Here is a 56,665-nt window from a genome sequence, read left to right as displayed (position 1 = left end):
CCTGGCAGCCCCTGGCGCCCGGCGCCTCCGTGGACCTCTCCTTCAACTACTACCTGCCGGTGTCCACGCCGTGGAACTGGACGGTGAACATCAGCGGCACGACGTACGCCCTCGCCGGTGACCTGGCGCGCGGCACCACGCTCGTCGAGCCGGGCGGCGGCACGGGGCCGACCGACCCGCCGGACCCGACCGACCCGCCGGTACCGGGCAAGTGCACCGCCCCCGCGTGGAGCGCGACCTCCGAGTACGGCAGCGGCACGACCGTGGCCCACAAGTCGCACACCTGGAAGGCCAAGTGGTGGACGAAGGGCGAGGAGCCCGGGGCGGGCGGCACGTGGGGCGTCTGGCAGGATCTCGGCGCCTGCTGAGCGTCACGAGTGCTCACGCCCGCGGGATTTGGCACCCTGGGGGCGTGAGCACCGCAACGGCACTGGCCGAGGAGTTCGAGTCCCACCGCCCCCGGCTGTTCGGCCTGGCCTACCGGATACTCGGCTCCGCGCAGGAGGCGGAGGACGCCGTGCAGGACGCCTACCTGCGCTGGAACGGCTCGCGGCGCGAGGACATCGCGCAGCCGGCCGCCTGGCTGGCCAAGACCGTCACCAACCTCTGCCTGACCAGGCTGACCTCCGCCCGCGCCCGCCGCGAGCAGTACGTGGGGACCTGGCTGCCGGAACCGGTGATCACCTCGGGCGGAACCCTCGGGCCGCTGGAGTCGGCGGAGCAGCGGGACGCGGTGTCGATGGCGCTGCTCGTCCTCCTGGAGCGGCTCACGCCCAAGGAGCGCGCGGTGTACGTGCTGCGTGAGGCGTTCGCGTACAGCCACCGGGAGATCGCGCAGGTCCTGGACGCGAGCGAGGCCAACTGCCGTCAGCTGTACCGCAGGGCGGCGGGGGCGGTCGCCGGGGCGCGGTCCCGCTTCGAGCCGGGGCACGAGCTGCGGCGGACGTTCGTCGAGGCGTTCATCGCGGCGGCCCGTGAAGGGGACGTCGCCGGTCTGGAACGGATACTGGCCAAGGACGTGACCTGGTGGGGCGACGGCGGCGGCAAGGCGGCCGCGGCCCGCACGCCGATCCTCGGGCGCGACAACGTCCTGCGGTTCCTGCTCGGCGTCGTGGACCGGCTCGGGGCCGCGTCCGACATCTCGTACGCGGAGATCAACGGTGCGCCCGCGCTGGTCATGCGGGCCGAGGGGTACATTACGGCCGTCACCGCGTTCGAAGGCGGCAACGATACGGTCACCGGCGTGCGTTCGGTGGTCAATCCGGACAAGCTGACGTTCGTAGAGCGACAGTTGGCCGCTGCGTAGTCCCCCCCACGTCTGCGGCGCCCGCACCGCGAAGGAGCCTTTCGATGAGCACGATCCTGGTGACCGGCGGCACCGGCACCCTCGGCCGCCTCGTGACCGAGCGGCTGCGGAAGGACGGACACGAGGTGCGGGTGCTCAGCCGCCGCACGCGGCCGTACGCCGTGGACCTGCGCGACGGCACGGGTCTTGACGCGGCCGTGGCGGGCGTCGACGTCATCGTGCACTGCGCGACCACGCCGCGCGGCGGCGACGAGCGGGCCGCCCGGAATCTGATCGCGGCGGCGCGGAAGGCCGGCGTGCCGCACCTGGTCTACATCTCGATCGTCGGCATCGACCGGGTGCCGCTCGGCTACTACCGGTCGAAGCTCGCCGTGGAGCGGCTGATCGAGGAGTCCGGGCTCGGCTGGACCGTGCTGCGCACGACACAGTTCCACGATCTGATCCTGCGGATCATGGAGGCCTCGGCGAAGCTGCCCGTCATGCTGCTGCCCGCGGACGTCAGTGACCAGCCGATCGAGGTCGCCGAAGTGGCGGCCCGGCTCGCCGAGTTGGCGGCGGCGCCGCCCGCGGGGCGGGTCGAGGACATGGGAGGCCCCGAGGTCCGCACCTTCCCCGACCTGGCCCGCGCCTATCTGCGGGCGAGCGGCAAGCGGCGCCGGCTGCTGCCGGTGCGGCTCGCGGGGGCGACGTACCGGGCGGCGCGGGCGGGCGGCCATCTGGCTCCTGAACAGGCCGTGGGCAGGGGCACGTTCGAGGAGTACCTGGCGGTGCGGTCGGGCGCTCGGCGCTAGGCAGGCGGCGGGCCGCCCCGCCGGGGCACGACACCGGCTCTCAGCGCCCCGGGCGCGCTCCGAAGAGGTCGTCCTGGGCCGCGTCCCGCGCGGCGAGCAGCGCGCCCCGCAGTACCGCGGCGCCGCCGAGCGTGCTCGCGCGGACCTCGGTGCGCAGCGGCGACATGGCGGTGACGCGGTCCGTGACGCGGGTGGCGAGCGCGGTGCCGCCCGCGCGGCCGACCTCACCGCCCAGGACGACGCAGCCGGGGTCGAGGATCGAGGCCACCGCGGCCGCGCCGACGGCGATCCGGTCGGCGACGGCGTCCAGGAAGGCACTCGCGTCGTTCTCCACCGCGTGCCGCAGCATGTCGGCCGCGGACTCGCCCGGCTCCACGAGGCCGTGTGCCGCGCCGAGTTCGCGGAGCGCGGCGGCGCAGGCCAGCGAATGGAAGCCGCCCTCGCAGCCGGTGGCGGACGGCAGTGAGCTCGTGCCGGGCACCGGCAGGAATCCGATCTCGCCCGCGCCCCCGGAGGAGCCCCGGCGCAGCACGCCGTCCAGGACGACGGCGGCGCCGACACCGTCGCCGAGCCAGAGCAGCACGAAGGTGTCCCGGTCGTGCGCGGCGCCGTCGCGCCGTTCCGCACGGGCCGCGAGGTTGGTCTCGTTCTCCACGAGGACGCGGGCGCCGAGCCGCTCCTTGAGCGCCCCGGCGAGGCGGCGGTGCCAGGCGGGCAGGGAGGACGTGTCGTGCAGGTCGCCGGTGGCGGGGTCGATGAGGCCGGGGGCGCCGATGCCGACGGTGTGCAGCCGCTCGACACCGCCGTCGCGGGCCACCCGTCCGACGAGGGCGACGGCGCGCTCGACGGCGGGCCCGGTGCCGGTGTCGCCGCCGATGGGCGCGGAGGCCTCGGCGAGCACCGCGCCGAGCAGATCGGTCACGACGACGGAGACGCTCTCGGTGCGCACGTCGAGCGCGGCGAGGTGGGCGCGGTCGGCGACTATGCCGTAGAGCCGGGCGTTCGGGCCGCGCCGCCTGGCACCCGCCTCCCCCACCACCGTGATGAATCCCGAGCCCTGCAGCCGCTCGACGAGGTCGGCCACCGAGGGCCGCGACAGGCCGGTGAGCTGCTTCAACTGGTTGGCGGTCAGGGGCCCCTCGCTCTGCAGGAGGCCGAGCGCCAGCCGGTCGTTGATGGCCCGGGCGGTGCTCGGTGAGGCGGGCGAGACAGACATGGCCGGATCCTCCCACAGAAACGTTCTATTTATCAGGCAGGGTTCCTGATAGTTTACGTCGCCGTATCGGGACAGCACTCGGGAGGGGCGGAGCACGATGAGTGAAGTGGTCTACGACAAGCACCGGTTGAGGCAGGCGCGGATCGCCGTGGCCGCCGTCTTCTGCGTGCACGGCGCGGTCACCGGCTCCTTCGCGACGCGGGTGCCCTGGATCCAGGAGCACGCCTCGGTCAGCGCGGGCATGCTCGGGCTCGCCCTCGCCTTCCCGGCGATCGGCGCCTCCCTCGCGATGCCCCTCGCGAGCCGGATCGGCCACCGCTTCGGCGCCCGCACGGCGCTGCGCGGGCTCCTCGCGCTGTGGACGACGGCCCTGATCCTGCCCTCGCTCGCGCCCAATCTGCTCACGCTCTGCCTGGCCCTGTTCGTGTACGGCGCGACCTCGGGCATGTCGGACGTGACGATGAACGCGATCGGCGTCGAGACCGAGACGCTGATGCGGAAGTCGATCATGTCGGGGCTGCACGGCATGTGGAGCGTGGGCGCCCTGATCGGCTCCGCGGCCGGCACCGTCGCCGCGCACCTGGGTTCGGACGCCCGACTGCACCACGCGCTCGCCGCCCTGGCCCTCACCGCGATCGGCCTCGTCGCCTGCCGGCGCGTCCTCGACCTGCAGGCGGAGCCCGAGACGGAGGCACCGCCGCGGTTCTCGCTGCCGCCCAAGTCGGCGCTGCTCATCGGGGCCGTCGGCTTCTGCGCGGTCTTCGCCGAGGGCGCGAGCCTGGACTGGTCGGCGGTCTACCTGCGGGACGTCCTGGACACCTCGGCCGGTGTCGCCGCCGCGTCCACCACCGGCTTCACGCTCACCATGGCCGTCGCCCGGCTGGCGGGCGACGCGGTCGTGAACCGGTTCGGCGCGGTGCGTACGGTACGGGCGGGCGGGGTGCTCGCGGTGCTCGGCGGGCTCCTCGTGGTCCTCGCGACGCACCCGGTCATGGCGATGGGCGGCTTCGCGCTCCTCGGGCTCGGCATCGCGGTCGTGGTGCCCCTGGCCTTCGCCGCGGCCGGGCGCAGCGGCCCCAACCCGAGCCAGGCCATCGCGGGCGTCGCCACCATCACGTACACCTCCGGCCTGATCGCGCCGTCGGCGATCGGCACGCTGGCGGACGCGACGAGCCTGGTCACCTCCTTCGGCCTGGTGACGCTGCTCGCCTGCGGCCTCACGGCCTTCGCGGGCGTCCTGCGCACGGACGGCCGCAAGGCGGCGCAGGCCACTCCCGCGGACGCGGCGGCGCCAGGCCCGCGGACCTGACGGCGCGGGTGCGGGGGCGGCCGCCCCCGCACCGGAACGAAGCAGCGCTGATGTCGCATTAACATGGCGTCGATCATTTCGGGCCACCTCACGGCCCGGCTCGGCGCACAGGAAGCGACACTCACCATGGATCTCGGCGTGCGCTGGAAACTGCACGGCGACGGCCGCAACCCCGCCCCGGGTGCCGTCGTCCGGCCCGATGAGCGCCTCTCGTGGCCACGGACCTTCGGGCTCGGCGCACAGCACGTGGTGGCGATGTTCGGGGCGTCCTTCGTGGCCCCCGTCCTCATGGGTCTGGATCCGAATCTGGCCATCATGATGTCGGGCGTCGCGACCGTCATCTTCCTGCTCGCCACGCGCGGCCGGGTGCCCAGCTACCTGGGCTGCTCGCTCTCCTTCGTGGGCGTCGCGGCCGTCATCCGCGCGCAGGGCGGCTCCAGCGCCACGGTGACCGGCGCGGTCCTCGTGGTCGGTGCCGCGCTGTTCCTGGTGGGTCTCGCGGTGCGGAAGTTCGGGGCGCGGATCATCCACGCCGCGATGCCGCCGATCGTGACCGGCGCGGTGGTCATGCTGATCGGGTTCAATCTGGCGCCGGTCACCGCGTCGACGTACTGGCCGCAGGACCAGTGGACGGCCCTGCTCGTCATGCTGTTCACCGGTCTGGCCGTGGTCTGTCTGCGCGGCTTCTTCTCGCGCATCGCGATCTTCCTCGGGCTGATCTTCGGCTACGGCATCTCCTGGGTCTTCGACGAGGTCTTCGGCACGATCCACTCGGCGGACGGCTCCGGCAAGGTCGTCGACCACCTGCGCCTCGACCTGTCGGCCGTCGGCAAGGCCGACTGGATCGGGCTGCCCTCCTTCCACGCGCCGAGCTTCGAGTGGTCGGCGATCCTCGTGGCGCTGCCCGTCGTGATCGCGCTCATCGCGGAGAACGCGGGCCACGTGAAGGCCGTGGGCGAGATGACCGGGGACGATCTGGATGACCAGCTCGGCACCGCGATCTCCGCGGACGGCGCGGCCTCGATGCTCTCCACGGCGGTCGGCGGCCCGCCCAACACGACGTACTCCGAGAACATCGGCGTGATGGCGGCGACCCGCGTCTACTCCACGGCCGCCTACTGGGCGGCGGCGTGCTTCGCCCTGCTCTTCGGCCTCTGCCCCAAGTTCGGTGCCGTCGTCGCCGCGATCCCGGGCGGCGTGCTCGGCGGCATCACCGTCATCCTGTACGGCATGATCGGCCTGCTCGGCGCCCAGATCTGGATCAACGCCGAGGTGGACCTGCGCAACCCGCTGAACCTCGTACCGGCCGCGGCGGGCATCATCATCGGCGTCGGCGGCGTCTCGCTGAAGTTCACCGACAACTTCCAGCTGAACGGCATCGCGCTCGGCACGATCGTCGTCATCACCGGCTACCACGTGCTGCGCGCCTTCGCCCCGGCCCACCTCAAGTCCCAGGAACCCCTGCTCGACGCGGGCACCTCGACGTACGACGAGGAGAGCGGGCCGAACCCCAAGGCCTGATGAGGGCGCGCGCCCACCGCTACGGCCGGGAGCCGCCCGGCTCCCCCGGCAGTCGCACGGCCAGGGTCACCCTGCTCCCGCCGGGCCCTGCGGAGACGGTGAGCTCGTCGATGAGCAGCCCGGCGAGCCACAGCCCGCGCCCGCCCGGCCGGCCGTCGGTCACGGGCGGGCCCGCAGGGATGTCCTCGGCGCTGAAGCCGGGGCCTTCGTCGTGGATGTGACAGGCCAGCTGCCCTTCGGCGCGCTGGAGGACCAGCGTGCCGCCACCGCCCGCGTGCTCGACCGCGTTCACCGCGACGGCGTCCAGGGCGGTGATGAAGTCGCCGCGGCGCGGCTCGGGCAGCCCGTGGTGGTCGGCGTGCCGCTCGACGAGCATCCGCAGGCGGGGCAGGTCCTCGCGGCGAAAGGGGATGGCCAGCAATGTAACGGGCCGGGCGTCGCGCGGCTCCTGGGGCTCCGGTGCCGTCGTCATCAGCGGTCCACCTCACTGATCACCAGGTTGGGTACCTGATCGGCGCCCGCCCGGCACAGCAAGCGGGCCGCGGCCGGCGGACAGTGGATGTGGACCGGACCGCGCGCGTGTGCTCCCACCAGGCGCAGCAGGTCCACCGCGCTGGCCGCGCCAAGGAAGACGAGCCCGGTCAGATCCACGGTCAGGGACGGTGCCGCCTCGCTTCGTCTGAGCCCGTCCCGCACGGCGCCGACGAACTGTTCCCTGGTGGCCAGGTCCGCCTCACCGACCAGCCGCACCACCCCGGCGGCGTGTTCGACATGCAGGGCTCCCAGCCGTGGAAGCAGCCGGCAGGGGTGTGCCTCGTGCATGGCCGTCAGCACGCCGGAGTCGAACCACCGGCTGTCGTAGGCGCAGATCTCGGTGTACGGGCGGCCGGTGAACAGATGGTCGGCGTGGGACTCCCGGTGCATCATGACCTCGACGTCGGCGTCGAGGTCCCCCACCCAGTGCATGTCGATGTACGTGCGCAGCCCGCTGTACCCCTCGGCCACGGCGCGGTCGGTCTCCTCCGTGATGCGCTGCCATTGCCGCTCCGGGGTGAACCCCGCCTGGGGATGGATGAGGGCCCGCATGCTGCCGAGCACCAACTGCCCCTGTTCGCGGGCCGTCCGCAGCAGCGCGCCCGGCCCGTCGAGGCTGCTCCACACCTGCTCCTCCGCCTGGTGCGGAGCGGCGAAGACCATCACCTTCTCTTTCCTCACCAGGCCCGCCCACGCGAAGGCGGACACCACGTCCCGGCCCGCATCGTCATCGGCGTAGCTCACGAATGCGTGATCGCCCGCCCTGAGGTGCTGGACCGGAATCGTGCCGACCGACGCCGAGCCGGCAGCCGCCATCTCTCACCTCCAGGGCCGAGGGGCCCGACGGGAACTACCGACGAAGAAGGACATCGGGAGGAACATCGGGAGCAAGTGTGCGGGCCAGATTAGCGGCCCTCGTCGCAGGGGACGACGACTGCGCACAATGCGGTGGCACATGGTCACAACAGTCTCCGACGACGACCGATCCTGCGGGAACATGCCCTGTTCGCAGTCGTTTTTGACGCATGGCCCGTCGGCCGCGTCACGGGAGCCACGTAAACCGCTGGACGGAATGATCGACGGCTCTTTAGGCTGCGCACCATGTCCAGCCCCGAGGCCTCAAGACGTCGGCCACCGGTCGTCCGGTGGCTTCCCGTGCTGTCGCGCTGACCCTCGGCGCTGCGTTCCCGCAGCCGTCCGCGCCCCCCGCACCGGCCTCCGCCGGACCACCGCACCGCGTCCCGATCCCCTGATCCACGCTGTGGTTGCGGAGTCTTGCTGTGCCCTTTTCCCTCTACCTGCTCGGCCTCGCCGTCTTCGCGCAAGGAACCTCCGAGTTCATGCTGTCCGGCCTGATCCCGGACATCGCGCGTGACCTGGCCGTACCCATCCCCGCCGCGGGCCATCTGACGTCGGCGTTCGCCCTCGGCATGGTCGTCGGCGCGCCGCTGATGGCCGCCCTGAGCCGGCGCTTCGCCCGCCGGAGCGCCCTCCTGGTCTTCTTGACCGCCTTCCTGCTCGTGCACGTCGTCGGCGCGCTCACCACGAGCTTCGCCGTGCTGCTCGCGACCCGCGTCATCGGCGCCCTCGCCAACGCCGGGTTCCTCGCCGTCGCCCTCGTCACCGCCACGAGCATGGTCGGGCCCGACGCCAAGGGGCGCGCCACGTCGGCGCTGCTCGGCGGTGTCACCGTCGCCTGCGTCGCGGGCGTGCCCGCGGGCGCGCTGCTCGGCGAAGTGTGGGGCTGGCGCTCCGCGTTCTGGGCCGTGGCCCTGCTCTCCCTGCCCGCCGTCCTCGCCATCACCCTGGCGGTGCCCGCGGGGAAACCGGCCGCCGACGGACCCGGCGTGCTCGGTGAGCTGCGGGCGCTGCGCGCTCCGCGGCTCCAAGTGACGCTGCTGCTCGGCGCGCTGGTCAACGGCGCGACGTTCTGCACGTTCACCTATCTCGCGCCGCTGGTCACCCACGTCACGGGCCTCGGCCCGTCCTGGGTGCCTGTCGTGCTCGCGCTGTTCGGGATCGGCTCCTTCGCCGGGGTCGCGGCCGGCGGTCGCGTCGCCGACGTACGGCCCGTGCCGCTCCTGGTGGCCGGCTCGCTCGCGCTGCTCGCCGGCTGGGTCCTGTTCGCGGTGACCGCCGCCGCTCCGGTGGCAGCGGTCGCGCTGGTCCCGGTCCAGGGGGCGCTGTCGTTCGCGGTCGGCTCGACGCTCATCTCGCAGGCGCTGTACGCGGCGTCCGACGCGCCCCAGCTCGCGGGCGGGTTCGCCACGGCCGCCTTCAACGTGGGCGGCGCGGCGGGACCGTGGCTCGGCGGCCTGGCGATCTCCGCGGGGCTCGGCTACCGCTCCCCGCTCTGGCTCAGCGCTCTCCTGGTGACGGCGGCCCTGGTCACCGGCGCGGTCGCGCTCGGCCTGCGCCGCGCGGCTCCCGCCCCGGACCGGTCGCCCGCCGGTTCATAGGCGGTACCGGCGGCTTCGGCGCCCCGCTCGGCCGGGCGTTCCCTCGTTTCGGGGAAGCGCCCGGTGCGCTGACGCCCGGGCCGGGCCGCGGCTGGGACCCTGCCCCCATGGCGCAGTCGGAACGAATCGCAGAGTTCAGGGCCTCGTCGTACGGGGTCGACGGCGTGGCGGCGCGGATGCGGGCGCTCGGTGACGACTGGCCGCCGCGCGACGGAGTGGCCGTCTTCAACCGCGTCTATCTGTCGGTGACCGAGGAGGTCGCCCGCCACCTCGGCCACGGCGTCTTCCCCGACGCCCGCTCCGCGGTCACCCTGAACGTCTGTTTCGCCGAGCGCTACTTCGCGGCCGTCGAGGCGGCGGCAGACGGGCGCCGACCGCCCGCCTGCTGGCGCCCGCTGTTCCAGTACCGCCGCCATCCGGGCGTACTGCCCCTGCAGTTCGCCCTCGCGGGCATCAACGCTCACATCGGCCACGACCTGGCGTTCGCCCTCGTGGACGCCTGCCACCTGCTCGGCTGCGAACCGGCCGATCTGGAGGACGAGTTCGACCGCGTGGGAGATGTACTCGTCGCCCTGGAGGAGCACATCCGCGAAGAGCTGATGCCGGGCCCCGATCTGCTCCAGGTCGGCGACCCGCTGACGCATCTGGCCGGTTCATGGAGCCTGGAGCGCGCCAGGGACGGCGCGTGGGCGTCGGGGCGGGCCCTGTGGGCGCTGCGCGAGCTGCCCGGCGTCGCCGAGGAGTTCGGGGAGCGGCTCGACGGGGCGGTTGGTCTGGTGGGGCGGATCCTGCTGACACCGCTGCCGGACTGAGCCTGCGCCGCCCGCCACCGGCCGCCGGACCCACCGGCCCGTTCCAGCCATGTCCGACGCCGCTCCCCGGCAGTCCCCGGGCAACTCCCGCACGATCGTTGTACGTTGAAATGACCGACCCCGACGCGAAGGAGCAAGCGCCATGGCGACCCGACTCGGACTGAGTCTTCCGCAGGGCAGGCAGTACGCCATCGGCCGGGACGTCCCCACGGTGGCCCGGGCCGCCGAGGACATCGGTTACGAGAGCCTGTGGGTCTTCGAGCGCATCCTCCGCCCCGACCCGCCCACCCAGGGCCTCTACGGGATCCCGGGCCTGGCCTGGCCGGACTCGTACCGCTCGGTCGCCGACCCCCTCGTCACCCTGACGCTCGCCGCCGCGGCCACCGAACGCGCCCGCGTCGGCACCAGCGTGCTGGTCGCCCCGCTGCACGTGCCGTTCCAACTCGCCCGCTCGCTGGCATCGTTGGACGCGGCGAGCGGCGGCCGCGTCGTCGCGGGGCTCGGCACGGGCTGGTCCCACGACGAGTACGCGGCCGCCTCGGTCGCCCCCTTCGAGCGGCGCGGCAAGGTCCTGGACGAGCTGATCGACGTCTGCCACGCGGTGTGGGGCCCGGACCCGGTGGCGTACGAGGGTGAGCTGACGACCATCGTGCCCTCCGCGGTGGGCCCGAAGCCGGTCCGCCCGATCCCGATCCTGCTGCCCGCGGGCAGCCCGCGCGCCCTGCGCAGGCTCGTGGACCGTGCCGACGGCTGGATGCCGGTGGGCACGGGCGCGGAGAAGCTCGCCGAGCAGGCGCAGGCACTGAAGGAACTGGCCGCCGAGCGAGGCCGCACCGCGCCGCTCCACAACGTCATGCGGGCCAACACGCGGTACACGAAGAAGCCGTACGAGGGCGAGCGCCGCGCCCCCTTCCAGGGCAGCGTGGCCCAGATCGTCGAGGACCTGGAGGCCCACGTCTCGACGGGCGCCGTGGAGGAGGTCCTGATCGAACTCCAGAGCAGCACGAGGGACGCGGAGGAGCTGAAGGACCTGGCGGCGGAGGTGTACGAGGCGGCGAGGGCGGCGGGGCTGTAAGACAGCCGCCCCGAAGGGGCGCGGCCATAGGGGCGCGGGGAATTGCGCGACCAGCCACAACCGGCCGACAAATTCCCCGCACCCCAGGTGGAACGGCGCTGTCAGTCCTCGGGCAACTCGACGGGAGCAATCTCGTCGTACACGTCCCCGGGCCCGGGGTTGGTCGCATCAGTGGCCCCACCGAAGTGGTGCATGACACCCCACACCGCGTTCAGCGCGGTCTGCACCGCACCCTCGGCCCACCCCGCCGTCCAGGAGATGTCGTCCCCGGCGAGGAAGATCCCCCGCTTGTCCTCGGGCAGCGACTCCTGCATGAAGTGCGTGAACAGCCGCCGCTGGTAGCGGTAGTGCCCCGGCAGGTTCGCCTTGAACGCGCCCATGAAGTAGGGCTCGTTCTCCCACGACACGGTCACCGGGTTGCCGATGATGTGCTTGCGGATGTCGACCTTGGGATAGATCTCGCCGAGCGACTTGAGCATGACCTCCATGCGCTCGTTCGCCGACAGCGGCAGCCACTTCAGGCTGTCGTCGCACCAGGTGTAGGAGAGGCAGATGACGGCGGGCTTGTCCGGTCCGTCGTCGAGCAGGTAGGTGCCGCGCGTCATGCGGTCGGTGAGCGTCATCGACATGACGTCACGGCCGGTCTCCTCGTCCTTGTCCAGCCAGAAGGGCCGGTCCACCGGTACGAAGAGCTTCGAGGACTCCATGTAGTGGGTCCGCTCCATCGCCGTCCAGTGGTCGATGGGGAAGAGCGTGTCGTCGCACGCGATCTTGGAGAGCAGCAGCCAGGACTGGGCGGTGAAGATCGCCGCCTGGTAGGTACGGATGTCGCCCGAGGCGTCGGTGACGGTGACGCGGTTGCCCGCGGTGCGGTCGAGCCGGGTCACGGCGGGCTTCGGCAGACCGCCCTCGTGCAGCGAGCTCAGCGAGGTGCCGGGCTCCCAGTGCACGATCTTCTGCGGCTCACGGTCCCACAGGCGCAGCGGCAGCTGCTGGCTGCCGCCGACGATGCCGCGGTGGTGGTCGTCGGCCTCGGTGTAGACGACGCGCAGGATCTCCAGGATGGAGTTCGGGAAGTCGGTGTCCCAGCCGCCGGTGCCGAAGCCGACCTGGCCGAAGATCTCGCGGTGCCGGAAGGACTTGAAGGCCTCGGACTCGCAGAGGAAGCCGTAGAAGGTCTGGTTGTCGAGCTTCTCGACGAGCCTGGACCAGATCTCGCGGATCTTCGGCACGTCGCGCTCGCGCAGGGCGCGGTTCATGTCGGAGAAGTCGGCGCCCTCCTCCAGGCAGTCGTTCCACGCCTTCGCCACGTCGCGGTAGACCTGCGGCAGGTCGGCGACGGTCTCGGCGTAGTGCGACTCGCCCTTGAGGTCGACGACCGTGGAGGGCGTCGACTCGGCGAGCGGGTTGGGGAACGGCTGGGTCTTGAGGCCCACCAGGTCGATGTAGTGCTGCAGCGCCGTCGAGGACGGCGGGAAGCGCATGGCGCCCATCTCGGCGGTGAGGTCGCCGTCACAGCCCTCGAAGCCGACCGTCCGCAGCCGGCCGCCGATCTGGTCGGCCTCGTAGACGACGGGCTTCAGGCCCATCTTCATCAGCTCGTACGCGGCGATGATGCCGGACAGACCGCCGCCGATGACGGCGACCTCGGTGCCGTGCTCGGTCGCGGGTATCTGGCCGAGGCCCGCCGGGTGGGCGAGGAAATCGTCGTACGCGTACGGGAAGTCCGGACCGAACATGGTGATCGGCGGCTGGGCGTCGGTGTGCTGGATGGCTGTGGGCACCGTGGACGTCATGGGGTACGGACTCCTTGCGGGGAACTGAGGCAGAAAGCTGGGGGCGGCCTGGGGGAAGGCTTCAGACGAGGGACGCGTACAGGCCGGGGCGGCGGTCGCGCAGGTACGGGTTGGTCGCGCGGGAGGAGCGCAGGAACTCGGGGTCGACGTCGCCGAGGACGAGCTCCTCGCCGCGGCCCGCGCGGGCCCGGGTCACGCCGTCGGGCCCGGCCAGCGTGGAGAGCCCGACGAACTCGAACTCTCCCTCGGGGCCGACCCGGTTCACGTACGCGACGTACATCTGGTTCTCGAAGGCGCGCACCGGCACGACGGACTCGGCGACGAACTGGAAGGGGTGCATCTGCGCCGTGGGAACCACGAGCAGGTCGGTGCCCGCGAGGGCGTGGGCACGGACGTTCTCCGGGAACTCCACGTCGTAGCAGATCATGAGACCCACCCGGACGCCGTCCAGCTCGGCCTGCACGACGGCCTGTTCACCCGGGGTGAAGGAGTCGCGCTCGAAGCCGCCGAAGAGGTGGGTCTTGCGGTAGTTCGCGAGGCGGGCCCCGTCCGGGCCGATCAGCTGGACGGAGTTGAAGACGAGGTCGCCCTCGCGCTCCGGGTAGCCGTAGGCGATGGCGGTGCCGTGCCGGGCCGCGATCTCGGCGAGGGCCTTCGCGGAGTCCCCGTCGGCGGGCTCGGCGAGCCGGGCGATGCCGTCGCCGATCGCGTACCCGGTGAGGAACAGCTCGGGCGCCACGAGCAGCCTGGCGCCCGCGGCGGCGGCACGCTCGGCGGCCCGGTCCAGCGCCGTGAGGTTCTCGGCGACGGATCCGAGCCGCCCCGAACTCTGGAGCAGGGCGGTGCGCAGCGCAGGCATGGCGGAACCTCAATGCGTACGGAGGGGAAGGCGGGGTCGATATGACGGTACGGTCGGCCCCCATACCCGGACAAGGCGCGACCGTTGCGGGCTACTGCGCGATCCGTTGCGCGTGAGGACCGTGTGACGACGATTCATTGCGCAACGACTTGAACCCCAGCACCGGGAACCGGCGCGCCCCCCCGGGCACGGGGAGTGCCGCAGCTCAGGGGCGCGGGGAACGGCGCACTTCAGGGGCGCGGGGAACGGCGCAGCTCAGGCCCGCAGGACACAGCGCAGCGAAGAGCCGCGAGGCACGGCGCAGCTCAGGGGCGCGAGGAACTGCGCGAGCAACCACACGAAACCCGCACCCAAAAGACGACCCCACCCGCCCCACCCCGAAGGGCTACGCAGGCGACCCGGAAGAAAACCTACGCATCAACGGCGAAAGCACCAGAACGGACTTCGTCCGCTCCACGAACGGCTCCCCCGCAATCCGCTCGAGCACCCGCTCAAAATGCCGCATGTCCGCGGCAAAGACCTGGACGATCGCATCCGCGTCCCCCGTCACCGTGGACGCGGACGCGATCTCCGGATACCGCTCGAGGCCCCGCTGAATCGCCTCGGGCGACGTGTTCCGGCGACAGTAGATCTCGATGAACCCCTCGGTCTCCCAGCCCAGCGCCGCCGGATCCACCCGCACGGTGAATCCGGTGATGGCACCCGTGGCCCGCAGCCGGTCCACGCGCCGCTTCACGGCGGGCGCGGAGAGTCCGACCAGCTGGCCGATGTCGGCGTAGGAACGGCGGGCGTCCTCGGCGAGGGCGTGCACGATGCGTTCGTCGAGATCGTTCAGTCGCACGGGGGGTGGATCACTTTTCTGCTGTGGCCAATCGGGAGCGGCTCATGCCGTACAGGAAGTAGAACACGAGGCCGACGGCCATCCAGACACCGAACACGACCCACGTGACGGAGTCGAGACTGAACATGTTGTACGCGCAGAAGCCGAAGCCGAGCACCGGGAAGAGCCAGCCGAGCGGCACCCGGAACGTGCGCGGCATGTCGGGGCGGGTGCGGCGCAGCACGATGACGGCGATGTTGACCAGGCCGAAGGCGAAGAGCGTGCCGATGCTGGTGGCGTCGACGAGCTTGCCGAGCGGGATGACGGAGGCGAGCGCGCCGCAGAACAGCGACACGATGACCGTGTTGACCCGCGGCGTGCCGGTCTTCTTGCTGACCCGGCCGAAGACCTGGGGGACGAGGCCGTCGCGGGACATGGCGAACAGGACACGGGTCTGGCCGTAGAGAACGGTCAGGACGACCGACGCGATGGAGATGACCGCGCCGGCGGCGAGGATCGTGCCCCACATGCTTTGACCCGTGACGTCGTTCATGATCGCGGCGAGCGTGGCCTCGGAGCCCTCGAAGTCCTTCCAGTTCCAGGCGCCGACGGCGACCGCGGCGACCAGCACGTAGAGGGCCGTGACGATGACCAGCGAGAGCATGATCGCGCGGGGCAGGTCGCGCTGCGGGTTCTTCGCCTCCTCACCGGCGGTGGAGGCGGCGTCGAAGCCGATGTAGGAGAAGAACAGACTCGCGGCGGCGGCGCTGACGCCCGCCGTGCCGAGCGGCATGAAGTCGGAGTAGTTGCCGGACTTGAAGCCCATGAAGCCGATGGCGCAGAAGAGCGCGAGCGCGACGATCTTCACGATGACCATGATCGTGTTGGCCGTCGCCGACTCCTTGGCGCCGCCGAGCAGGAACACCATGGCGAGCAGCACGACGACGAGGCCGGGCAGGTTGATGATCGCGCCGTCGACCTCGCCGGGCGCCGCGGAGAGCGCGTCGGGGATCGTGACGCCGATGGTCCCGTCGAGCAGCTCGTTGAGGTACTCGCCCCAGCCCACCGCGACCGCGGCGACCGAGACCCCGTACTCCAGGACCAGGCACCAGCCGCACACCCAGGCGATGAGTTCGCCCATCGTTGCGTACGCGTACGAATAGGAGGAGCCGGCGACCGGGATGGAGCCGGCCAGTTCGGCGTACGAGAGCGCCGAGAACAGGGCGGTGAGTCCGGCGATGACGAAGGAGATCGTCACGGCGGGACCGGCCTTGGGGACGCTCTCGCCGAGGACGACGAAGATGCCGGTGCCGAGCGTGGCACCGATGCTGATCATGGTCAGCTGCCACATGCCGAGGGAGCGCCGCAGCGAGCCACCCTCACCCTGGCCACCCTCCGCGACCAGGCTTTCGACCGGCTTGCGCCGCATCAGGCGGCTGCCGAGGCCAGGGTTGCCCGGGGGGCGTGGGCGGTTCTGCGGGGGTGCGCCTTGGTCGAGCACGCGCTGGCTCCTTCATCGCTGCCGGTCAGGGCGGCGAGGACTCATGGCACCCGCGCTAGGAGACGGGAACCACCGAGCAGGCAGTCCCCGCCACACCACGTACGACGCCTGACTCTAGAGTCCACGCCTTCCCAACCGTAATGCAGCAACCTTGCGTACCGGCGAATGATCATTGCGCACTTCCGTCATATACGTGTCTTCGTTGCGCCGTCCGTTTCGTCCGTTGCGTTCCGAGGGTCCGTGAGGGTGGTTGACACTTCGTCAGATCTCCCTCATCGTGCTCCCCGGTCGAGAGGGAGGCACAGGCCATGGACCTCGATGTGCTGTACGAGATCGACGTTCCGAAGCCCTGGGACGGACCCCATCCGCACGGCCAGCGCGCCGCCGAGCAGCGCGCCTACCGCGAGGCCGTGGAGCAGATCAGGCTCGCGGACCGGGTCGGCTTCCGCACCGTCTGGGCCGTCGAGCACCACTTCCGCGAGGGCCGCTCGCACTGCCCGGCCCCCGAGGTCCTGCTCGGCCACCTCGCCGCCCTGACCGAGCGGATCCGCCTCGGCTTCGGCGTCACCCTCACCCCGTTCGGCTTCACTCCCCCACAGCGGATCGCCGAGAAGGTGGCGGTCGTGGACGTGCTCTCGGACGGCAGGGTGGAGTGGGGCACGGGCCGCTCGACCCCCATGGAGCAGACGGCCTTCGGCGTCGACCGCGAGCAGTCGCGGGCGGACTGGCGCGAGGCCATCTCGATCGTGACGGGCATGTGGCGCGAGGAGTACTTCGCCTACGCGTCCGAGCGGTTCACCTTCCCCCGGCGGATGGTCACCCCCAAGCCCGTCCAGGACCCGCATCCCCCCTGCTGGATGGCCGCCACGTCGCCGGGCTCGGCGGAGGTGGCGGGCGCGGCGGGCCTCGGCCTGCTCTCCTTCTCGATCATGCAGCCCCTGGAGGCGATGGCCCGGCAGGTCGCCGCCTACCGCGCCGCCGCCCGCACCCCCACCCCGCACACGGACGTCACCACGGACCGCGTCAGCGCGTACACGCTGGTACACGTGGCGGACCGCCCCTCCCGCCGGGTCTGGGACTCGGTCGCCTGGTGGTACCGGAACCTCGCCCAGTTCACGCTCGACTGGGAACTGCCGCACCTGACCCCCGAGGAGCGCGAGCGGACCTTCCCCCTGCTCACCCCGATCATCGAGGGCAACGCCCCCGTCGAGGAGTTCAACGACGGCGACATGATCCTCATCGGCGACGCGGAGACCGTCGTGCGCAAGGCCAAGCGCTACGCCGACCTCGGCGTGGACCAGCTCATCTGTTACGTCCAGTGGGGCTACCTGGAGCACCGGGAGATCCTGCGCACGATCGAGATCCTCGGCAAGGAAGTCATCCCGGAACTGGCGGCGTACCGGCCCCGGCGGACGGCGCCGTGAGCGAGCCCCTGGCCCACCGAAGCCCCCTCGACACCTCCCCCGTCCCCGACTACGCGGCCCTGCACCGCCTGGACGGCCGCACCTTCGTCCTGCTCGGCGCGGGCAACGGCATCGGCCGCCAGACGGCACACGCCCTCACGGCTGCGGGCGCGCGGGTCCTGTGCGTGGACCTCGACGAGGACCGCGCCGAGGCGGTCGCGGCGGAGACGGGCGGCGTCGCGTACGGGGCCGACGTGACGCGGCGCGACGACGTGCGGGAGCTGTTCGCCGTCGCGCGCCGGGAGCCGGGCGGGATCGGCGGCGTCGTCGACATCGTGGGCATGGCCCGCTACGCACCGCTGGACGAGCTGGACGACGCGTCCTGGGACTGGCACTTCTCCCTGGTCCTGCGGCACGCCTGGTTCGCGGTCCAGTACGGCGGCGAGGCGCTCGCGGCGGCCGGTGGCGGCCCCCTGGTCTTCGTCGCGTCGGTCTCCGGCCTGACGGCGGCCCCTCGGCACGCGGCGTACGGCGCGGCCAAGGCGGGCCTGATCTCGCTGGTCCGCTCGGCGGCGGTGGAGTACGGCCCGCGGGGCGTCCGCGTGAACGCGGTGGCGCCGGGCGTGGTGTGGACCCCGCGCGTCGCGGGTCTGCTCGGCGAGGAGGGCCGCGGGCGCAACGCCCGCAACGCGCCCCTCGGCCGGGTCGCGGAGACCTCGGACATCGCCTCCGCCCTGCTCTTCTTCGCCTCGCCGCTCTCCTCGTACGTCACCGGGCAGACGCTCGTCGTGGACGGCGGGGTCGGCGTGAAGTTCCCGTACCCCACGCTCGGCGAGGCGCGGTGAGGGAGTTCGTGCGGGGTGCGCCCTGGTGGACCGAGGACGGCCAGGTGGTGCGCGCCGACCCCGTCGACCGCGCACGCCTCCCCGGGGACACGTGGGACCGGGCGGGCCTGCCCGCGGGCGTACGCCTTGAGTTCACGGCACGCGGGGTGAGCGCGGTGGAGGTCGCGTACACCGCGTCGCCTCCCGCCGAGGCGGACGCGTACCGCGGCGCGCCCCCGGTGTTCACCCTGCTCGCGGGCGAGGACGCGTCCGACACACCCGCGTCCCCCGGCGAACACCGGGCACGCGTCCATCTCCCGCTCCCCGACGGGGACTTCACCCTGCACCTGCCCGAGACACTGCGGCCCGCCCTGCACGACGTGCGTCCGGTGAGCGGCACCCTGAGCCCAGCCGCTCCCCGGCCGCGCTGGCTCGTCTACGGCGACTCGATCACGGAGGGCTGGTCGGCCTCGCGGCCCCATCTGGCCTGGCCCTCGTCGGCGGGACGCGCCCTCGGGGTGGAGACGGTCAACCTCGGCTACGCGGGCGCGGCGCGCGGGGAGGCGGCATCGGCCCAGCAACTCGCCTCACTGGACGCCGACTTGATCACCCTGGCCTTCGGCACGAACTGCTGGTCGCGTACGCCGCATTCGGCGCGGCTGCTGTACGAGACGACGCGGGCGTTCCTCGACCTGGTGCGGCTGGGTCACCCGGGCACACCGCTCCTGATCGTCTCCCCCGTGGTCCGCCCGGACGCCGAGGCGGTGCCGAACCCGCTCGGCGCCACACTGCGGGACCTGCGGACCGCCGTGGAACGGGCGGCCCTGGACGCAGGGGCGGATCTGCTGCCGGGCGGCGGCCTGCTGGACGCGAGGCATCTGGTGGACGGGGTGCATCCGGGCGACGCGGGCCACGCGGTCCTCGCGGCGGCAGTGGCGTCAGCGCTGCGGAAGGTACTCCCCCGGCGTCACGCCTGAGCCGCTTCGTCATAGGCCTCGCGGGCGGCCGCGATGGCCGGGCGGTGGTCGATGGACCAGTCGGCGAGGGCTTTGACGAGGTGGGTGAGGCTGTGGCCCAGCTCGGTCAGCTCGTACTCGACCTGCGGCGGAATCGTCGGGTACACCGTGCGCCTGACCAGGCCGTCGCGCTCCAGGCGCCGCACGGTGAGGGTGAGCATGCGCTGCGAGATGCCGCCGTGGATCCGGCGCTGCAGCTCCTTGAAGCGCAGGACGCCCGAGGCGAGTTCGACCACGACGTACACGGACCACTTGTCGCCGAGCCGGTCGAGGACGTCCCGCACACCGCACTCGTCCTGCGGGGTCTCGCAACTGATCACCGGTCCGGGAGCGGCCGGGGTGGTTACCGCGGTGTGCCCTACTGACATCAGAGTGCCTCCTTATGCGCACGCGTCGCGCCGATCACCATGGTCACAGGCCCGGTCACCCGGCCCCGCCCGGACGGCGGGCACGACCACTCACCACGGGGGAACTTTCCCATGCTCATGATCACCGGCGCCACGGGCGCCCTCGGCACGCTCGTCGCCGCCCGCCTCGCGGACCGCGACGACGTCGTCCTCGGCACCCGCGCCCCCGCCCCCGGGGGCAGGCGCATCGACTTCGACGACCCGGACTCCCTGGACTTCACCGGCGTGGACACGCTCCTGGTCATCTCCGCGGGGGCGGCCGAGGACGACGTGGTCATCGCCCGCCACGACGCCGTGATCTCCGCGGCGGAGAAGGCGGGCGTCGGCCACCTCGTCTACACCAGCCTGAGCGGCGACGGCGACCATCTGACGTACGCGCTGGCCCACCGCTGGACCGAACGCAGGCTGCACGGCTCCTCGCTGAACTGGACGGTCCTGCGCAACGGCCTGTACGCGGAGTTCCTCGCGGCGATCGCCGCGCCCGGACCCGACGGGACCATCGCGGCGCCCCTGGGCGCGGGCCGCCTCGCCGCCGTGGCACGCGAAGACCTGGCCGAGGTCGCGGTGCGGGTGGCGACGGACCCGGCCCCCCACGCGGGCCGCACCTACGAACTGGTCGGCGAACACGCCCTGGGCGGCGCCGACCTGGCCGCCGCCACCGGCGGCACGTACGAACCCGCCACCCTCACCGCCACCCGCAAGACCCTCACCGAAGCCGGCGAGGCCCTGCCCTTCCAGGTCCCGATGCTCATGAGCACGTACGCGGCGATAGCGGGCGGCTTCCTGGACGGCACGACACTCACCAAGCAGGGATCACTCCGAGCCCTACTGAACAGAGCCCCCCACTCACCCATCAACGCATACAAAACAGCACTGCAAACCACCTAGGGGCGCGGGGAACTGCGCAATCTTTCGGGGCGCGGGGAACTGCGCAGGTCTTTCAGGGGCGCGGGGAACTGCGCAGTCTTTAAGGGGCGCGGGGAACTGCGCGACAAGCCACAACCGCCCCGCAGCCGAACAAGCAACCCAAGCCCCGCCCCGCCCCGCCCCCCAAGAGAACCCGCTAGCTCCAGCTGGCGTGAAGCGGCTTGCCCTCCGCATAGCCCGCCGCACTCTGCACCCCCACAGTCGCCCGCTCCGCGAACTCCGCGAGCGACCCCGCACCCGCGTACGTGCAGGAGGACCGGACACCCGCGATGATCGAGTCGATCAGGTCCTCGACGCCCGGACGGGCCGGGTCGAGGAACATGCGCGAGGTGGAGATGCCCTCCTCGAAGAGCGCCTTGCGGGCCCGGTCGTACGCCGACTCCTCGCTCGTGCGGTTGCGCACCGCGCGGGCGGAGGCCATGCCGAACGACTCCTTGTAGAGGCGGCCGTTGGCGTCCTGCTGGAGGTCGCCGGGGGACTCGTAGGTCCCGGCGAACCACGAACCGACCATGACGTTCGAGGCGCCGGCGGCCAGCGCCATGGCGACGTCGCGCGGGTGACGGACACCGCCGTCGGCCCACACGTGCTTGCCGAACTTCTTGGCCTCCTCGGCGCATTCGAGCACCGCGGAGAACTGCGGCCGGCCGACGCCGGTCATCATGCGCGTGGTGCACATGGCGCCGGGGCCCACGCCGACCTTGATGATGTCCGCGCCGGCCTCGATCAGGTCGCGCACGCCCTCGGCGGCGACGATGTTGCCCGCGACGATCGGGACCTGCGGGTCGAGTCCGCGCACGGCCTTGACCGCGGCGATCATCGACTCCTGGTGGCCGTGCGCGGTGTCGACGACGAGCGTGTCGACGCCCGCGTCGAGGAGCTGCTTGGCCTTGCCCGCCACGTCGCCGTTGATGCCGACGGCGGCGGCGATGCGCAGCCCGCCGTTGGCGTCGACGGCGGGGGTGTAGAGCGTCGCGCGCAGGGCGCCCGTGCGGGTCAGGATGCCGGCGAGGCGGCCGTCCTTGTCCACGGCCGGGGCGTACCTGCGGTTGGCGCCGTCCAGCTTGTTGAAGGCGTCGCGCGGGTCGATGTCGGCGTCCAGGAGCAGCAGGTCCTTGGACATGACCTCGGAGAGCTGCGTGAAGCGGTCGACGCCGCTGAGGTCGGTGTCCGTGACGACGCCGACGGGCTTCTGGTCGGCGTCGACGACGACACCGGCGTTGTGCGCGCGCTTGGGCAGCAGCGCGAGAGCGTCCGCGACGGTCTGCGAGGGGGCCAGGACGATCGGGGTGTCCAGGACGTGGTGGCGCGTCTTGACCCAGGAGACGACGTCGGTGACGACCTCGATCGGGATGTCCTGGGGGATGACGACGATGCCTCCCCGGCGGGCGACGGTCTCGGCCATGCGGCGGCCGGCGATCGCGGTCATGTTGGCGACGACCAGCGGGATCGTGGTGCCGGTGCCGTCGGGCGAGGACAGGTCGACGCCCTGGCGCGAGCCGACGGCGGAGCGCCTCGGGACCATGAAGACGTCGTCGTACGTCAGGTCGTACGCAGGCTGGATGTCATTGAGGAAGCGCACGTGCTGCTCATCCCAGTCGATCAGAGGTGGCCCCCGGACAGTTAGGCCAGGGGGAAAGCACGTACTTCATTGTCCCATGCCACCGGGGTTGTGCAGCCTGGGACGATCACCCAGGCGGGCGACGGGGACACTGGTCGGATCGTCCAAGCGGGCCGACGGAGCGGAACGCTCGGTTCAGTGATCGCGACGCTCCGTGGCCGCGGGTCCGGGCACGGTACCGGGACCGAGCGCGAGGACGATCTCCAGGCCGGTCTCCGCGCCCCGCCAGTGCTCCACCGCCGCCGCGAACACCTCCTGCACGATCTCCCACTCCCCCGGCGCCGCCCGCGCGTACTCCTGCCACCCGGAGACGACGAGCAGCCGCCCGCTCGCGCGGGGCGCCCACGACAGGTCGGTGAGGCAGTCGGCGAGGGCGTCCCAGTTCCGCCCGAACCAGTCAGGCAGACCGAGGCCCCGGGCGCACCGCTCCATGAAGGCGGTCTTGTCCACCACGCCGGACAGGGAGAGCGTCGCGGTGGTCCAGCCGGCGCCGCGTGCGGCGTCGAGCACGGGCGCGAGCGGGTCGGGTGCGCTGTCAGTACCGCCGGGCATTACCTGAGCACCGCCTTGAAGGACGCGTAGTGGTCATCGGTGTAGTAGATCTCGTCGCCGCCGCCGGTGACGATCCGCCGGGCGCCGCGGTCGCGCTCGCCCGGCGTGCGGACGGTGTACTCGTGGTAGTAGCCGCGTTCGCGCCGCGGCAGTTCCCGCTCGAAGTTGCCGAAGACGGTGCCGTCCTTCGCGTACGGGAAGGGGCCCCCGTCATCGATGCGCTCCAGCGTGCGCCGTGCCTCGGCGGGCAGGCGGTCGGCCCGGACGGTGGCCATGCCGTGCGCCCAGCCGGGGGCGTCCCCCGCGGTGTCGCCCGAGGAGCACCCGGCCACCAGGACGCCGAGACAGAGCAGCAGCACCCACACGACGCGGGGAACACACCGGTTCAACATGTCTCAGACCCTGCCATGGCGCCCCTTCAGGGGCGCGGGGAACCGCGCGATCGGCCCCCACGACCCGCGCGCGCTCAGCTGCCGTCCGGGTCCGCCCGGTTCAGCGCGGGCCGAGGTGCGGAACCGGCGACGAGCAGCTGGTCAGCAGCCGCCGTATCCGTCACGAGGCTGGTGACGAGCCCCGACCGGAGCACCGCGTCGATGGCCGCGGCCTTGCGCTGCCCGCCCGCGATGGCGACGACTTCCGGGATACGCCGAAGCCGGTCCGCTTCGACGGTGATGCACCGCTCCCCGAGGTCCCGCCCGACCCGACGCCCCTCGGCATCGAACAAATGGGCGGACATCTCCGCGGCGACTCCCAGCGAAGCGTAGTGCGCCCGCTCCTCGTCGCTGAGCATGTCGTGGACGGTGGAGATGCCCGGCTCCCAGGAGCCGATGGAGACGCAGGCGACCGTGACCTTGTCGAAGTACTCGAACGCGCGGGCGATGCCGGTCTGGTTGCGCAGCGCCGCCGCGGTGGCGGGGTCGGGCAGCAGCATCGGCGCGTAGATCGGGTGGGCCTCGCCGCCGGACACCTGGGCGGCGCGGCGGACGGCCTCGACCGAGCCGCGCTCGGCGGTCCCGGCGTCGTACACACCCGTCAGCTGCACGACGGTGCACGGCGGCAGCTGGTCGAGCGCGGCCGCCATGTGGATCGTGGAGCGGCCCCAGGCGAGGCCGAGCACATCGCCCTCGTTGACCAGCTCGCCGAGCAGGTCCGCCGCCACCTCGCCGAGGTTCTCGGGGTCGGGGGACTCGTCGATCTCGTCGGCGGGCGCCGGCGACTCCACGACGACGGCGTGCCGCAGGCCGTAGCGGGCGCGCAGCGCGTCCGAGCGCTCCGCGTCCAGCTCTGCGGGCACCCTGATCTCGATGCGCACGAGATCCCGCTCCAGAGCGGTCTCCAGGACCCGGGCCACCTTGAAGCGGCTGACGCCGAACTCCTCGGCGATCTGGATCTTGGACTTGCCCTCGAGGTAGAAGCGGCGGGCCATGGCCGCCGCCTGCACCAGCTCCGCGGGTCCCATCCGCATGGCTGACCGACCCGCCGACATGGCCGACACGACGCTCTCCTCACTGCTGTTCACAAACTGGGTTCGCCGTTCATCCTTGCAGATCCGGCCTAGTTGATCAGCCCTGAGGGACTGCGTTCACGTTCTGGTGGCTCAGTGGTCGCACGCCCAGGCACTTGACGCTGTCTTTGCCTCGGCTTGGGTGCGCAATGAACGTACCGCGTCTGCCGGATCCTTGGCGCCGTAGACGGCGGACCCGGCGACGAACACGTCGGCGCCCGCCTCGGCGCAGCGCTCGATGGTCTCGGCCGAGACACCGCCGTCGACCTGCAGCCACATCTCCAGACCGTGCTTGCCGATCAGGTCACGGGTGCGGCGGATCTTGGGCAGCATGATGTCCAGGAAGGACTGGCCGCCGAAGCCGGGCTCGACCGTCATGATCAGCAGCATGTCGAGCTCGGGCAGCAGGTCCTCGTACGGCTCGATGGGCGTCGCGGGCTTCAGCGCCATGGAGGCGCGGGCGCCCTTGGCGCGGATCTCGCGCGCGAGGCGGACCGGGGCGGCGGCGGCCTCCGCGTGGAAGGTGACGGAACCGGCGCCCGCCTCGATGTACTGCGGGGCCCAGCGATCGGGGTCCTCGATCATCAGGTGACAGTCCAGCGGCGTGTCCGTCGCACGGGCCAGGGACTCTACGACCGGCACCCCCAGGGTGAGGTTCGGGACGAAGTGGTTGTCCATCACGTCGACGTGGAGCCAGTCGGCGCCTTCGACGGCCTTTGCCTCCTCGGCAAGACGGGCGAAGTCCGCGGACAGGATGCTGGGGTTGATCTGCACGGCCATGCCCCAAGCCTGCCATGCCCGGCGCGCGTAGCTGACCGCAGTCCACCGCCTGGGCGGAGCGGCTCCCGCGGCCGCCCGCCCGGTGTCATGCTGGACGGTCCAGCGGCACCGCGCACGGCGAGCGGGGGGAAGCCATGGCGGACGTAGGACGGCGGGGGCGGCGCGGGGTCGCGTGGCTGGTGTGCGGGCGGCGCGCCAAGTGGCTGGTGGTGCTGTTCTGGCTGATCGTGATCATCGTCGCGGCGCCCCTGGCCCAGAAGCTCACCGACGCCCAGGAGAACGACGCGGAGTCCTGGCTGCCCGGCTCCGCGGAGTCGACCCAAGTCCTCGACGTCTCCGACGGGTTCAGGCCCGAGGCGATCCCCGCCGTCGTCGTGTACGCCCGCGAAGGCGGCCTCACCCCGGCGGACCGCACGCGGATCGCGGCGGACGTGCGCGAGGCCCGGGAGCTGCGCGGCCACGGCGTCCGCGGCGCCGAGACCCGCGGCCCCCTGTACGACCGGAAGGCGGGCGCCGAGGCCGCCCAGGTGGTCGTCCCGATCACCATGGACGCCGAGGGCTGGGAGCGCATCGGGCCCGCCGTCGACTCCATCAGGGAAGGGGTGGGCGACGGCGAGGACGGGCTGTCCGTGCACGTCACCGGGCCGGGCGGCACCGCTGCCGACTCCGCGGAGGCCTTCGAGGGCATCGACTCCACGCTGCTGCTCTCGGCGGCGGGCATCGTCGTCGTGATCCTCTTGCTCACCTACCGCAGCCCCACCCTGCTCCTCGCCCCGCTGATCGCCGTGATCACCGCACTGTTCACCGCCCAGGCCCTCGTCTATCTGCTCGCCGCGCACGCGGACCTCACCGTCAACGGCCAGAGCGCGGGCATCCTGACCGTGCTCGTCTTCGGCGCGGGGACCGATTACGCCCTCCTCCTCGTCGCTCGCTATCGCGAAGAGCTGCGCCGGCACGAGGACCGCCACGAGGCGATGGCCCTGGCCCTGCACCGGGCGGGCCCCGCGGTCCTCGCCTCGGGCGCGACCGTCGTCCTGAGCATGCTGGTGCTGCTGGCCGCCGAGATGAACTCCACGCGCGGCCTCGGCCCGGTCGCAGCGATCGGCGTCGCCGTCGGCCTCCTGGCGATGCTCTCGCTCTTCCCCGCCCTTCTGGTGATCTTCGGCAGGTGGTTCTTCTGGCCGCTGATCCCGCACGCCGGTTCCCCCGAGCCCACCGAGCGCGGCCTGTGGGCCCGCACGGGCCTGCGCATCGCCCGCCGCCCCCGGCTGATCTGGGCCGTCACGGGAGCGGCCCTCGCCCTGCTCTCGCTCGGCCTGCTGCAACTGCGGGCCGAAGGGCTCAGCAACGCCGACGCGTTCACCGACAAGCCGGAGTCGATCACCGGCCAGGAGGTGCTCGCGCGCCACTTCCCCGCGGGTTCGGGCGATCCGCTGGTGATCGTGGCGGAGAAGGCGCGCGGCGACCGGGTGCGCGAGATCGTCGCGGACACCCGGGGCGTGCAGCCAGGCAGCGTCGTCGTACCGCCGGGGACGAAGGCCGAGCACGACGGCCAGGTGCTGTTCGAGGCGACCCCGACGGACCCGTCCGACAGTGCGGCCGCCAAGCGGACCGTGGAGCGCGTGCGCGAGGCCGTCCACGGGGTCCCCGGCGCGGACGCGCGGGTGGGCGGCGGCACGGCCGCCCTGCTCGACATGGACCGCGCCACGGCCCACGACAACAAGCTGGTCATCCCACTGGTCCTCGTCGTGGTCCTGCTGATCCTCGGCGTCCTGCTGCGCGCGGTGGTCGCCCCGCTCCTGTTGATCGCCACGGTCGTCCTGTCCTTCGCTACGGCCCTGGGCCTCAGCGCCCTGGCCTTCCGCCACCTCTTCGACTACGCGGGCGAGCCGACCGACTTCCCGCTCTTCGTCTTCGTGTTCCTGGTGGCGCTCGGCATCGACTACAACATCTTCCTGTCGACCCGCATCCGCGAGGAGGCGGGCCGTCAGGGCACCCGCGCGGGCGTCCTGACGGGTCTTGCCGCGACCGGCGCGGTGATCACCTCGGCGGGCCTGGTCCTCGCGGGCACGTTCGCGGCGCTCGGCACGCTCCCGATGGTGGCGTTCGCCGAGATCGGCTTCGCGGTGGCGCTCGGCGTGCTGCTCGACACGTTCGTCGTACGGTCGGTCCTCGTCACGTCACTGTTCCTGGACGTGGGTCCGAAGGTCTGGTGGCCGCACTCCCTGGCACGCCACCCGGCGGACCGAGCACCCGGCTCCGACACATCCGGCCACCACCCCGACCGTCACGGCTGAAACCGGTCCGGAAAGCGGACGATTCAGGAAACCGGCGACAACGGCGTACGAAGGTCGCCAGGATGGTGGCATGAGCCAGGGGGACGCGAAACCGGTCCGTGCGTGGTCGATGACGGTGCGGGTGCCGGTGGAGCCGGTGGAAGCGGCGATGGAGGCCGACGCGTCCGACGCCGCGTCGCGGACCAGCGCGCTCGGAGTGCGCGGCCCGCTGTTCGGGGTGGCCGCGCAGCGGCGGGAGGACGGCCGGCGGTGGCGGGTGACCGTCGAGGTGACGCACGGCTGTCCGCAACAGGCCCGGGACGACCTCAACTCGCTGCTGTGGTTCCGGGCCAAGGACGACGCACGGGACAGGGCGGAGCGGCGCGCCCTGCTGGCGGCGGTGGCCCGGCTGGAGAGCGAGCGCGTCGACGAACTCACCGTGGCCGGTACCCGCTACCGCGTCGTGCGGGCCGACGAATACGCCGGTCTCGACGTGCACGGCGGCATCGAGCGGCCCCGCCCGACCGACGCACCGCACGGCACCCTCGACTGGGACCGCGGTACGAAGCCTCCGAAGATCGACGAGGGGCTGGTCCTTGACCCGGACGCCCCCGTCACCCCGGCCCAGGCCGCGGAACGGCTGGCGCTGCGCACCCTGGCCTACACCGGCTCCCGGTTCCCCGCCCCCGTACGCGCCGACGCGCACCGCGCGTTGCACACACACCCCGAGGTCCTGCTGCTGCCCGCCACGTTCGCGGTCGTGCAGCGCAGCGACGGCAGCTGGACGCCGGGCAGTGCCCTGCACGCCACCGCGCACGGCGCCCGCAAGACGCTGGACTTCTCCCTGACCTGGTGGGAGCCGCGCAACCGCGGCCTGATCCCCATGGACGCCGGCGTGGCGACCGACGCCCGCACCCTGGCCGCCGAGGGCACCGACCCCGCGGCCGCCGAGCTCGCGCTCTACGCCGAGGCCGCCGACCGGCTGCGCGCCGGACACCTGGACGAGATCGAGGTCCGGGGCACGGTCCACCGGATCGGCCGCATCCGCCGGCTGCTGCGCTGGGGCCCCGACGGACCCGAGGGCCCCCGCCCCTCCGACGTGGACAGCCACGAGCCCGGCCCGATCCACCCCGCCCTCGACGAGGACGGCACCGTCCACTTCGCCGACGAGTGACATCGCGCTCACATCTTCCGGCGCGCTCCTGGACCGGGCCCGGCTCCACCGCCCCGTATCCGAGATCAGTCCCTCGTCCGGGGTACAACAACCACACCGCATTCCCACAGCAGTCACCGCGGCGTACGTTCCCACCATGAGCATCCCCACCGAGCCCATCGGCAGCATCCCCCGACCGTCCGCTCTGCTGGAAGCCCTCACCCAGCACGCCCAAGGACAGCTCTCCGACGCCGACTTGGCGAAATTCCAGGCACAAGCCGCCGCCGACACGCTGGCACGTCTCGAGAGCATCGGCTGCCCCGTCCTCGTCGACGGCGAGCAGTCCAAGCCAAGTTTCGTCACGTACCCGCTCAGCGGCCTGGACACGCTCGCACCCGACGGCGCGGTCATCCCCTTCGCCGACGGGCACACCCGGCAACTGCCCTGCCTGACGGCCGGACCCTTCCGCTACCAGATCCACGCCGACGCCTACCTGCGCGACGCCCAGCGCCACACCGACAAGCCCGTCAAGCAGGCCGTCATCGCCCCGTCCGCCCTCAGCCTGCTCTATCCGTCCGAGCCCATCGCGGGCTACTCGCGCGAAGCGTTCCTGGCCGACCTCGTCAACGAGGCCGAGGCCGACATCCGGGGATGCCTCGACGCGGGCGCCCATGTCGTGCAACTCGACTTCACCGAGGGCCGGTTATCCCTCAAGCTGGACCCCAGCGGCGGCCTCCTGAACGATTTTATCGCCCTCAACAACCAGGTCCTGAACCGCTTCACCGCCGCCGAACGGGCCCGCATCGGCATCCACACCTGCCCCGGCGGAGACCACGACTCCACCCACAGCCTCGACGTCGACTACGCCTCGCTGCTCCCCGACCTCTTCCGGCTCCAGGCCGGCAACTTCTACCTCCAGCTGGCCAGCGAGGCCGACCCCGAGCGCGTCCTCGACGTCGTCGCCGCCCAACTGCGCCCCGACATCCGGGTGTTCATCGGTGTGACCGACCCCATCGATCCCCGCGTCGAGACCCCCGAAGAGGTACGCGACCGCATCCTGCTCGCGGCGCGACACCTTCCGGCCGGACAGCTGGGCACGTGCGACGACTGCGGCTTCTCCCCCTTCGCCGACGACACCTCCACCTCACGCGACATCGCCTTCGCCAAGATCGAGGCCCGGGTCCGCGGCACGGCCCTCGCCGCCCAACAGCTGGGCCTGTAACGAGCACCGGCGGGCCGAAACCGCTCCGCACGCGATTTCGGCCCGCCCCTCAGGCGGTCCGGCGGATCAGCGCCAGATACATCGCGTCCGTCCCGTGCAGATGCGGCCACAGCTGTACGTCGGGGCCCTCGCCCAGCGCCGGGACGTTCTCCAACAGCGGCCGCGCGTCGATGAGTTCGGCTCCGCCGACCTGCTTGAGCACGTCGTCCACGACGGCCCGCGTCTCGGCCGGGTGCGGCGAGCAGGTGGCGTACCCGACGACGCCGCCGACGCGCACGGACTCCAGCGCCGTGCGCAGCAGCCCGCGTTGCAGCGGCGCGAAGCCCTCCAGGTCCTGCGGGCGGCGGCGCCAGCGGGCCTCGGGGCGGCGGCGCAGCGCGCCGAGTCCCGTGCAGGGCACGTCCATCAGGACGCGGTCGAAGGTGCCGGGCCGCCAGGGCGGACGGGTGCCGTCGGCCGCGATGACCTCGTACGGCCCGGGGTTCCCGGCGAGCGCCTGCGCGACGAGACGGGCGCGGTGCGGCTGCTTCTCGGCGGCGAGCAGCGCGGCGCCGCGCCCGGCGGCGAGCCCGGCGAGCATGGCGGCCTTTCCGCCGGGGCCCGCGCAGCCGTCCAGCCACTTCTCGTCGGGGCCCTCGATCGGGGCGTTCGCGAGTGCGAGCGCGACCAGCTGACTGCCCTCGTCCTGCACGCCCGCGCGGCCTTCGCGCACGGCCTCCAGTGAGCCGGGCTCGCCACCCTCGCTGAGCCGCACCGCATACGGCGACCAGCGGCCGGGCAGCGCGGAGTCCTCGCCCACGGAGTCCAGGAGCTCCTCGGCGGTGGCCCTCCCCGGCCGCGCGACCAGCGTCACCTCGGGCCGCTCGTTGTCGGCCTCCAGCAGGTCCTCGATGCCCGCGCGGCCGCCGCCGAGCGCGTCCCACAGCGCCGAGACGACCCAGCGGGGGTGCGAGTGGACGACGGCGAGGTGGTCCTCGGGGTCCTCGTCGTAGGGCGGCGCGACCTTCTCCACCCACCCGTCCAGATCGTCCTGGGAGACCTTGCGCAGTACGGCGTTGACGAACTTGGCCCGCCCGTCGCCGAGCACCACGCGCGCCAGCTCCACGGAGGCGGAGACGGCGGCGTGCGTCGGGATACGGGTGCCGAGCAGCTGGTGCACGCCCATGTTGAGCACGTCGAGGACCGGCGGGTCGACCTCGCGAAGCGGCCGGTCGATGCAGGCCGCGACGATGGCGTCGTACGTGCCCTGACGGCGCAGGGTGCCGTAGACCAGCTCGGTGGCGAGCGCGGCGTCACGCGCGTCGAAGCCCTCCTGCTTCTCCCTGGCCTTGCGCAGCAGCGGCGGCAGGACGAGGTTCGCGTACGCGTCGCGCTCGTCGACGGCCCGCAGCGCCTCGAAGGCGAGGAAGCGGACCGGATCCTTCTGCGGGCGGCGGTAGGGCTTGCCGGACTTCCCGGGCTTGCCGGAGGACTTGCGGGGAGGCCGGTTCGGCTGGTCGTTCAAAGGTGCTCCGCTGCTGAATGGTTCGAATGCTCGTGAGGGACCGCGAGGGCCCCGGGGTGGGCCGCGCCGCACGGCTGAAAAGGGGCGGTCCCGGGACGGAAAGGGCCGCTAGGGCCCTCCGCTCAGCCTACGTCGCCCGCGCCCACCCGCTCGCCGGGGGCGATCCGCACCCCGCGCGCCCAGTCCGCGCCGCGCATCGGCTTCTTGCCCTGCGGCTGGACCCAGAGCAGCTCGACGGCGTGCGATCCGGAACCGACGTACACGTTGTTCTTGGCCGGGGACAGCTCACCGGGCGCGAGGTCGGTGCGGTCCTGGACGAGCGCGGCCTGGATGATCTTCAGGCGCTCGCCGCGGAAGACGGTCCAGGCACCGGGGGCGGGCGTGCAGCCGCGCACCACGCGGTCGACGCGCAGGGCCGGTGCGGCCCAGTCCACCTGGGCGTCCTCGACGGTGATCTTCGGCGCGAGGGTGACGCCGTCGGCCGGCTGCGGCACCGCCTGCAGGCTGCCGTCCTCGATGCCGTCCATCGTCGCGACGAGCAGCCCCGAACCCGCGAACGCGAGCCGCGTGAGCAGGTCACCGCTGGTGTCGGTGGACCGCACGGCCTCCGTCACCGTGCCGTACACCGGCCCGGAGTCCAGCCCCTGCTCGATCAGGAAGGTGGAGGCGCCGGTGATCTCGTCCCCCGCCATCACCGCGTGCTGCACGGGAGCGGCGCCGCGCCAGGCGGGCAGCAGCGAGAAGTGCAGGTTGACCCAGCCGCGGGCCGGGACGTCCAGGGCCACCTTGGGCAGCAGCGCGCCGTAGGCGACGACGGGGCAGCAGTCGGGGCCGATCTCGCGCAGCCGCGCCAGGAAGTCCTCGTCACGCGGCTTCGCGGGCTTGAGCACCTCGATGCCGGCCTCCTCCGCACGCTCCGCGACGGGGCTCGCGACGAGCCTGCGCCCCCGTCCCGCGGGCGCGTCCGGTCGGGTCACGACGGCGGCGACCTCGTGCCGGTCGGAGGCGATCAGGGCGTCGAGGGCGGGAACGGCGACCTCGGGAGTGCCTGCGAAGACCAGCTTCACTGGTGGATACCTCGGATCTCTGGGGTGGGGCGACGGCAGCGCACCAGTCTATGGGCCGCACCGGAGGGCCGCCCTGGACGGGCCTCGCCAGGCCTGCCGTTGACGCCGTCGGGGGCGTACGAATCGCCGCGCGCCCTGTGCATATGCACATACGCCCCTGCACCGTGACCCCACACGAACTAGCGCGTTGGTCAAGAAAGAGTTGACCACAACGGGCCTCTGATGCGGCCCGATCCTTTTCAACGCCGGTTCGAGAGGCTTGTTCATGGCCGACCACGCAACCCACGACGCCCAGGCACGGGCCAGCCTGCACCTCTTGGTGCGGGACATCGAGCGGGTCCGCCGGCAGGTGGACGCGCTGCGTACCCTCACCGCCCAGCTCGGGAACGTCTACCGCCCGCGCCGCTCCAGCCCGTCCGCGGGCTTCGTCGTGTACGGGCGGGCCCCCGCCCCGACCGTACGCCTCGCCCAGGAACTGCGGGACAGCGTCGAGACACTGGTGACCGCGGCGGTGGACTTCGACCGCTCGCTCGGGTTCTCGTGGGACGCGGTGGGCTCGGCCCTCGGCGTCACCAAGCAGGCGGTGCACCGCCGTTACGGCGCGCGACGGGCCACGACGCAGGCAGCGGCCGAGGCGGAGCGCGCCACGGAGGCGCCCGCGCCGACCGTGGCGGCCTCGGCCTCGGCCTCGGCCACCGCCACGGCGACGCGTCCGCTGCCGGTCGGCGTCCCCCTGCCGTCCGTCCCCGCCGCCCGCGCGATGCCGACCCAGCCCACCGCGGGCAGCCCCACCCTCCGCGACGAAGCCAGGCCGAACGCCTTCCCCGGCCCCCGCAACGGCTGACATACCACCTCGACCGCTGCCCCCTCGCTCCTCCGCCAAGGACGAGGGGGCAGCTTTGTGCGGGGGCGACCGCTCTGTGCGGGGGCAGCGGCTTTGTGCGGGACGACCGCTCTGTGCGGAGGCGGCGGCTTTGTGCGGGGGCGGCAGCTTTGTGCGGGGCGACCGCTCTGTGCGGGGCCGCAGCCTTGCGCGGGGACGGCAGCCCTGTGCGGGGACGGCAGCCCTGCGCGGGGACGACAGCTTTGTGCGGGGCGGCACGCGCGCGGAACAGCTCCGTTGCCGGGCGACGTGAACCCCGCCGAAGGCGCCCCCGTGCGTCACCCGATGTCCGGCGGGTCCACCCTGATCCGCACCGCCTCTCCCCCGGCCTCCCTGGCGCCCTTGGCCCCCCTGGCCATCCGCGCGGCCTGCGCCGCCTTCAGTGCGGCCGCGAGCGCGGCGCCGCTCCCCGGGGGGACCCGGATCAGCACCCGCTCCGTCGGCTCCCCCGGCGGCGCACCCCCGCCCCGGCGGGCCGGTGCCTGCCCGGCCTCCCGTACCGGCACGGGCCCCAGCACCACCGCGTCCCGCGGCAGTTCGGCGCCCGCCAGGAACTCCGACAGCGCCTCGGGCGTCCCGGACACCGCCACCATCCGCGAGACCGGAGGAAAGGCCAGCTCGGCCCGGTCCGCGAGCTCCCGCACGGCGTGGCCGACGGGGTCCCACCGCACCAGCGCCTGCACGGGCCGCAGCGTCGGCTCGGCGACGACCACGACCGTGCCGCCCGCGCTCTGCGGACGGACCAGCGACGCCGCCGCGATCCACCGCCGCAGCGCGTCCTCCCCGGCCCGCAGGTCGGGCCGGCCCAGCATGGCCCAGCCGTCGAGCAGCAGGGCGGCCGCGTAACCGCCCTCGGCGACGGGCTCCGCCCCCGGCGTGCTCACCACCAGCGCCGGCCCGCCCGGCACCGTGTCGAGCACCTGCTCGCGCCCCGACGTCCGCACCGGCACCGCGGGAAACGCCCGACCCAGTTCCTCGGCGGTCCGACGGGCCCCCACGACCTGCGCGCGCAGCCGGAACGCGCCGCAGGACTCGCAGTGCCACTGGGCCTCCTCCACCCCGCACCACCCGCATCGCAGGGCGGAACCGCTCTCCTGCGCCTCCAGCGGCCCGGCGCACCGCCGGCACCGCGCGGGCTCGCGGCACCGCTCACAAGCCAGCCGCGGCACATATCCGCGCCGAGGCACCTGCACCAGGACGGGCCCGTGCTTCAGCCCCTCCCGCGCGACCCGCCAGGCCAGCGTCGGCAACCGAGCGGCCCGCGCCGCCTCGTCCCGGGCGAGGTCGCCGTCGCCCACGGTCCGCACCAGCGGCGCGGCCCCCCGCACCTGCTCGCGATCGGCGACGAGCGGCGCGGCCCAGCCGCTCTCGACGAGCTGCGCGGCCTCCACCGTGCAGCTCCAGCTCCCCAGCAGGAACCCGCACTTCTCCCGCGAGGCGCGCAGCTCAAGCACCTCCCGCACATGCGGAAACGGCGCGTGGTCGTCACTGAGATTGGAGTCCCCGTCGTCCCAGACGACGACGAGCCCCAGGTCCCGTACGGGCGCGAACATGGCGGCGCGCGTGCCGACGACGGCCCGCACGGCCCCGCGCCGTACCGAGAGCCACTCCTGATAGCGCCGCTCCTGCCCGGCGTCGGCGGTCAGCAGCGCGTGCCGGCCCGCGCCGAGCAGTTCGGTGAGCGCGGCGTCCACGCGCGCGGCCGGACGCCCGGTCGGTACGACGACGAGCGCGCCGCGCCCCGAGGCGAGCGTGGCCTGGACGGCGCGGGCGATCTCCTCGGCCCACTGCGGCCCCGGCAGCGCGGTCCACACGGCGCGGGGTGCGCCCCCCGAGGCCAGCGCCCCGAGGAACTCGGCCCCGTGTCCGTACCGCCGCCAGCTCCCCGGGTCGGGCGGGGCAGGCGGGGCAGGCGGCTCGGGCGACTCGCGGGCCTCGGCCCGCGCGTGCCGGGGCGGGATCGCCAGCTGCAGCACATCGGCGAGGCTCCCCGCATACCGGTCGGCGACCGCCCGGGCCAGCTCAAGGAGCCCGGCGTCGAGCACGGGCTCCGGCGACACGACCTGGGCCAGGGCCGCCAGAGGACCGCTGTAATCACTCTCGGCGCGCCGCTCGACGATGAACCCGTCGATCAGGCCGCCTCCCTCACGCCGACCCTCCCGCACGTTCCGCGACCCGGCGCCGAACCGCACCCGGACCCGCACCCCGGGCTGGGCCACGGCGTCCAGCTCCTCGGGCACGGCATAGTCGAAGTACCGGTCGAGGTGCAGTACGCCCTTGTCGACGAGCACGCGCGCGACCGGCAACTCCTTGGCCAGCGCGGCCCCCCGCCACGTCCGAGGCTTGGCACGCGGCACCTTGGCGCTGCGCACCGACTCCCGAATGAGCGCAAGCTGCTCCGGCTCCTCGGCCCCCCCGCCGCCCTCGAACCCTTCGTTCTCCCTGCTCACAGCTGCATTCCTACCAGACCGCACCGACAGCGCCCCGAGCGCGCCGAGGCCCGGCACCCCCGCAGGGGTACCGGGCCTCGTCAGAACAACAGGGGGCCGGGACTACAGCCCCACCGCCTCCCGCAGCGCGTCCACGCGGTCCGTGCGCTCCCACGTGAAGTCGGGGAGCGCGCGGCCGAAGTGGCCGTACGCGGCGGTCTGCGAGTAGATCGGGCGCAGCAGGTCCAGGTCGCGGATGATCGCGGCCGGGCGCAGGTCGAAGACCTGGGCGATGGCCGCCTCGATCTTGTCCGTGTCGACCGTGGCCGTACCGAACGTCTCCACGAAGAGACCGACGGGCTCGGCCTTGCCGATGGCGTACGCCACCTGGACCTCGCAGCGGGCCGCCAGGCCCGCGGCGACGACGTTCTTGGCGACCCAGCGCATCGCGTAGGCGGCCGAGCGGTCGACCTTGGAGGGGTCCTTGCCGGAGAAGGCGCCGCCGCCGTGGCGGGCCATGCCGCCGTAGGTGTCGATGATGATCTTGCGGCCGGTCAGGCCGGCGTCGCCCATCGGGCCGCCGATCTCGAAGCGGCCGGTGGGGTTGACCAGCAGGCGGTAGCCCTCGGTCTCCAGCTTGATGCCGTCCTCGAGGAGAGCCTTCAGCTCGGGCTCGACCACGAACTCGCGGATGTCGGGCGCGAGGAGCGAGTCCAGGTCGATGTCGCTCGCGTGCTGCGAGGAGACCACGACCGTGTCGAGGCGGACGGCCTTGTCGCCGTCGTACTCGATGGTGACCTGGGTCTTGCCGTCGGGGCGCAGGTACGGGATGGTCCCGTTCTTGCGGACCTCGGAGAGGCGGCGCGAGAGGCGGTGCGCGAGGTGGATCGGGAGCGGCATGAGCTCCGGGGTCTCGTCGCAGGCGTAGCCGAACATCAGGCCCTGGTCGCCGGCGCCCTGCTTGTCGAGCTCGTCCTCGTCGCCCTCGACACGCTTCTCGTACGCCGTGTCGACGCCCTGCGCGATGTCGGGGGACTGCGAGCCGATGGACACCGAGACGCCACAGGAGGCGCCGTCGAAGCCCTTCTTCGAGGAGTCGTAACCGATCTCGAGGATCTTGTCGCGCACGAGCTGCGCGATCGGCGCGTACGCCTTCGTCGTGACCTCACCGGCCACGTGGACGAGGCCGGTGGTGATCAGCGTCTCCACGGCGACCCGTGAGGTCGGGTCCTCCCGCAGAAGCGCGTCGAGAATGGTGTCGCTGATCTGGTCAGCGATCTTGTCGGGGTGACCCTCGGTCACAGACTCCGAGGTGAAGAGGCGCCGGGACACATCGCTCCCTGTGGTTGCAGCGGCTGCTGTCTGATCATGGGTGGACGGCCGGGGGCTGCGCCCGGCGTCGTCCGAGACCAGTTTATCGGTCACACTCGGCCGCCGGTCCACATGTCTCGCCACTTGGGAGGCCTGTGACCTGCGGCACTGCTGTGCGCGGTACGACGATCCGCCTCCGCCAAAGGTCCTCGTACCCCTTTTTCCCGGGTATGAGGCGCCTGATGGGGCGAAGATGACATTGAGCCCTGCCTGCACAGACCCCGTCAAGAGAAGCACCTGAATGTGGCCAAGTTCCGCCAAGAGGCGAAAGTGAGACACCGGAACGGCTCACGGAAACCGGCGTGAACTCGTTGTCCGGATGGTGAGACGGCGTGGGGGCGTCAGGACAGCCGCTCGGCGACCAGGTCCCAGACCGTGTCGGCGAGGGCCTCCTTGGGTCCGTACGGAACCGGCGTCTCGCTCCCGTCGGCGCCGAGCACCACCGCCTCGTTCTCCTCGGCGCCGAAGGTCTTGCGCTCGCCGACCTCGTTGACGACCAGCAGGTCGCAGCCCTTGCGGGCGAGCTTGGCGCGGCCATTGGCCAGCACGTCGTCCGTCTCCGCGGCGAAACCGACGACCACCTGCCCGGCCCGGGGCCGCTCCCCCGCGATCTCGGCGAGGACGTCGGGATTGCGGACCAGGGCGATCGGCGCCGGGTCCTGCCCGTCCTTCTTCTTGATCTTCCCGGCCGCGTACGTCTCGGGGCGGAAGTCGGCGACGGCGGCCGCCATCACCACGGCGTCGGCGTCGGCCGCGGCCTTCAGGACCGCCTCGCGCAGCTGCACGGCGGTGCCGACCGGTACGACGTCGACGCCCGCGGGGTCCGGCAGCGCCGCGTTGGCCGCGACGAGGGTGACCCGGGCACCGCGCGCCGCGGCGCTGCGGGCGAGCGCGTAGCCCTGCTTGCCCGAGGAGCGGTTGCCCAGGAAACGGACCGGGTCCAGGGGTTCGCGGGTGCCGCCCGCGCTCACGACGACGTGGCGCCCCGCGAGGTCCCGCGCCAGGTCCTTGCGGGCGAGGACACGGCGTACGACCTCGAAGAGTTCGACGGGGTCCGGGAAGCGGCCCTTGCCGGTGTCGACGCCGGTGAGGCGGCCGACGGCGGGCTCGACGACGAGGGCGCCGCGACGGCGCAGGGTGGCGACGTTCTCCTGGGTGGCCGGGTGCTCCCACATCTCCGTGTGCATGGCCGGGGCGAAGACCACCGGACAGCGGGCCGTGAGGAGCGTGTTGGTGAGCAGGTCGTCGGCCAGACCGTGGGCCGCCTTGGCGATCATGTCCGCGGTGGCGGGGGCGACGATCACGAGGTCGGCGTGCTGTCCGATGCGGACGTGCGGCACCTCGTGGACGTCGGACCAGACCTCGGTCGAGACGGGGTGGCCGGAGAGCGCGGACCAGGTGGCGGCGCCGACGAAGTGCAGCGCTGACGCGGTCGGCACGACGCGCACGTCGTGGCCGGACTCGGTCAGCCGCCGCAGCAGCTCGCACGCCTTGTAGGCGGCGATGCCGCCGCTGACCCCAAGGACTACCTTCGGCTTCTCGGCCACTGCCTCTGTCTCCCCGCACTCGGATCCGCACTCGGATGCGTACTGCTCCATGACACACCACAGGCCCGGCAGCCGTGCTGCCGGGCCTGTGCTGAACGTACGAACCGCTTACTGAGCCGGGCCCTCGATGGCCTCGGAGGTCAGCAGGCCGGCGTTGATCTCGCGGAGCGCGATCGAGAGCGGCTTCTCGTGGACGTGGGTGTCCACCAGGGGGCCGACGTACTCCAGGAGGCCCTCACCGAGCTGCGAGTAGTACGCGTTGATCTGGCGCGCGCGCTTGGCGGCGTAGATCACGAGGCTGTACTTCGAGTCGGTGGCTTCGAGCAGCTCATCAATCGGCGGGTTGATGATGCCCTCGGGCGCGGTGATGGAAGAGGACACTCTTCGCCTTCCGATGGGTCAAGTGATGTCGAGACCGGAGTCAGGACACGGGTGTGGAGCTAAAGAACTTTCATCAAGGCTAGCAGCTCACGCGCCACGTCCTCGACGGAGGTGTTGACCAGGGTGGTGTCGAACTCGGCCTCGGCGGCCAGCTCCACCTTGGCGGCGGCGAGCCTGCGCTCGACCACGTCGGGCGCCTCGGTCCCCCGGCCGGTGAGCCGGCGGACCAGCTCGTCCCAGCTCGGCGGGGCGAGGAAGACCAGCTGCGCCTCGGGCATCGACTCGCGCACCAGGCGCGCGCCCTGCAGGTCGATCTCCAGGAGGACGGGTTCGCCCGCCTCCAGGCGGTCGAGCACGGCGCGACGCGGGGTGCCGTAGCGGTTGCCCGCGAACTCGGCCCACTCCAGAAGCTCGCCGTTGGCGATGAGCTTGTCCATTTCGTCGTCGGAGACGAAGAAATACTGGACACCGTGCTTCTCACCGGGCCGCGGCTTGCGGGTGGTGGCGGAGACCGAGAGCCAGACCTCGGGGTGTTCCTTGCGCATATGAGCGACGACCGTGCTCTTGCCGACCCCGGAGGGGCCGGAGAGCACGGTCAGCCGCGGACGTACGTCCGGGGGTACGGGGGACGTCCCCCGGGGTGTTGCAGCCATGCAGCGATTATCCAGGTTCTCAGGAGTGCCTGAGAACATCAGCCGGCGGCACCGCCACCGAACTCTCGCTCGAGCGACGCGATCTGGTTGGAGCCGAGACCGCGCACACGGCGGCTCTCGGAGATGCCAAGACGCTCCATGATCTGCTTGGCGCGGACTTTGCCCACGCCAGGCAGAGACTCCAGGAGGGCGGAGACCTTCATCTTGCCGATGACATCGTTCTCCTGACCCTGCTTGATGACCTCGTGAAGCGAGGCGCCGGAGTGCTTGAGTCGATTCTTGACCTCGGCCCGCTCCCGGCGAGCCGCGGCGGCCTTTTCGAGCGCGGCTGCGCGCTGTTCAGGGGTAAGGGGCGGAAGAGCCACGCCTACGTCACCTCGGATGTCGAACTGTCGGATACGGACCGGTGCGGGACCTCATCGCCCCACACCAGGTGAGCAACGTGCAACGCGCTTGCCCGTTCGCTCTCGTCGGAGACTAGCGGGCATGGCCGCCGGAGTCAGCGAGAACAGACGAAAAGTCCTGGTCAGCCTCTGTCGAGCCGTACATATCGGGCATTTCGCCCCGGATTTGGCTCGGCAATTCGTCAACGGGCCGTCAGCGGAGGGCGCGCGGCGGGTCCGTCGCCCCGCTCAGACCGCTTCGACCGCCGCCCTGATCTCGTCCGCGAAGCGCGCCGCGGCGTCGCGCAGACCCGTGACGTCGGGGCCGTGACGGAGCACACCGCGGCTGACGCTCGGGACGACGTTGCGCACGACCGGGCCGAAGACGCCGGGCAGATCCGCGGGCGTCGCGCCCTGCGCCCCGATGCCCGGAGCGAGCAGCGGGCCGTTGATCGCGAGGTCGTACGACGACAGGTCGCCGAGCGTCGCGCCCACGACCGCTCCGAAGGACCCCAGCGGCCGCTGGGCGGCGTTCTCCGCGGCGAGGTGCCCGAGGACCGTGGCCGCGACCGTACGGCCGTCCTCGCGCACCGCGTGCTGCACCTCGGCGCCCTCGGGGTTGGAGGTGAGGGCGAGCACGAAGAGCCCGGCGCCGTTCTCGCGCGCGAGCTCGACGGCGGGCTCCAGGGAGCCGTACCCGAGGTAGGGCGAGACGGTGAGCGCGTCGCTGAACAGCGGCGAGTCCTTGTGCAGGAAGGTCTCGGCGTAGGCGGCCATGGTGGAGCCGATGTCGCCGCGCTTGGCGTCCATGACGACCAGGGCGCCGGCCGCGCGCAGCTCCTCGACGGCCTTCTCCAGGACGGCGATGCCGCGCGAGCCGAAGCGTTCGAAGAAGGCGCTCTGCGGCTTGAAGACGGCGACGGTCGCGGCCAGCGCCTCCACGACGGTCCGCGTGAACCGCTCCAGGCCCGCGACGTCGTCGTTCAGGCCCCACGCGGAGAGCAGCGAGGCGTGCGGGTCGATGCCGACGCAGAGCGGGCCGCGCTCGTCCATGGCGTGGCGCAGGCGCGTGCCGAAGGGGTCCAGGGGGCTCATGCTGCTCACTTGGCGTTCCTCACGTCAGCGCCGACGGCGTCGGCGAGAGTGGCGTACGGGCTCGTCCGAAGGCGCGCGGCGAGGCCCTTGTGGATCGTGCGGCCCCAGAAGGGCCCTTCGTAGATGAACGCGCTGTAGCCCTGGATCAGGGTGGCGCCCGCGAGGATGCGCTGCCAGGCGTCCTCGGCGTTCTCGATGCCGCCGACGCCCACGAGGGTGATCCGGTCGCCCACGCGCGCGTAGAGGCGCCTCAGGACCTCCAGGGAGCGCTCCTTGAGCGGCGCCCCGGACAGCCCGCCGGTCTCGCCGTGGAGAGCGGGTTCGGACGTCAGACCGAGGCCCTCGCGCGCGATGGTGGTGTTGGTGGCGATGATGCCGTCCAGGCCGAGCTCGACGGCGAGGTCGGCGACCGCGTCCACGTCCTCGTCGGCCAGGTCCGGCGCGATCTTGACGAGCAGCGGGACCCGGCGGCCCTCGACGCTGCGGTCGGCGGCCTCGCGCACGGCGGTCAGGAGGGGCCGCAGGGACTCGGTGGCCTGGAGGTTGCGCAGGCCCGGGGTGTTCGGCGACGAGACGTTGACCACGAGGTAGTCGGCGTGCCGGGCGAGCCGCTCGGTCGACTTCACGTAGTCGGCGGCGGCCTCGTCCTCGGGGACGACCTTGGTCTTGCCGATGTTCACGCCCACGACGGTCCGGAAGACGGGCGTGCGCGCCGCCAGGCGCTCCGCCACGGCCGCCGAGCCTTCGTTGTTGAAGCCCATGCGGTTGATCAGCGCGCGGTCCTGGACGAGGCGGAAGAGCCGCTTCTTGGGGTTGCCCGGCTGCGGTTCGCCGGTGACGGTGCCGATCTCGATGTGGTCGAAGCCGAGCATCGACATGCCGTCGATCGCGACGGCGTTCTTGTCGAAGCCCGCGGCGAGCCCGAAGGGGCCGTGCATCCGCAGCCCGAGGGCCTCGGTGCGCAGCTCCTTGTGGCGCGGCGCGAGGACGGCCGCGACGAAGGTGCGCAGCACGGGGACGCGGGCCGCGAGGCGGATCCAGCGGAACGCCGTGTAGTGGGCCCGTTCCGGGTCCATGCGCTTGAAGACGAGGTTGAAGAAGAGCTTGTACATGAAGGGGTCCTCGGGGGTCCTCGACAGACGACGGGTGTCCTCAGCAGAAGGGGGACACCGTGTTTCCGGTGTCCCCCTGGTGGGCTGCTAGTCGCGGGCCGCGGTCAGGCGTTCCGCGTGTTCCTGGAGCGACCGGACGCCCACGTCGCCGCGGTTGAGCGCGTCGATGCCCTGGACGGCGGCGGCGAGCGCCTGGACCGTCGTCAGGCACGGCACGGAGCGCGACACGGCGGCCGTGCGGATCTCGTAGCCGTCGAGGCGGCCACCGGTGCCGTAGGGGGTGTTGACGATGAGGTCGACACCGCCGTCGTGGATGAGCTGGACGATGGTCTTCTCGCCGTTCGGGCCCTCGCCCTCGGACTGCTTGCGCACCACGGTGGCGTTGAGGCCGTTGCGCTTGAGCACCTCGGCCGTGCCGGACGTGGCGAACAGCTCGAAGCCGTGCGCGACCAGTTCGCGCGCCGGGAAGATCATCGAGCGCTTGTCGCGGTTGGCGACGGAGATGAAGGCACGGCCACTGGTCGGCAGCGGGCCGTACGCGCCGGCCTGCGACTTGGCGTACGCCGTGCCGAAGACCGAGTCGATGCCCATGACCTCGCCCGTGGAGCGCATCTCCGGGCCGAGGACGGTGTCGACGCCCGCGCCGTGGATGTCGCGGAAGCGCGACCACGGCATGACGGCCTCCTTGACGGAGATCGGCGCGTCCATGGGGAGCGTGCCGCCGTCGCCGACAGCCGGGAGCATGCCCTCGGCGCGCAGCTCGGCGACGGTCGCGCCGAGCGAGATGCGCGCGGCGGCCTTGGCCAGCGGCACCGCGGTCGCCTTCGAGGTGAAGGGGACGGTGCGCGAGGCGCGCGGGTTGGCCTCCAGGACGTAGAGGATGTCACCGGCCATCGCGAACTGGATGTTGATCAGTCCGCGCACGCCGACGCCCTTGGCGATGCCCTCCGTGGAGGCGCGCAGGCGCTTGATGTCGAAGCCGCCCAGGGTGATCGGGGGCAGGGCGCACGCCGAGTCGCCGGAGTGGATGCCGGCCTCCTCGATGTGCTCCATGACGCCGCCGAGGTAGAGCTCCTCGCCGTCGTAGAGCGCGTCGACGTCGATCTCGATGGCGTCGTCGAGGAAGCGGTCGACGAGGACCGGCCGCGAGGGGCTGATCTCGGTCGACTCCTCGATGTACGCGGACAGGCGCGTCTCGTCGTACACGATCTCCATGCCGCGGCCGCCGAGCACGTACGAGGGGCGGACCAGGACCGGGTAGCCGATCTCGTCGGCGATCGCCTTCGCCTCGGCGAACGTCGTCGCGGTGCCGTGCTTCGGCGCCGGGAGACCGGCCTCCGCGAGCACGCGGCCGAAGGCGCCGCGGTCCTCGGCGGCGTGGATGGCCTCGGGCGGGGTGCCGACGACCGGCACGCCGTTGTCCTTGAGCGCCTGGGCGAGGCCCAGCGGGGTCTGGCCGCCGAGCTGGACGATGACGCCCGCGATCGGCCCGGCCTGCGCCTCGGCGTGGACGATCTCCAGGACGTCCTCCAGGGTGAGCGGCTCGAAGTAGAGCCGATCGGAGGTGTCGTAGTCGGTGGAGACGGTCTCGGGGTTGCAGTTGACCATCACGGTCTCGTAGCCCGCGTCGCTGAGCGCGAAGGAGGCGTGGACGCAGGAGTAGTCGAACTCGATGCCCTGGCCGATCCGGTTCGGGCCCGAGCCCAGGATGATGACCGCGGGCTTCTCGCGCGGGGCGACCTCGCTCTCCTCGTCGTACGAGGAGTAGAAGTACGGGGTCTTCGCGGCGAACTCGGCGGCGCAGGTGTCGACCGTCTTGTAGACCGGTCGCACGCCGAGGGCCTGGCGCACCTCGCGCACGACGTCCTCGCGCAGGTCGCGGATCTCGGCGATCTGGGCGTCGGAGAAGCCGTGCCGCTTGGCGTCGGCGAGCAGCTCGGCGTCGAGGCGCTCGGCGGCGGCCAGCTCGTCGGCGGTCTCCTTGATCAGGAAGAGCTGGTCGACGAACCACGGGTCGATCTTCGTGGCGTCGAAGACCTCCTCGGGGGTGGCGCCGGCGCGGATGGCCTGCATGACGGAGTTGATGCGGCCGTCGGTCGGACGGATCGCCTCCGCGAGGAGCTCGGTCTTGTCGCCGGGCTCGCCGACGAAGGTGAACTGCGAGCCCTTCTTCTCCAGGGACCGCAGCGCCTTCTGCAGCGCCTCGGTGAAGTTGCGGCCGATGGCCATGGCCTCGCCGACCGACTTCATGGTGGTCGTCAGCGTGGAGTCGGCGGACGGGAACTTCTCGAAGGCGAAGCGCGGGGCCTTGACGACGACGTAGTCGAGGGACGGCTCGAAGGACGCGGGCGTCTTCTCGGTGATGTCGTTGGGGATCTCGTCGAGGGTGTACCCGACGGCCAGCTTGGCGGCGATCTTCGCGATCGGGAAGCCGGTGGCCTTCGACGCGAGCGCCGAGGACCGCGAGACGCGCGGGTTCATCTCGATGACGATCACGCGACCGTCCTCGGGGTTGATCGCGAACTGGATGTTGCAGCCGCCGGTGTCGACGCCGACCTCACGGATGATCGCGATGCCGACGTCGCGCAGGGTCTGGTACTCGCGGTCGGTGAGCGTCATCGACGGGGCGACGGTGATCGAGTCGCCGGTGTGCACGCCCATCGGGTCGAAGTTCTCGATGGAGCAGACGACCACGACGTTGTCGTTCTTGTCGCGCATCAGCTCCAGCTCGTACTCCTTCCAGCCGAGGATGGACTCCTCCAGGAGCACCTCGGTGGTCGGCGAGAGGGTGAGGCCCTGTCCGGCGATGCGGCGCAGCTCCTCCTCGTTGTGCGCGAAGCCGGAACCGGCGCCGCCCATGGTGAAGGAGGGGCGGACGACGACGGGGTAGCCGCCGAGCTCGTCGACGCCCTTGAGGACGTCGTCCATGGAGTGGCAGATGTACGAGCGGGCGGACTCGCCGTGCCCGATCTTCTTGTTGACCTCTTCGACGACGCCCTTGAAGAGGTCGCGGTCCTCGCCCTTGTTGATGGCCTCGACATTGGCGCCGATGAGCTCCACGCCGTACTTCTCGAGGACGCCCTGCTCGTGCATGGAGATGGCCGTGTTGAGGGCCGTCTGGCCGCCCAGGGTGGGCAGGAGCGCGTCGGGGCGCTCCTTGGCGATGATCTTCTCGACGAACTCCGGGGTGATCGGCTCGACGTACGTGGCGTCGGCGATCTCCGGGTCGGTCATGATCGTCGCCGGGTTGGAGTTGACGAGGATGACGCGCAGGCCCTCGGACTTGAGGACCCGGCACGCCTGGGTGCCGGAGTAGTCGAACTCGGCGGCCTGACCGATGACGATCGGGCCGGAGCCGATGACCAGGACGGACTGGATATCGGTGCGCTTAGGCACGCTGGCCCTCCATCGGAGCGGTGTTCATCAAAGACGTGAAGCGGTCGAAGAGGTACGCGGCGTCGTGCGGGCCCGCGGCCGCTTCGGGGTGGTACTGCACGGAGAAGGCCGGCTGGTCGAGCAGCTGCAGGCCTTCCACCACGTTGTCGTTGAGGCAGACGTGGGAGACCTCGGCGCGCCCGAAGGGGGTGTCGCTGACCTTGTCGAGCGGCGCGTCCACGGCGAAGCCGTGGTTGTGGGCGGTGACCTCGACCTTGCCGGTGGTGCGGTCCTGCACCGGCTGGTTGATGCCGCGGTGGCCGTACTTCAGCTTGTACGTGCCGAAGCCGAGGGCGCGGCCGAGGATCTGGTTGCCGAAGCAGATGCCGAAGAGCGGGGTCTTCCGCTTCAGCACGGCGGTCATCAGCGCGACCGGTCCGTCGGCGGTGGCCGGGTCGCCGGGGCCGTTGGAGAAGAAGACGCCGTCAGGATTGACGGCGTAGACGTCCTCCTCGGTGGCGGTGGCGGGCAGCACGTGCACCTCGATGCCGCGCTCGGCCATGCGGTGCGGGGTCATGCCCTTGATGCCGAGGTCGATGGCGGCGACGGTGAACCGCTTCTCGCCGACCGCCGGGACGACGTACGCCTCCTTGGTGGCGACCTCCTCGTACAGGCTCAGGCCCTTCATCGAGGGCTGCGCCTTGACGCGCTCGACGAGCTCGGCGTCGGACGGGAGCGTCTCGCCGGAGAAGATGCCGGAGCGCATGGAGCCGCGCTCGCGCAGGTGGCGGGTGAGGGCGCGGGTGTCGATGCCGGAGATGCCGACGACGCCCTGGCGCACCAGCTCGTCATCGAGCGAGCGTGCGGAGCGCCAGTTGGAGGGGATGCGGGCGGGGTCGCGGACCACGTAGCCGCTGACCCAGATGCGGGCGGACTCGTCGTCCTCGTCGTTCCAGCCCGTGTTGCCGATCTGCGGGGCGGTGGCGACCACGATCTGGCGGTCGTACGAGGGGTCGGTCAGGGTCTCCTGGTAGCCGGTCATGCCGGTGGAGAACACCGCTTCGCCGAAGGTCTCCCCCGCGGCCCCGTAGGCGCGGCCGCGGAAGATGCGGCCGTCCTCCAGGACGAGTACGGCGGGAAGCGCCCCCTTCCTCTGCGAGGCCGTCCCCTGCTTGGAGGTCGTCATCGTGCGGTGCCTTCCGTAGTGCTGTCCGTGTCGATCATGTTGTTGAGCGTCTCGACCCACTCGGCCTGCTCGGCCGCGTGGTCCGAGCGGAAGCCGGAGTCGAGCAGCTTGCCGCCGTGCTCCCAGGTGACGATCAGGAGACCGCCCTCCGTGAGGACCTTGCCGGCGATGCCCTTGTCGAGGCGGGCCTCGCGCAGCTGGGCGACCGGGACGAAGAAGTCCGTCGCGCCGGGGCGTACGACGTCCAGGCCCGCGTCGGTGAGCGTCAGCTCGACGCGGCTGCGGGTGCCCAGGCCGTGCGCCACGATGCGGTCGAGCCACTGTCCTGCCGTGGTCGAGCCGTGGTAGCGGCCGCTCAGCTCAAGTCTGGCCGGGCCCGGGTCATCCGGCGCGGCGGGCAGCTCGGGCAGGTCGCCCTGGAGCGTGCCGCGCCACTTCCAGCCCTCGCGCATCAGCCAGTAGACGAGCGCGATGAAGAGCAGCAGTCCGACGACCCAGCCGAGCCGTGCGGCCCAGTCGGTCACGTCCGCCGATTCCTTCTCGGCGGCCAGTTCCAGAAGAGATGTCACGCGAGCTTCCCGTCGACGAGCGTGGCCCGACCCCGGAGCCACGTGTGCGTGACGCGGCCCGGCAGCTCACGGCCCTCATAGGGAGTGTTGCGGCTGCGCGAGGCGAAGCCCGCGGGGTCCACTGCCCCACGGTAATCGGCGTCGACCAGGACGAGGTTCGCGGGCTCACCTGCCGAGACGGGGCGGCCGTGACCAGTGGCCCCGCCGATCGCGGCGGGCTTGAAGGACATCCGGTCGGCGACGGCCTCCCAGGTCAGCAAGCCGGTCTCGACCATCGTCTGCTGCACGACGGAGAGCGCGGTCTCCAGGCCGACCATGCCCATGGCGGCAGCGGCCCACTCGCAGTCCTTGTCCTCGTGCGGGTGCGGGGCGTGGTCGGTGGCGACGATGTCGATCGTGCCGTCCGCGAGGGCCTCGCGCAGGGCCATGACGTCGCGCTCGGTGCGCAGCGGCGGGTTGACCTTGTAGACGGGGTTGTACGAGCGGACCAGCTCGTCGGTGAGGAGGAGGTGGTGCGGGGTGACCTCCGCGGTGACGTCGATGCCGCGCGACTTGGCCCAGCGCACGATCTCGACGGAGCCCGCGGTCGAGAGGTGGCAGATGTGCACGCGGGACCCGACGTGCTCGGCGAGCAGGACGTCCCGCGCGATGATCGACTCCTCGGCCACCGCGGGCCAGCCGCCGAGACCCAGTTCGGCGGAGACGACGCCCTCGTTCATCTGGGCGCCCTCGGTGAGGCGGGGCTCCTGCGCGTGCTGGGCGACGACGCCGCCGAAGGCCTTCACGTACTCCAGGGCGCGGCGCATGATCACGGCGTCGTCGACGCACTTGCCGTCGTCGGAGAAGACGGTCACCCCGGCGGCGGACTCGTGCATGGCGCCGAGCTCGGCGAGCTTCTTGCCCTCCAGGCCGACGGTGACGGCGCCGATGGGCTGCACGTCGCAGTAGCCGGACTCCTTGCCGAGCCGGTAGACCTGCTCGACGACGCCGGCGGTGTCGGCGACGGGGAACGTGTTGGCCATGGCGAAGACGGCGGTGAAGCCGCCGGAGGCGGCCGCGCGGGTGCCGGTCAGGACGGTCTCGGAGTCCTCGCGGCCCGGCTCGCGCAGGTGGGTGTGGAGGTCCACGAGGCCCGGCAGGAGGACCTTGCCCCCGGCCTCGACGACCTCGGCGCCCTCGGCGGAGAGCCCCGCGCCGACCCCGGCGATCGTCTCGCCGTCGATCAGGACGTCCTGCGCCTCGCCGCCGAGCACCTTCGCACCACGAATCAGGATCTTGCTCATGCTTACTTGCTCTCCTCGGAACGGGTGTGGGTGACGGCGGGCTCGTTGCCGCCCAGAAGCAGGTAGAGGACGGCCATGCGGATGGAGACACCGTTGGCGACCTGCTCGACGACCGTGCAGCGGTCGGAGTCGGCGACCTCGGCGGTGATCTCCATGCCGCGGACCATCGGGCCCGGGTGCATGACGATGGCGTGCTCGGGCATCTTCGCCATCCGCTCGCCGTCCAGGCCGTAGCGCCGCGAGTACTCGCGCTCGGTGGGGAAGAACGCGGCGTTCATGCGCTCGCGCTGCACCCGCAGCATCATCACGGCGTCGGACTTGGGCAGTACGCGGTCCAGGTCGTAGCTGACCTCGCAGGGCCACTGCTCGACGCCGACCGGCACCAGGGTGGGCGGGGCGACGAGGGTGACCTCGGCGCCCAGGGTGTGCAGCAGGTCCACGTTGGAGCGGGCGACGCGGCTGTGCAGGATGTCGCCGACGAGAGTGATGTGCTTGCCCGCCAGGTCCTGGCCGAGCCCGGCGTCCGGTCCGACGAGGCGGCGGCGCATGGTGAAGGCGTCGAGCAGGGCCTGCGTGGGGTGCTGGTGGGTGCCGTCGCCCGCGTTGATGACGGCGGCGTCGATCCAGCCGGAGGTGGCCAGGCGGTAGGGCGCGCCGGAGGCGCCGTGCCGGATGACGACGGCGTCGACGCCCATGGCCTCCAGGGTCTGGGCGGTGTCCTTGAGGGATTCGCCCTTGGAGACGGACGACCCCTTGGCGGCGAAGTTGATGACGTCGGCGGAGAGGCGCTTCTCGGCGGCCTCGAAGGAGATCCGGGTCCGGGTCGAGTCCTCGAAGAAGAGGTTGACCACGGTGCGGCCGCGCAGGGCGGGAAGTTTCTTGATCGGCCGGTCGGCGACGCGCGCCATCTCCTCGGCCGTGTCGAGGATGAGGACGGCGTCGTCGCGGGAGAGGTCGGCGGCCGAGATGAGGTGTCGCATCATCTGCGTGTACTCCGGTGTGTGGAGGTCTGCGGGCACGCGGGCGCGCAGGGTCGTGCCCTGGGCCCGTGCGGGAGGAAGCCGGTCCTAGGCGGAGGCGGGCTTGGCGCCGAGCAGCACGGCGTCGCGGCCGTCCTCCTCGGCGAGCTGCACCTTGACCGTCTCCCGCAGCGACGTGGGGAGGTTCTTGCCCACGTAGTCGGCACGGATGGGCAGTTCGCGGTGGCCTCGGTCGACGAGCACGGCGAGCTGCACCGCGCGGGGGCGGCCGATGTCGTTCAGGGCGTCGAGGGCGGCGCGGATGGTGCGGCCGGAGAAGAGCACGTCGTCGACGAGGACGACCAGGCGGCCGTCGATGCCGTCACCGGGGATCTCGGTGCGGGCGAGGGCGCGCGGCGGGTGCATGCGCAGGTCGTCGCGGTACATGGTGATGTCGAGGGAGCCCACCGGGATCGTGCGGCCGGTGATCTCTTCGAGCTTCTCGGCGAGCCGGCGGCCGAGGAAGACGCCGCGGGTGGGAATGCCGAGCAGAACCACGTCGTCGGCGCCCTTGGCGCGCTCGACGATCTCGTGAGCGATGCGGGTCAACACCCGCGCGATGTCCGGCCCTTCGAGCACAGGGCGCGCGACACCGGAGTCATTCGTGTCCATATGAAACGGACCTCCTTCTCCGCCTCACAGGACGGACGTTAAAGGACGTCGAAATTGCGCCATCCACGGTACCAGTACTCAAGAGGGAGCACGTCATCGGGCTCCACCGATGGGGCGGTAAGGACCATTCGGCTTGACGCAAGCAAGTAACGCTGCGTAACCTCACAGTGAGTTACCAGCCACGCGGCGGAGCCGCATGATTGTCGCAGCGTCCGGGGAGCTATATGTCCAGCGAATACGCCAAGCAGCTCGGGGCCAAGCTCCGCGCGATCCGTACCCAGCAGGGCCTTTCCCTCCACGGTGTCGAGGAGAAGTCCCAGGGACGCTGGAAGGCGGTCGTCGTGGGGTCGTACGAGCGCGGCGACCGTGCCGTGACCGTGCAGCGCCTCGCCGAACTGGCGGACTTCTACGGCGTCCCCGTGCAGGAGCTCCTTCCGGGCACCGCTCCTGGTGGCGCCGCCGAGCCGCCGCCCAAGCTCGTTCTCGACCTGGAGCGCCTCGCGCACGTCCCGCAGGAGAAGGCGGGCCCGCTCCAGCGCTATGCCGCCACGATCCAGTCGCAGCGCGGTGACTACAACGGCAAGGTGCTCTCGATCCGCCAGGACGACCTGCGCACCCTCGCCGTCATCTACGACCAGTCCCCCTCGGTGCTGACCGAGCAGCTGATCAGCTGGGGCGTCCTGGACGCCGACGCGCGTCGCGCCGTCGCGCACGAAGAGGTCTGATCCCACCACGCGAGACACCAGCAGAAACGTGCCGCCGGGGTGGCCGCAGCCGAAAGGCGCGGCCACCCCGGCGGCTTTTCGCATTTCCCGGAGCATTTCGCCCGGCCGTCCATTCCACCGGCGGACCGAGCGGCCCCCGGAGAAAATCGGAGGGCCCGCAGCGGATTGCTGCGGGCCCTCCGATGACGTACGACGACGCCTTACTCCTCGTCCCGGCGCAGGGACGGCTTCAGGTCCTTGAAGCGTCCGAGCAGTCCGTTGACGAAGGACGGCGACTCGTCCGTGGAGAACTCCTTGGCGAGCTGGACCGCCTCGTCGAGGACCACGGCGTCCGGCGTCCCGTCGACCCAGATGAGCTCGTAGGCACCGAGTCGCAGGATGTTCCGGTCGACGACCGGCATGCGGTCCAGGGTCCATCCGACGGCGTACTGCGCGATGAGTTCGTCGATGCGGCGTTCGTGCTCCGCGTACCCCTCGACGAGCTCCATGGTGTACTCGCTCACCGGCGGCTGCCGGGTGTCGGACCGCGAGTGGCGCACCCAGTCGGCGAGGACCGTCAGGACGTCGGTGCCGCGCTGGTCCGCCTCGAAGAGGATCTGGAAGGCGCGCTTGCGGGCCGTGTTACGAGCAGCCACGGTTAGCTGTTCACCCGGCCGAGGTAGCCGCTGTCACGGGTGTCGACCTTGATCTTCTCGCCCGTGGTGATGAAGAGCGGCACCTGGATCTGGTGGCCGGTCTCCAGGGTGGCGGGCTTGGTGCCACCGGTGGAGCGGTCGCCCTGGACACCCGGCTCGGTCTCCTGGATGACGAGCTCGACGGCGGCCGGCAGCTCGACGTAGAGCACCTCGCCCTCGTGCTGCGCGACGGAGGCGGTGAAGCCCTCGATCAGGAAGTTGGCGGCATCGCCGACGGCCTTGCGGTCGACGTGCAGCTGGTCGTAGGTCTCCATGTCCATGAAGACGAAGTAGTCGCCGTCCATGTAGGAGAACTGCATGTCGCGCTTGTCAATCGTGGCCGTGTCGACCTTGACGCCGGCGTTGAACGTCTTGTCGACGACCTTGCCGGAGAGCACGTTCTTGAGCTTGGTGCGCACGAAGGCCGGGCCCTTGCCGGGCTTGACGTGCTGGAACTCGACGACGGACCAGAGCTGGCCGCCTTCGAGCTTGAGCACCAGGCCGTTCTTGAGGTCGTTCGTGGAAGCCACGGTTGCGGAATCTCCTGCACTGACTGACTGGTGGACGACCCCGGACGCGCACGCGCGTCAGAGCGCGAGCAGTTCCTTGGTCGTGATGGTGAGTAGCTCGGGTCCGCCGTCCGCCTCGGGGCGCACGACGAGCGTGTCATCGATCCGGACACCACCCCGGCCCGGGAGGTGAACCCCCGGTTCGACGGTGACCGGCACGCAGGCATCCAGTTTACCCATGGCCGCGGGCGCCAACTGCGGGTCCTCGTCGATTTCGAGCCCCACACCATGTCCAGTGAGCGGAGCGAGCCCTTCCATATAGCCCGCCGAGTCCAGTACGTGGCGTGCCGCCCGGTCCACGTCACGGCAGGCGGCACCGGGCAGAAGTGCCTCACGACCGGCCCGCTGCGCGGCGAAGACCAGGTCGTACAGCTCGATCTGCCAGTCGGCGGGCGACGTGCCGATGACGAACGTACGCCCGATCTCGCAGCGGTAACCGCGGTAGCTCGCCCCCAGGCACACGGAGAGGAAGTCCCCTTCCTCCACCCGTCGGTCCGAGGGCCGGTGGCCGCCCTTGCCGGAGTTCGGGCCGGTGCCGACCGAGGTCGGGAACGCGGGGCCGTCCGCGCCGTGGTCGATGAGCCGCCGCTCCAGCTCCAGTGCCAGGTGCCGCTCCGTACGTCCCACGAGGATGGACTCGAGGAGCTCGCCCAGCGCCTGGTCGGCGATCTCGGCGGCGATGCGCAGACAGGAGAGCTCCTCCGTGTCCTTGACCAGGCGCAGCTGTTCGACGGCCGTGCCCAGGTCCGTCAGGCGCAGCCGCGGCGCGACGGACTCGACCGCGTGGTGCCGGGCGACCGTCAGGTGGTGCTCCTCGACGGCCAGGGCGTCCGCGCCCTGGGCGACCGCCAGACCGGCCGCCGCGACGGCCGGGTCGGCGCCCGGTGACGGCAGCGACCGCAGCCGCAGCGCCTCGTCGGGCCGCCCCTCGCGCGGCTCGTCGCCGGGCGGACTCCCGCACAGCAGTACGTCCTCGTCCTTGCCGACGAGGAGTACGGCTCCGGCGGGAGCGGCACCGGCGAGATAGCGGACATTGGCGGGCCGGGAGATCAACGCCGCCGCGCCACCACCGGCGGCACAGCGCTCCCGGACCCGCTCCCTGCGGACCGCGTACACCTCTGACATGGGGCGAGCCTACGAGCGCCGCGCCCGCACGGCCCGGCGGACGCGTCCGACCGGGCGGTCGCCGCCACCGGACCCGTACCGGACCCGGCCGGGGACATGCCGCAGGCTCTCGGCTGTCGCGGCCGATCCCGTCGCCGTCCCGGTCAGGGTGCCTGCCGTGGCCGGGCTCGCCGCGATCCTCAGCCGTGGCCCAGGGCCAGGACCAGGGCTACCACTTCGGGGGGCTCGCGATGGCGCGGGCCAGGACGTCGTCCAGGACCTGGGCCGTGGCGGGGACGTCCAGTTGGGAGTTGTCGATGATGGGCAGGCCCGAGCCGTACCAGCCGGCCATGCGGCCGTGGATGCGGGCCACTTCCTCGTCCGTCAGACGGCGGTTGCCGCAGCGCTCGGCGTTGCGCTCCAGGACGATCTCCAGTCCGGGGAGCAGGACCACGGGCAGCAGGCCGGGGCCCACGTGCCGCTTCCAGCCACCGAGGCCGACGACCGGCCGGTCCGGGAAGACCGCGTCGTCGAGGATGCAGGAGATGCCGTTGGCGAGGAAGTTGCGCGCGGCGAAGCCGCAGGTGCGGCGGGCCAGGCGGTACTGCGCCTCGGAGTGGTCGTTCCAGCCCGACTGGGGGTCGGCGAACCCCGAGCGCACCCATTCCCGTACGTCGTCGAGGCTGATGTGGGCGGTCGGCACGCGCCGGTGCTCGGCCCAGTACTTGGCGACGCTCGTCTTGCCCGCGCCCGCGGGGCCGATGAGCAGTACGGCGAGCGTCGTGGCGCCGGTGTCGGTCGGTGCCGTGCCCTGCGGCGGGCTCGGCATGGCGACGGGGCCGCCCGGCGGCAGCTGGACGTGCCCGGTCGTGTCCGGGGGCGGCGGCACCGGGCCGGGGCCGTGCTGAGGGGGCTGGGGCGCCACGGGGGCGTGCGGCATCGGGGGCTGCCCCTGCGCGTGCGCGGCGTGCGGCGCCTGTCCGGGGGCGTGCGCTCCGGGGGCGCCCGTGAACCCGGGAGCCACCGCCGGGTGCACCGACGCTCCGGGAGGCGGAGCGCTCGGGTGGTGTGCGGCCGGCGACCAGCCGGTGGCCGGTCCGTGCCCCGGCTGGTGGGGCGGCGGCAGCGGAGATCCCACTGCGTGCTGCATCCGGTGCCACTCCGTCTCGTGCGACTGACGCTGGTCGGGCGGCAGCCGGCCGCCCGTTACCGAACGGTACCGTCCCCGGCCGCCGTTGTGTGAACGGCCGGGGAGGCCATGACGTGCCCGTGGCCGGATTGCGCGGCCACGTGAAGCGGGTATTGCTGGTCCTACTGGCCGACTTCGCCGTAGGCGGCGAGCAGCACGGCCGGGTCGGGACCCTCCAGGACGGTCGGCTTGCCGAGGCCGTCGAGGACGATGAAGCGCAGCAGGTCACCGCGGGACTTCTTGTCGACCTTCATGGTCTCGAGCAGCTTGGGCCACTGGTCGTAGCGGTAGGTCAGCGGCAGGCCGACCGATTCGAGGATCGTACGGTGCCGGTCGGCCGTGGCGTCGTCGAGGCGGCCTGCCAGACGGCCGAGTTCGGCCGCGAAGTGCATGCCGACGGAGACCGCGGCGCCGTGCCGCCACTTGTAGCGCTCGTTCTTCTCGATGGCGTGCGCGAGGGTGTGCCCGTAGTTGAGGATCTCGCGCAGGCCCGCCTCCTTGAGGTCGCCGGAGACGACCTCGGCCTTGACCTTGATGGAGCGCTCGATGAGCTCGGCGGTGTGCGGGCCCGCGGGCGTACGGGCCGCCTCGGGGTCCGCCTCGATGAGCTCCAGGATCGCCGGGTCGGCGATGAAACCGGCCTTGATGATCTCCGCGAGCCCTGAGACGTAGTCGTGCACCGGCAGCGAGTCGAGCGCCGCGAGGTCGCAGAGGACTCCGGCAGGCGGGTGGAACGAGCCGACGAGGTTCTTGCCCTCGGCGGTGTTGATGCCCGTCTTGCCGCCGACGGCCGCGTCCACCATGCCGAGCACCGTGGTCGGTACGGCGATCCACCGCACGCCGCGCAGCCAGGTCGCCGCCACGAACCCGGCGAGGTCGGTGGAGGAGCCGCCGCCGACGCCGACGATGACGTCGCTGCGCGTGAAGCCGGACTGGCCGAGCGCCTTCCAGCAGTACGCGGCGACCTCGGCGGTCTTGGCCTCCTCGGCGTTCGGCACCTGGATGGCGACCGCCTCGTAGCCCTGGTCGGCGAGGTCCTGGCGGAGCGCGTCGCCGGTGTCGGCGAGCGCCTCGGGGTGGATCACGGCGACCCGCTTGACCTGGTCGCCGATGAGGCCGGGCAGCTCGCCGAGGAGCTGCCGACCGACCAGGACCTCGTACGGATCCGAACCGGCGGTGCCGCCGACGTGGATACGGGTGGGGGTCTGCTCCGTCGTCATGCTTCCTTCAACTCCAGTGCGTCGAGGACCGCTCGGGCGACCTCATCGGGGGTGCGGCCGTCGGTGGCGACGACCGCGCGGGCGACTTCGGCGTACAGCGGACGGCGGGCGTCCATCAGCTCGCGCCACTGCCTGCGGGGGTTGACCGCGAGCAGCGGGCGGGCCTGGTTGAGCCCGGTGCGCTGGACGGCCTCCTCGACCTCCATCGAGAGGCAGACCACGGGGTGCTCGCCGAGCAGCGCGCGGGTCGACTCGTCGATGACGGCGCCGCCGCCGAGGGCGAGGACCCCGTCGTGTTCCGTGAGCGCGGTCGCCACGGCGGCCCGCTCCAGCGCACGGAAGTACGCCTCGCCCTCGTCGACGAAGATGTCGGAGATCTCACGGCCCTGCGAGGCCACGATGTCGGCGTCGGTGTCCCGGAACGAGCAGCCGAGCCGGTCGGCGAGCAGCTCGCCGACCGTCGTCTTGCCCACGCCCATGGGGCCGACGAGGACGACCTGCGGGCCGGTCACCGGATCTGCAGGTTGTCGAGGTAGGAGCGCACGTTGCGCCGGGTCTCGGGCACGCTGTCGCCACCGAACTTCTCCGTGACCGCATCGGCCAGAACCAGCGCCACCATCGCCTCCGCGACGATCCCCGCCGCGGGCACCGCACACACATCAGAACGCTGATGATGCGCCTTGGTCGCCTCACCCGTCGCCACATCCACCGTCGCCAACGCCCGCGGCACCGTCGCGATCGGCTTCATCGCCGCCCGCACCCGCACCACCTCACCCGTGGACAGACCACCCTCCGTCCCCCCGGACCGACCCGACGTACGCCGGATGCCGCCCTCCGTGGCGACGATCTCGTCATGCGCCTGCGACCCCGGCACCCGCGCCAGATCGAACCCGTCCCCCACCTCAACACCCTTGATCGCCTGGATACCCATCAGCGCCGCCGCAAGCCGCGCATCCAGCCGACGGTCCCAGTGCACATGCGAGCCCAGACCCACCGGCACCCCATAGGCAAGCACCTCCACCACCCCACCCAGG

At 72.0% G+C, this 56,665-nt stretch carries 53 protein-coding genes (1 of these 53 cut by a window edge); 17 read left to right on the top strand and 36 right to left on the bottom strand.

Annotated elements, in window-relative coordinates:
- The 3 genes in view from ACZ69I_RS32735 to ACZ69I_RS32725 are tightly spaced (at most 44 nt apart) and all read left to right on the top strand, a layout consistent with a single transcriptional unit that may run on beyond the window.
- Positions 1–368: the final stretch of a chitinase C-terminal domain-containing protein gene (locus ACZ69I_RS32735; RefSeq protein ID WP_470836280.1), read on the top strand. Its footprint begins 1,909 nt before the window's first position; only the last 368 of its 2,277 coding nucleotides appear in the window; its start codon lies beyond the left edge, outside the window; the stop codon is at positions 366–368.
- A 44-nt stretch (positions 369–412) separates the two neighbouring features.
- On the top strand, positions 413–1,306 hold the full coding sequence (locus tag ACZ69I_RS32730) for an RNA polymerase sigma-70 factor (protein WP_470836215.1): 894 nt from the start codon (positions 413–415) through the stop codon (positions 1,304–1,306).
- Between the two features lie 44 nt (positions 1,307–1,350).
- Complete coding sequence (locus ACZ69I_RS32725) at positions 1,351–2,097, top strand: SDR family oxidoreductase (RefSeq protein WP_467679494.1); 747 nt, start codon at positions 1,351–1,353, stop codon at positions 2,095–2,097.
- A gap of 40 nt (positions 2,098–2,137) precedes the next feature.
- Here ACZ69I_RS32725 and ACZ69I_RS32720 read toward each other — a convergent pair whose 3' ends face one another.
- Positions 2,138–3,313 carry an ROK family transcriptional regulator gene (locus ACZ69I_RS32720; RefSeq protein WP_470836213.1) on the bottom strand — a complete coding sequence of 392 codons (1,176 nt, stop codon included), beginning with the start codon at positions 3,311–3,313 and terminating at the stop codon, positions 2,138–2,140.
- A 97-nt stretch (positions 3,314–3,410) separates the two neighbouring features.
- On the opposite strand from ACZ69I_RS32720, the gene ACZ69I_RS32715 reads away from it, so the two are divergent.
- A complete protein-coding gene (locus tag ACZ69I_RS32715; RefSeq protein ID WP_467679490.1) occupies positions 3,411–4,622 on the top strand; it encodes an MFS transporter in 1,212 nt (403 codons plus the stop codon).
- Positions 4,623–4,748: 126 nt separating this feature from the next.
- Positions 4,749–6,143 (top strand): uracil-xanthine permease family protein, encoded by a 1,395-nt coding sequence (locus ACZ69I_RS32710; protein ID WP_467679659.1) that lies wholly within the window; start codon positions 4,749–4,751, stop codon positions 6,141–6,143.
- Positions 6,144–6,162: 19 nt separating this feature from the next.
- Here ACZ69I_RS32710 and ACZ69I_RS32705 read toward each other — a convergent pair whose 3' ends face one another.
- Together ACZ69I_RS32705 and ACZ69I_RS32700 are read right to left on the bottom strand one after the other, a co-directional pair.
- The gene (locus tag ACZ69I_RS32705; RefSeq protein WP_470836212.1) at positions 6,163–6,615 is read right to left on the bottom strand and encodes an ATP-binding protein; all 453 of its coding nucleotides are present in this window, start codon (positions 6,613–6,615) and stop codon (positions 6,163–6,165) included.
- Positions 6,615–7,421 carry an MEDS domain-containing protein gene (locus ACZ69I_RS32700; RefSeq protein ID WP_467679486.1) on the bottom strand — a complete coding sequence of 269 codons (807 nt, stop codon included), beginning with the start codon at positions 7,419–7,421 and terminating at the stop codon, positions 6,615–6,617. Before ACZ69I_RS32700 ends, ACZ69I_RS32705 begins: the two co-directional genes overlap by 1 nt.
- A 536-nt stretch (positions 7,422–7,957) precedes the next feature.
- Here ACZ69I_RS32700 and ACZ69I_RS32695 point away from each other — a divergent pair.
- From ACZ69I_RS32695 to ACZ69I_RS32685, 3 genes are all read left to right on the top strand, one after another.
- On the top strand, positions 7,958–9,136 hold the full coding sequence (locus tag ACZ69I_RS32695) for a Cmx/CmrA family chloramphenicol efflux MFS transporter (protein ID WP_467679484.1): 1,179 nt from the start codon (positions 7,958–7,960) through the stop codon (positions 9,134–9,136).
- A gap of 107 nt (positions 9,137–9,243) precedes the next feature.
- A complete protein-coding gene (locus ACZ69I_RS32690) occupies positions 9,244–9,948 on the top strand; it encodes a DUF5995 family protein (protein ID WP_470836210.1) in 705 nt (234 codons plus the stop codon).
- Positions 9,949–10,090: 142 nt separating this feature from the next.
- Positions 10,091–11,023, top strand: coding sequence for an LLM class F420-dependent oxidoreductase (locus ACZ69I_RS32685; RefSeq protein WP_467679480.1), 933 nt, complete (start codon positions 10,091–10,093; stop codon positions 11,021–11,023).
- A gap of 101 nt (positions 11,024–11,124) precedes the next feature.
- Here ACZ69I_RS32685 and ACZ69I_RS32680 read toward each other — a convergent pair whose 3' ends face one another.
- The 4 genes from ACZ69I_RS32680 to ACZ69I_RS32665 all read right to left on the bottom strand — a co-directional run bounded on the left by ACZ69I_RS32680 (position 11,125) and on the right by ACZ69I_RS32665 (position 15,999).
- Positions 11,125–12,819, bottom strand: a complete 1,695-nt coding sequence (locus tag ACZ69I_RS32680; RefSeq protein WP_470836208.1) for a flavin monoamine oxidase family protein — start codon at positions 12,817–12,819, stop codon at positions 11,125–11,127.
- 61 nt (positions 12,820–12,880) lie between these two features.
- Positions 12,881–13,678: a carbon-nitrogen hydrolase family protein gene (locus ACZ69I_RS32675; protein WP_470836207.1), complete on the bottom strand. Its 798-nt coding sequence runs from the start codon at positions 13,676–13,678 to the stop codon at positions 12,881–12,883.
- A gap of 385 nt (positions 13,679–14,063) precedes the next feature.
- Positions 14,064–14,519: an Lrp/AsnC family transcriptional regulator gene (locus ACZ69I_RS32670; RefSeq protein WP_055564807.1), complete on the bottom strand. Its 456-nt coding sequence runs from the start codon at positions 14,517–14,519 to the stop codon at positions 14,064–14,066.
- A gap of 10 nt (positions 14,520–14,529) precedes the next feature.
- Positions 14,530–15,999 carry an amino acid permease gene (locus ACZ69I_RS32665; protein WP_467679474.1) on the bottom strand — a complete coding sequence of 490 codons (1,470 nt, stop codon included), beginning with the start codon at positions 15,997–15,999 and terminating at the stop codon, positions 14,530–14,532.
- 308 nt (positions 16,000–16,307) lie between these two features.
- Here ACZ69I_RS32665 and ACZ69I_RS32660 point away from each other — a divergent pair, with 308 nt between their 5' ends.
- Genes ACZ69I_RS32660 through ACZ69I_RS32650 form a run of 3 tightly spaced genes read left to right on the top strand, consistent with a single transcriptional unit; the run spans position 16,308 to position 19,203 of the window.
- Positions 16,308–17,423 carry an LLM class flavin-dependent oxidoreductase gene (locus ACZ69I_RS32660; RefSeq protein ID WP_470836205.1) on the top strand — a complete coding sequence of 372 codons (1,116 nt, stop codon included), beginning with the start codon at positions 16,308–16,310 and terminating at the stop codon, positions 17,421–17,423.
- Positions 17,420–18,247: an SDR family NAD(P)-dependent oxidoreductase gene (locus ACZ69I_RS32655; RefSeq protein ID WP_470836203.1), complete on the top strand. Its 828-nt coding sequence runs from the start codon at positions 17,420–17,422 to the stop codon at positions 18,245–18,247. Before ACZ69I_RS32660 ends, ACZ69I_RS32655 begins: the two co-directional genes overlap by 4 nt.
- Before the next feature lie 8 nt (positions 18,248–18,255).
- Positions 18,256–19,203: a GDSL-type esterase/lipase family protein gene (locus ACZ69I_RS32650; protein ID WP_470836201.1), complete on the top strand. Its 948-nt coding sequence runs from the start codon at positions 18,256–18,258 to the stop codon at positions 19,201–19,203.
- On the opposite strand, the gene ACZ69I_RS32645 is transcribed toward ACZ69I_RS32650, so the two are convergent.
- A complete protein-coding gene (locus ACZ69I_RS32645; RefSeq protein WP_470836200.1) occupies positions 19,194–19,610 on the bottom strand; it encodes a winged helix-turn-helix transcriptional regulator in 417 nt (138 codons plus the stop codon). The two genes, ACZ69I_RS32650 and ACZ69I_RS32645, sit on opposite strands and share 10 nt — an antisense overlap.
- 111 nt (positions 19,611–19,721) lie before the next feature.
- Between ACZ69I_RS32645 and ACZ69I_RS32640 the strand changes: the two genes are divergently transcribed.
- The gene (locus tag ACZ69I_RS32640) at positions 19,722–20,537 is read left to right on the top strand and encodes an NAD(P)H-binding protein (protein WP_470836199.1); all 816 of its coding nucleotides are present in this window, start codon (positions 19,722–19,724) and stop codon (positions 20,535–20,537) included.
- A gap of 175 nt (positions 20,538–20,712) precedes the next feature.
- Here the strand turns inward: ACZ69I_RS32640 and ACZ69I_RS32635 are convergent, their stop codons facing one another.
- From ACZ69I_RS32635 to rpe, 5 genes are all read right to left on the bottom strand, one after another.
- Positions 20,713–22,155 (bottom strand): GuaB1 family IMP dehydrogenase-related protein, encoded by a 1,443-nt coding sequence (locus tag ACZ69I_RS32635; protein ID WP_467679460.1) that lies wholly within the window; start codon positions 22,153–22,155, stop codon positions 20,713–20,715.
- A gap of 174 nt (positions 22,156–22,329) precedes the next feature.
- Positions 22,330–22,746: a barstar family protein gene (locus tag ACZ69I_RS32630; RefSeq protein ID WP_470836198.1), complete on the bottom strand. Its 417-nt coding sequence runs from the start codon at positions 22,744–22,746 to the stop codon at positions 22,330–22,332.
- Positions 22,746–23,138 (bottom strand): guanyl-specific ribonuclease, encoded by a 393-nt coding sequence (locus tag ACZ69I_RS32625; protein WP_470836196.1) that lies wholly within the window; start codon positions 23,136–23,138, stop codon positions 22,746–22,748. Before ACZ69I_RS32625 ends, ACZ69I_RS32630 begins: the two co-directional genes overlap by 1 nt.
- A gap of 74 nt (positions 23,139–23,212) precedes the next feature.
- Positions 23,213–24,265, bottom strand: a complete 1,053-nt coding sequence (locus tag ACZ69I_RS32620) for a sugar-binding transcriptional regulator (RefSeq protein WP_467679454.1) — start codon at positions 24,263–24,265, stop codon at positions 23,213–23,215.
- 78 nt (positions 24,266–24,343) lie between these two features.
- Positions 24,344–25,030 (bottom strand): ribulose-phosphate 3-epimerase, encoded by a 687-nt coding sequence (gene rpe / locus ACZ69I_RS32615; protein ID WP_467679452.1) that lies wholly within the window; start codon positions 25,028–25,030, stop codon positions 24,344–24,346.
- A gap of 134 nt (positions 25,031–25,164) precedes the next feature.
- Between rpe and ACZ69I_RS32610 the strand changes: the two genes are divergently transcribed.
- The 3 genes from ACZ69I_RS32610 (at position 25,165) to ACZ69I_RS32600 (ending at position 29,681) form a co-directional block, all read left to right on the top strand.
- The gene (locus ACZ69I_RS32610; protein ID WP_470836194.1) at positions 25,165–27,327 is read left to right on the top strand and encodes an MMPL family transporter; all 2,163 of its coding nucleotides are present in this window, start codon (positions 25,165–25,167) and stop codon (positions 27,325–27,327) included.
- Positions 27,328–27,397: 70 nt separating this feature from the next.
- A complete protein-coding gene (locus tag ACZ69I_RS32605) occupies positions 27,398–28,480 on the top strand; it encodes a DUF5954 family protein (protein ID WP_470836193.1) in 1,083 nt (360 codons plus the stop codon).
- A 136-nt stretch (positions 28,481–28,616) separates the two neighbouring features.
- Complete coding sequence (locus ACZ69I_RS32600) at positions 28,617–29,681, top strand: cobalamin-independent methionine synthase II family protein (RefSeq protein ID WP_470836191.1); 1,065 nt, start codon at positions 28,617–28,619, stop codon at positions 29,679–29,681.
- A gap of 49 nt (positions 29,682–29,730) precedes the next feature.
- On the opposite strand, the gene ACZ69I_RS32595 is transcribed toward ACZ69I_RS32600, so the two are convergent.
- Positions 29,731–31,185, bottom strand: coding sequence for an RsmB/NOP family class I SAM-dependent RNA methyltransferase (locus ACZ69I_RS32595; RefSeq protein WP_467679443.1), 1,455 nt, complete (start codon positions 31,183–31,185; stop codon positions 29,731–29,733).
- Between the two features lie 122 nt (positions 31,186–31,307).
- Positions 31,308–32,252 (bottom strand): methionyl-tRNA formyltransferase, encoded by a 945-nt coding sequence (fmt, locus tag ACZ69I_RS32590; RefSeq protein ID WP_467679441.1) that lies wholly within the window; start codon positions 32,250–32,252, stop codon positions 31,308–31,310.
- A gap of 265 nt (positions 32,253–32,517) precedes the next feature.
- Between fmt and ACZ69I_RS32585 the strand changes: the two genes are divergently transcribed.
- Positions 32,518–33,096: a hypothetical protein gene (locus ACZ69I_RS32585; protein WP_470836189.1), complete on the top strand. Its 579-nt coding sequence runs from the start codon at positions 32,518–32,520 to the stop codon at positions 33,094–33,096.
- A gap of 317 nt (positions 33,097–33,413) precedes the next feature.
- Here ACZ69I_RS32585 and ACZ69I_RS32580 read toward each other — a convergent pair whose 3' ends face one another.
- The 14 genes from ACZ69I_RS32580 to pyrR all read right to left on the bottom strand — a co-directional run bounded on the left by ACZ69I_RS32580 (position 33,414) and on the right by pyrR (position 50,150).
- Positions 33,414–35,585: a primosomal protein N' gene (locus ACZ69I_RS32580; protein WP_470836187.1), complete on the bottom strand. Its 2,172-nt coding sequence runs from the start codon at positions 35,583–35,585 to the stop codon at positions 33,414–33,416.
- A gap of 102 nt (positions 35,586–35,687) precedes the next feature.
- A complete protein-coding gene (metK, locus tag ACZ69I_RS32575; protein ID WP_389722121.1) occupies positions 35,688–36,896 on the bottom strand; it encodes a methionine adenosyltransferase in 1,209 nt (402 codons plus the stop codon).
- Between the two features lie 380 nt (positions 36,897–37,276).
- Positions 37,277–38,533: a bifunctional phosphopantothenoylcysteine decarboxylase/phosphopantothenate--cysteine ligase CoaBC gene (gene coaBC / locus ACZ69I_RS32570; RefSeq protein WP_470836185.1), complete on the bottom strand. Its 1,257-nt coding sequence runs from the start codon at positions 38,531–38,533 to the stop codon at positions 37,277–37,279.
- Between the two features lie 57 nt (positions 38,534–38,590).
- Positions 38,591–38,863 carry a DNA-directed RNA polymerase subunit omega gene (gene rpoZ, locus ACZ69I_RS32565; RefSeq protein ID WP_005319902.1) on the bottom strand — a complete coding sequence of 91 codons (273 nt, stop codon included), beginning with the start codon at positions 38,861–38,863 and terminating at the stop codon, positions 38,591–38,593.
- 59 nt (positions 38,864–38,922) lie between these two features.
- Positions 38,923–39,516, bottom strand: coding sequence for a guanylate kinase (gmk, locus tag ACZ69I_RS32560; RefSeq protein ID WP_470836183.1), 594 nt, complete (start codon positions 39,514–39,516; stop codon positions 38,923–38,925).
- A gap of 38 nt (positions 39,517–39,554) precedes the next feature.
- On the bottom strand, positions 39,555–39,881 hold the full coding sequence (locus ACZ69I_RS32555; protein WP_055564204.1) for an integration host factor: 327 nt from the start codon (positions 39,879–39,881) through the stop codon (positions 39,555–39,557).
- A 267-nt stretch (positions 39,882–40,148) separates the two neighbouring features.
- Positions 40,149–40,994 carry an orotidine-5'-phosphate decarboxylase gene (gene pyrF, locus ACZ69I_RS32550; protein WP_470836279.1) on the bottom strand — a complete coding sequence of 282 codons (846 nt, stop codon included), beginning with the start codon at positions 40,992–40,994 and terminating at the stop codon, positions 40,149–40,151.
- A 5-nt stretch (positions 40,995–40,999) separates the two neighbouring features.
- Positions 41,000–42,106 carry a quinone-dependent dihydroorotate dehydrogenase gene (locus tag ACZ69I_RS32545; protein WP_467679431.1) on the bottom strand — a complete coding sequence of 369 codons (1,107 nt, stop codon included), beginning with the start codon at positions 42,104–42,106 and terminating at the stop codon, positions 41,000–41,002.
- Between the two features lie 87 nt (positions 42,107–42,193).
- A complete protein-coding gene (gene carB, locus ACZ69I_RS32540) occupies positions 42,194–45,502 on the bottom strand; it encodes a carbamoyl-phosphate synthase large subunit (protein WP_467679429.1) in 3,309 nt (1,102 codons plus the stop codon).
- Complete coding sequence (gene carA, locus ACZ69I_RS32535; RefSeq protein ID WP_470836181.1) at positions 45,495–46,667, bottom strand: glutamine-hydrolyzing carbamoyl-phosphate synthase small subunit; 1,173 nt, start codon at positions 46,665–46,667, stop codon at positions 45,495–45,497. The genes carB and carA overlap by 8 nt, the downstream gene beginning before the upstream one ends.
- Positions 46,664–47,236, bottom strand: coding sequence for a PH-like domain-containing protein (locus ACZ69I_RS32530; RefSeq protein ID WP_467679425.1), 573 nt, complete (start codon positions 47,234–47,236; stop codon positions 46,664–46,666). The genes carA and ACZ69I_RS32530 overlap by 4 nt, the downstream gene beginning before the upstream one ends.
- On the bottom strand, positions 47,233–48,519 hold the full coding sequence (locus ACZ69I_RS32525) for a dihydroorotase (protein WP_467679423.1): 1,287 nt from the start codon (positions 48,517–48,519) through the stop codon (positions 47,233–47,235). Before ACZ69I_RS32525 ends, ACZ69I_RS32530 begins: the two co-directional genes overlap by 4 nt.
- A 2-nt stretch (positions 48,520–48,521) precedes the next feature.
- Complete coding sequence (locus ACZ69I_RS32520; RefSeq protein WP_150182823.1) at positions 48,522–49,502, bottom strand: aspartate carbamoyltransferase catalytic subunit; 981 nt, start codon at positions 49,500–49,502, stop codon at positions 48,522–48,524.
- An 84-nt stretch (positions 49,503–49,586) separates the two neighbouring features.
- The gene (gene pyrR, locus ACZ69I_RS32515; protein ID WP_470836180.1) at positions 49,587–50,150 is read right to left on the bottom strand and encodes a bifunctional pyr operon transcriptional regulator/uracil phosphoribosyltransferase PyrR; all 564 of its coding nucleotides are present in this window, start codon (positions 50,148–50,150) and stop codon (positions 49,587–49,589) included.
- 224 nt (positions 50,151–50,374) lie between these two features.
- On the opposite strand from pyrR, the gene bldD reads away from it, so the two are divergent.
- Positions 50,375–50,875, top strand: a complete 501-nt coding sequence (gene bldD / locus ACZ69I_RS32510) for a transcriptional regulator BldD (protein ID WP_030787240.1) — start codon at positions 50,375–50,377, stop codon at positions 50,873–50,875.
- Positions 50,876–51,075: 200 nt separating this feature from the next.
- Here the strand turns inward: bldD and nusB are convergent, their stop codons facing one another.
- From nusB to ACZ69I_RS32475, 7 genes are all read right to left on the bottom strand, one after another.
- Entirely contained in the window at positions 51,076–51,510 is a 435-nt protein-coding gene (nusB, locus tag ACZ69I_RS32505; protein WP_467679419.1) for a transcription antitermination factor NusB, read from the bottom strand.
- 2 nt (positions 51,511–51,512) lie between these two features.
- Positions 51,513–52,079, bottom strand: coding sequence for an elongation factor P (gene efp, locus ACZ69I_RS32500; RefSeq protein WP_055543676.1), 567 nt, complete (start codon positions 52,077–52,079; stop codon positions 51,513–51,515).
- A gap of 57 nt (positions 52,080–52,136) precedes the next feature.
- Complete coding sequence (locus ACZ69I_RS32495; RefSeq protein WP_470836177.1) at positions 52,137–53,243, bottom strand: aminopeptidase P family protein; 1,107 nt, start codon at positions 53,241–53,243, stop codon at positions 52,137–52,139.
- A gap of 208 nt (positions 53,244–53,451) precedes the next feature.
- Complete coding sequence (locus ACZ69I_RS32490; protein ID WP_467679414.1) at positions 53,452–54,372, bottom strand: Pro-rich N-terminal domain-containing protein; 921 nt, start codon at positions 54,370–54,372, stop codon at positions 53,452–53,454.
- Between the two features lie 161 nt (positions 54,373–54,533).
- Positions 54,534–55,631, bottom strand: a complete 1,098-nt coding sequence (aroB, locus tag ACZ69I_RS32485; RefSeq protein ID WP_467679412.1) for a 3-dehydroquinate synthase — start codon at positions 55,629–55,631, stop codon at positions 54,534–54,536.
- On the bottom strand, positions 55,628–56,143 hold the full coding sequence (locus ACZ69I_RS32480) for a shikimate kinase (RefSeq protein ID WP_467679408.1): 516 nt from the start codon (positions 56,141–56,143) through the stop codon (positions 55,628–55,630). The genes aroB and ACZ69I_RS32480 overlap by 4 nt, the downstream gene beginning before the upstream one ends.
- A partial coding sequence (locus tag ACZ69I_RS32475; protein WP_470836174.1) for a chorismate synthase occupies positions 56,140–56,665 on the bottom strand: 526 nt, incomplete at its 5' end. The genes ACZ69I_RS32475 and ACZ69I_RS32480, both read right to left, overlap by 4 nt.

The sequence above is a fragment of the Streptomyces sp. NPDC036815 genome (genome assembly GCF_055609205.1).
Note: the sequence above shows the minus strand (reverse complement) of the source record. Positions and strands in the feature narration are given on the sequence as shown.

What these genes read in the sequence shown, in the direction of transcription:
- ACZ69I_RS32725 (WP_467679494.1), top strand. Translation starts at nt 1,351, where the DNA reads ATGAGCACGATCCTGGTGACCGGCGGCACCGGCACCCTCGGCCGCCTC.
- ACZ69I_RS32720 (WP_470836213.1), bottom strand. Translation starts at nt 3,313, where the DNA reads ATGTCTGTCTCGCCCGCCTCACCGAGCACCGCCCGGGCCATCAACGAC.
- ACZ69I_RS32715 (WP_467679490.1), top strand. Translation starts at nt 3,411, where the DNA reads ATGAGTGAAGTGGTCTACGACAAGCACCGGTTGAGGCAGGCGCGGATC.
- ACZ69I_RS32710 (WP_467679659.1), top strand. Translation starts at nt 4,749, where the DNA reads ATGGATCTCGGCGTGCGCTGGAAACTGCACGGCGACGGCCGCAACCCC.
- ACZ69I_RS32705 (WP_470836212.1), bottom strand. Translation starts at nt 6,615, where the DNA reads ATGACGACGGCACCGGAGCCCCAGGAGCCGCGCGACGCCCGGCCCGTT.
- ACZ69I_RS32690 (WP_470836210.1), top strand. Translation starts at nt 9,244, where the DNA reads ATGGCGCAGTCGGAACGAATCGCAGAGTTCAGGGCCTCGTCGTACGGG.
- ACZ69I_RS32685 (WP_467679480.1), top strand. Translation starts at nt 10,091, where the DNA reads ATGGCGACCCGACTCGGACTGAGTCTTCCGCAGGGCAGGCAGTACGCC.
- ACZ69I_RS32680 (WP_470836208.1), bottom strand. Translation starts at nt 12,819, where the DNA reads ATGACGTCCACGGTGCCCACAGCCATCCAGCACACCGACGCCCAGCCG.
- ACZ69I_RS32675 (WP_470836207.1), bottom strand. Translation starts at nt 13,678, where the DNA reads ATGCCTGCGCTGCGCACCGCCCTGCTCCAGAGTTCGGGGCGGCTCGGA.
- ACZ69I_RS32660 (WP_470836205.1), top strand. Translation starts at nt 16,308, where the DNA reads ATGGACCTCGATGTGCTGTACGAGATCGACGTTCCGAAGCCCTGGGAC.
- ACZ69I_RS32645 (WP_470836200.1), bottom strand. Translation starts at nt 19,610, where the DNA reads ATGTCAGTAGGGCACACCGCGGTAACCACCCCGGCCGCTCCCGGACCG.
- ACZ69I_RS32640 (WP_470836199.1), top strand. Translation starts at nt 19,722, where the DNA reads ATGCTCATGATCACCGGCGCCACGGGCGCCCTCGGCACGCTCGTCGCC.
- ACZ69I_RS32630 (WP_470836198.1), bottom strand. Translation starts at nt 22,746, where the DNA reads ATGCCCGGCGGTACTGACAGCGCACCCGACCCGCTCGCGCCCGTGCTC.
- ACZ69I_RS32625 (WP_470836196.1), bottom strand. Translation starts at nt 23,138, where the DNA reads ATGTTGAACCGGTGTGTTCCCCGCGTCGTGTGGGTGCTGCTGCTCTGT.
- rpe (WP_467679452.1), bottom strand. Translation starts at nt 25,030, where the DNA reads ATGGCCGTGCAGATCAACCCCAGCATCCTGTCCGCGGACTTCGCCCGT.
- ACZ69I_RS32610 (WP_470836194.1), top strand. Translation starts at nt 25,165, where the DNA reads ATGGCGGACGTAGGACGGCGGGGGCGGCGCGGGGTCGCGTGGCTGGTG.
- ACZ69I_RS32605 (WP_470836193.1), top strand. Translation starts at nt 27,398, where the DNA reads ATGAGCCAGGGGGACGCGAAACCGGTCCGTGCGTGGTCGATGACGGTG.
- ACZ69I_RS32600 (WP_470836191.1), top strand. Translation starts at nt 28,617, where the DNA reads ATGAGCATCCCCACCGAGCCCATCGGCAGCATCCCCCGACCGTCCGCT.
- ACZ69I_RS32585 (WP_470836189.1), top strand. Translation starts at nt 32,518, where the DNA reads ATGGCCGACCACGCAACCCACGACGCCCAGGCACGGGCCAGCCTGCAC.
- coaBC (WP_470836185.1), bottom strand. Translation starts at nt 38,533, where the DNA reads ATGGAGCAGTACGCATCCGAGTGCGGATCCGAGTGCGGGGAGACAGAG.
- gmk (WP_470836183.1), bottom strand. Translation starts at nt 39,516, where the DNA reads ATGGCTGCAACACCCCGGGGGACGTCCCCCGTACCCCCGGACGTACGT.
- pyrF (WP_470836279.1), bottom strand. Translation starts at nt 40,994, where the DNA reads ATGAGCCCCCTGGACCCCTTCGGCACGCGCCTGCGCCACGCCATGGAC.
- ACZ69I_RS32545 (WP_467679431.1), bottom strand. Translation starts at nt 42,106, where the DNA reads ATGTACAAGCTCTTCTTCAACCTCGTCTTCAAGCGCATGGACCCGGAA.
- carA (WP_470836181.1), bottom strand. Translation starts at nt 46,667, where the DNA reads ATGACGACCTCCAAGCAGGGGACGGCCTCGCAGAGGAAGGGGGCGCTT.
- ACZ69I_RS32525 (WP_467679423.1), bottom strand. Translation starts at nt 48,519, where the DNA reads ATGAGCAAGATCCTGATTCGTGGTGCGAAGGTGCTCGGCGGCGAGGCG.
- ACZ69I_RS32520 (WP_150182823.1), bottom strand. Translation starts at nt 49,502, where the DNA reads ATGATGCGACACCTCATCTCGGCCGCCGACCTCTCCCGCGACGACGCC.
- pyrR (WP_470836180.1), bottom strand. Translation starts at nt 50,150, where the DNA reads ATGGACACGAATGACTCCGGTGTCGCGCGCCCTGTGCTCGAAGGGCCG.
- bldD (WP_030787240.1), top strand. Translation starts at nt 50,375, where the DNA reads ATGTCCAGCGAATACGCCAAGCAGCTCGGGGCCAAGCTCCGCGCGATC.
- ACZ69I_RS32495 (WP_470836177.1), bottom strand. Translation starts at nt 53,243, where the DNA reads ATGTCAGAGGTGTACGCGGTCCGCAGGGAGCGGGTCCGGGAGCGCTGT.
- ACZ69I_RS32490 (WP_467679414.1), bottom strand. Translation starts at nt 54,372, where the DNA reads ATGCAGCACGCAGTGGGATCTCCGCTGCCGCCGCCCCACCAGCCGGGG.
- aroB (WP_467679412.1), bottom strand. Translation starts at nt 55,631, where the DNA reads ATGACGACGGAGCAGACCCCCACCCGTATCCACGTCGGCGGCACCGCC.